The organism is Martelella mangrovi (assembly GCF_040545495.1).
Taxonomy (GTDB): Bacteria; Pseudomonadota; Alphaproteobacteria; order Rhizobiales; family Rhizobiaceae; genus Martelella; species Martelella mangrovi.
This window is the reverse complement of sequence record NZ_JBEPLY010000003.1, coordinates 280,399-337,336: the sequence shown is the minus strand read 5'-3', so window position 1 is coordinate 337,336 and position 56,938 is coordinate 280,399. Positions and strand designations below refer to the sequence as shown.

54 protein-coding genes (1 of these 54 cut by a window edge) are annotated in these 56,938 nt (G+C 60.1%); 33 read left to right on the top strand and 21 right to left on the bottom strand.

What is annotated here, in order from left to right:
- Positions 1-123 precede the first annotated feature (123 nt).
- From ABID12_RS06285 to ABID12_RS06260, 6 genes are all read left to right on the top strand, one after another.
- Positions 124-1,215, top strand: coding sequence for a branched-chain amino acid ABC transporter substrate-binding protein (locus ABID12_RS06285; protein WP_354433522.1), 1,092 nt, complete (start codon positions 124-126; stop codon positions 1,213-1,215).
- Positions 1,216-1,261: 46 nt separating this feature from the next.
- Complete coding sequence (rpe, locus tag ABID12_RS06280; RefSeq protein ID WP_181190710.1) at positions 1,262-1,942, top strand: ribulose-phosphate 3-epimerase; 681 nt, start codon at positions 1,262-1,264, stop codon at positions 1,940-1,942.
- 14 nt (positions 1,943-1,956) lie between these two features.
- Positions 1,957-2,676 carry a DUF2259 domain-containing protein gene (locus ABID12_RS06275; protein ID WP_354433521.1) on the top strand — a complete coding sequence of 240 codons (720 nt, stop codon included), beginning with the start codon at positions 1,957-1,959 and terminating at the stop codon, positions 2,674-2,676.
- 109 nt (positions 2,677-2,785) lie between these two features.
- The gene (purB, locus tag ABID12_RS06270) at positions 2,786-4,093 is read left to right on the top strand and encodes an adenylosuccinate lyase (RefSeq protein ID WP_354433520.1); all 1,308 of its coding nucleotides are present in this window, start codon (positions 2,786-2,788) and stop codon (positions 4,091-4,093) included.
- An 80-nt stretch (positions 4,094-4,173) separates the two neighbouring features.
- On the top strand, positions 4,174-4,725 hold the full coding sequence (locus ABID12_RS06265) for an RBBP9/YdeN family alpha/beta hydrolase (protein ID WP_319520405.1): 552 nt from the start codon (positions 4,174-4,176) through the stop codon (positions 4,723-4,725).
- Positions 4,726-5,025: 300 nt separating this feature from the next.
- Entirely contained in the window at positions 5,026-7,554 is a 2,529-nt protein-coding gene (locus ABID12_RS06260; RefSeq protein ID WP_354433519.1) for a sensor domain-containing protein, read from the top strand.
- A 14-nt stretch (positions 7,555-7,568) separates the two neighbouring features.
- On the opposite strand, the gene pyrG is transcribed toward ABID12_RS06260, so the two are convergent.
- From pyrG to tpiA, 3 genes are all read right to left on the bottom strand, one after another.
- On the bottom strand, positions 7,569-9,200 hold the full coding sequence (gene pyrG, locus ABID12_RS06255; RefSeq protein ID WP_354433518.1) for a CTP synthase: 1,632 nt from the start codon (positions 9,198-9,200) through the stop codon (positions 7,569-7,571).
- Between the two features lie 190 nt (positions 9,201-9,390).
- On the bottom strand, positions 9,391-9,846 hold the full coding sequence (gene secG, locus ABID12_RS06250; RefSeq protein WP_354433517.1) for a preprotein translocase subunit SecG: 456 nt from the start codon (positions 9,844-9,846) through the stop codon (positions 9,391-9,393).
- Positions 9,847-10,188: 342 nt separating this feature from the next.
- Positions 10,189-10,959, bottom strand: coding sequence for a triose-phosphate isomerase (gene tpiA, locus ABID12_RS06245; protein ID WP_354433516.1), 771 nt, complete (start codon positions 10,957-10,959; stop codon positions 10,189-10,191).
- Between the two features lie 402 nt (positions 10,960-11,361).
- On the opposite strand from tpiA, the gene parE reads away from it, so the two are divergent.
- The 6 genes from parE (at position 11,362) to ABID12_RS06215 (ending at position 18,859) form a co-directional block, all read left to right on the top strand.
- Positions 11,362-13,422, top strand: a complete 2,061-nt coding sequence (parE, locus tag ABID12_RS06240) for a DNA topoisomerase IV subunit B (RefSeq protein WP_319520408.1) — start codon at positions 11,362-11,364, stop codon at positions 13,420-13,422.
- Between the two features lie 364 nt (positions 13,423-13,786).
- Positions 13,787-14,635, top strand: a complete 849-nt coding sequence (locus ABID12_RS06235; protein WP_354433515.1) for a patatin-like phospholipase family protein — start codon at positions 13,787-13,789, stop codon at positions 14,633-14,635.
- Positions 14,636-14,670: 35 nt separating this feature from the next.
- Entirely contained in the window at positions 14,671-16,344 is a 1,674-nt protein-coding gene (locus ABID12_RS06230; protein ID WP_354433514.1) for an alpha/beta hydrolase, read from the top strand.
- 163 nt (positions 16,345-16,507) lie between these two features.
- Positions 16,508-17,209 (top strand): L,D-transpeptidase, encoded by a 702-nt coding sequence (locus ABID12_RS06225; protein ID WP_319520411.1) that lies wholly within the window; start codon positions 16,508-16,510, stop codon positions 17,207-17,209.
- A 241-nt stretch (positions 17,210-17,450) separates the two neighbouring features.
- Positions 17,451-18,023 carry an NADPH-dependent FMN reductase gene (locus tag ABID12_RS06220; protein ID WP_354433606.1) on the top strand — a complete coding sequence of 191 codons (573 nt, stop codon included), beginning with the start codon at positions 17,451-17,453 and terminating at the stop codon, positions 18,021-18,023.
- Positions 18,024-18,184: 161 nt separating this feature from the next.
- Complete coding sequence (locus tag ABID12_RS06215) at positions 18,185-18,859, top strand: hypothetical protein (RefSeq protein ID WP_354433513.1); 675 nt, start codon at positions 18,185-18,187, stop codon at positions 18,857-18,859.
- 10 nt (positions 18,860-18,869) lie between these two features.
- On the opposite strand, the gene ABID12_RS06210 is transcribed toward ABID12_RS06215, so the two are convergent.
- Both ABID12_RS06210 and ABID12_RS06205 read right to left on the bottom strand, forming a co-directional pair.
- The gene (locus tag ABID12_RS06210) at positions 18,870-19,472 is read right to left on the bottom strand and encodes a flavin reductase family protein (protein WP_354433512.1); all 603 of its coding nucleotides are present in this window, start codon (positions 19,470-19,472) and stop codon (positions 18,870-18,872) included.
- A 1-nt stretch (position 19,473) separates the two neighbouring features.
- The gene (locus ABID12_RS06205) at positions 19,474-20,052 is read right to left on the bottom strand and encodes a nitroreductase family protein (RefSeq protein ID WP_354433605.1); all 579 of its coding nucleotides are present in this window, start codon (positions 20,050-20,052) and stop codon (positions 19,474-19,476) included.
- A 128-nt stretch (positions 20,053-20,180) separates the two neighbouring features.
- On the opposite strand from ABID12_RS06205, the gene ABID12_RS06200 reads away from it, so the two are divergent.
- From ABID12_RS06200 to ABID12_RS06190, 3 genes are all read left to right on the top strand, one after another.
- On the top strand, positions 20,181-21,125 hold the full coding sequence (locus tag ABID12_RS06200) for an RgsD C-terminal domain-containing protein (protein ID WP_354433511.1): 945 nt from the start codon (positions 20,181-20,183) through the stop codon (positions 21,123-21,125).
- Between the two features lie 114 nt (positions 21,126-21,239).
- Positions 21,240-22,043 carry a glycosyltransferase family 25 protein gene (locus ABID12_RS06195; RefSeq protein WP_354433510.1) on the top strand — a complete coding sequence of 268 codons (804 nt, stop codon included), beginning with the start codon at positions 21,240-21,242 and terminating at the stop codon, positions 22,041-22,043.
- 118 nt (positions 22,044-22,161) lie between these two features.
- The gene (locus ABID12_RS06190; RefSeq protein ID WP_354433509.1) at positions 22,162-22,962 is read left to right on the top strand and encodes a glycosyltransferase family 25 protein; all 801 of its coding nucleotides are present in this window, start codon (positions 22,162-22,164) and stop codon (positions 22,960-22,962) included.
- 83 nt (positions 22,963-23,045) lie between these two features.
- Here the strand turns inward: ABID12_RS06190 and thrS are convergent, their stop codons facing one another.
- From thrS to ABID12_RS06170, 4 genes are all read right to left on the bottom strand, one after another.
- A complete protein-coding gene (gene thrS, locus ABID12_RS06185) occupies positions 23,046-25,019 on the bottom strand; it encodes a threonine--tRNA ligase (RefSeq protein ID WP_354433508.1) in 1,974 nt (657 codons plus the stop codon).
- Between the two features lie 145 nt (positions 25,020-25,164).
- On the bottom strand, positions 25,165-25,851 hold the full coding sequence (locus ABID12_RS06180) for an outer membrane protein (protein ID WP_354433507.1): 687 nt from the start codon (positions 25,849-25,851) through the stop codon (positions 25,165-25,167).
- 110 nt (positions 25,852-25,961) lie between these two features.
- Positions 25,962-26,447, bottom strand: coding sequence for an Lrp/AsnC family transcriptional regulator (locus ABID12_RS06175; RefSeq protein ID WP_354433506.1), 486 nt, complete (start codon positions 26,445-26,447; stop codon positions 25,962-25,964).
- Positions 26,448-26,546: 99 nt separating this feature from the next.
- Positions 26,547-27,179: a uracil-DNA glycosylase family protein gene (locus tag ABID12_RS06170; RefSeq protein WP_435528171.1), complete on the bottom strand. Its 633-nt coding sequence runs from the start codon at positions 27,177-27,179 to the stop codon at positions 26,547-26,549.
- A 146-nt stretch (positions 27,180-27,325) separates the two neighbouring features.
- Here ABID12_RS06170 and ABID12_RS06165 point away from each other — a divergent pair, with 146 nt between their 5' ends.
- The gene (locus ABID12_RS06165; RefSeq protein WP_354433504.1) at positions 27,326-29,092 is read left to right on the top strand and encodes a sensor histidine kinase; all 1,767 of its coding nucleotides are present in this window, start codon (positions 27,326-27,328) and stop codon (positions 29,090-29,092) included.
- 23 nt (positions 29,093-29,115) lie between these two features.
- Complete coding sequence (locus ABID12_RS06160; RefSeq protein ID WP_354433604.1) at positions 29,116-29,619, top strand: GNAT family N-acetyltransferase; 504 nt, start codon at positions 29,116-29,118, stop codon at positions 29,617-29,619.
- A 9-nt stretch (positions 29,620-29,628) separates the two neighbouring features.
- On the opposite strand, the gene ABID12_RS06155 is transcribed toward ABID12_RS06160, so the two are convergent.
- Positions 29,629-29,997 (bottom strand): diacylglycerol kinase, encoded by a 369-nt coding sequence (locus tag ABID12_RS06155; protein WP_354433503.1) that lies wholly within the window; start codon positions 29,995-29,997, stop codon positions 29,629-29,631.
- A gap of 185 nt (positions 29,998-30,182) precedes the next feature.
- A complete protein-coding gene (cobT, locus tag ABID12_RS06150) occupies positions 30,183-31,196 on the bottom strand; it encodes a nicotinate-nucleotide--dimethylbenzimidazole phosphoribosyltransferase (protein WP_354433502.1) in 1,014 nt (337 codons plus the stop codon).
- A 107-nt stretch (positions 31,197-31,303) separates the two neighbouring features.
- Between cobT and cobS the strand changes: the two genes are divergently transcribed.
- Together cobS and ABID12_RS06140 are read left to right on the top strand one after the other, a co-directional pair.
- Positions 31,304-32,083, top strand: coding sequence for an adenosylcobinamide-GDP ribazoletransferase (gene cobS / locus ABID12_RS06145; RefSeq protein WP_354433501.1), 780 nt, complete (start codon positions 31,304-31,306; stop codon positions 32,081-32,083).
- Between the two features lie 84 nt (positions 32,084-32,167).
- On the top strand, positions 32,168-32,869 hold the full coding sequence (locus tag ABID12_RS06140; RefSeq protein WP_354433500.1) for a TIGR02281 family clan AA aspartic protease: 702 nt from the start codon (positions 32,168-32,170) through the stop codon (positions 32,867-32,869).
- A 4-nt stretch (positions 32,870-32,873) separates the two neighbouring features.
- Here ABID12_RS06140 and ABID12_RS06135 read toward each other — a convergent pair whose 3' ends face one another.
- The 4 genes from ABID12_RS06135 to ABID12_RS06120 all read right to left on the bottom strand — a co-directional run bounded on the left by ABID12_RS06135 (position 32,874) and on the right by ABID12_RS06120 (position 36,108).
- The gene (locus tag ABID12_RS06135) at positions 32,874-33,695 is read right to left on the bottom strand and encodes a sulfite exporter TauE/SafE family protein (RefSeq protein ID WP_106304889.1); all 822 of its coding nucleotides are present in this window, start codon (positions 33,693-33,695) and stop codon (positions 32,874-32,876) included.
- 374 nt (positions 33,696-34,069) lie between these two features.
- Entirely contained in the window at positions 34,070-34,279 is a 210-nt protein-coding gene (locus tag ABID12_RS06130) for a DUF3126 family protein (protein ID WP_106304892.1), read from the bottom strand.
- A 97-nt stretch (positions 34,280-34,376) separates the two neighbouring features.
- A complete protein-coding gene (cysE, locus tag ABID12_RS06125; RefSeq protein WP_319520424.1) occupies positions 34,377-35,204 on the bottom strand; it encodes a serine O-acetyltransferase in 828 nt (275 codons plus the stop codon).
- A 124-nt stretch (positions 35,205-35,328) separates the two neighbouring features.
- The gene (locus tag ABID12_RS06120; protein WP_354433499.1) at positions 35,329-36,108 is read right to left on the bottom strand and encodes an alpha/beta fold hydrolase; all 780 of its coding nucleotides are present in this window, start codon (positions 36,106-36,108) and stop codon (positions 35,329-35,331) included.
- A 147-nt stretch (positions 36,109-36,255) separates the two neighbouring features.
- Here ABID12_RS06120 and ABID12_RS06115 point away from each other — a divergent pair, with 147 nt between their 5' ends.
- The 3 genes from ABID12_RS06115 (at position 36,256) to ABID12_RS06105 (ending at position 38,617) form a co-directional block, all read left to right on the top strand.
- Complete coding sequence (locus ABID12_RS06115; protein ID WP_106304901.1) at positions 36,256-36,501, top strand: zinc-finger domain-containing protein; 246 nt, start codon at positions 36,256-36,258, stop codon at positions 36,499-36,501.
- Positions 36,502-36,558: 57 nt separating this feature from the next.
- Positions 36,559-37,731, top strand: a complete 1,173-nt coding sequence (locus ABID12_RS06110) for an FAD-dependent monooxygenase (RefSeq protein ID WP_354433498.1) — start codon at positions 36,559-36,561, stop codon at positions 37,729-37,731.
- Positions 37,732-37,867: 136 nt separating this feature from the next.
- Positions 37,868-38,617, top strand: coding sequence for an SH3 domain-containing protein (locus ABID12_RS06105; protein WP_354433497.1), 750 nt, complete (start codon positions 37,868-37,870; stop codon positions 38,615-38,617).
- Positions 38,618-38,683: 66 nt separating this feature from the next.
- Here ABID12_RS06105 and ABID12_RS06100 read toward each other — a convergent pair whose 3' ends face one another.
- The gene (locus ABID12_RS06100; RefSeq protein WP_319517144.1) at positions 38,684-39,871 is read right to left on the bottom strand and encodes a cystathionine beta-lyase; all 1,188 of its coding nucleotides are present in this window, start codon (positions 39,869-39,871) and stop codon (positions 38,684-38,686) included.
- Positions 39,872-40,241: 370 nt separating this feature from the next.
- Between ABID12_RS06100 and ABID12_RS06095 the strand changes: the two genes are divergently transcribed.
- From ABID12_RS06095 to ABID12_RS06080, 4 genes are all read left to right on the top strand, one after another.
- Entirely contained in the window at positions 40,242-41,270 is a 1,029-nt protein-coding gene (locus ABID12_RS06095) for an amino acid ABC transporter substrate-binding protein (protein ID WP_106304913.1), read from the top strand.
- A gap of 97 nt (positions 41,271-41,367) precedes the next feature.
- Positions 41,368-42,561 (top strand): amino acid ABC transporter permease, encoded by a 1,194-nt coding sequence (locus tag ABID12_RS06090; RefSeq protein WP_354433496.1) that lies wholly within the window; start codon positions 41,368-41,370, stop codon positions 42,559-42,561.
- 34 nt (positions 42,562-42,595) lie between these two features.
- Positions 42,596-43,717, top strand: a complete 1,122-nt coding sequence (locus ABID12_RS06085; protein WP_435528183.1) for an amino acid ABC transporter permease — start codon at positions 42,596-42,598, stop codon at positions 43,715-43,717.
- A gap of 24 nt (positions 43,718-43,741) precedes the next feature.
- A complete protein-coding gene (locus ABID12_RS06080; protein WP_106304921.1) occupies positions 43,742-44,518 on the top strand; it encodes an amino acid ABC transporter ATP-binding protein in 777 nt (258 codons plus the stop codon).
- Positions 44,519-44,804: 286 nt separating this feature from the next.
- Here the strand turns inward: ABID12_RS06080 and ABID12_RS06075 are convergent, their stop codons facing one another.
- Both ABID12_RS06075 and ABID12_RS06070 read right to left on the bottom strand, forming a co-directional pair.
- The gene (locus tag ABID12_RS06075) at positions 44,805-45,239 is read right to left on the bottom strand and encodes a DUF1489 family protein (protein ID WP_354433494.1); all 435 of its coding nucleotides are present in this window, start codon (positions 45,237-45,239) and stop codon (positions 44,805-44,807) included.
- 53 nt (positions 45,240-45,292) lie between these two features.
- Positions 45,293-46,705, bottom strand: coding sequence for an L-serine ammonia-lyase (locus tag ABID12_RS06070; protein ID WP_354433493.1), 1,413 nt, complete (start codon positions 46,703-46,705; stop codon positions 45,293-45,295).
- Between the two features lie 559 nt (positions 46,706-47,264).
- Here ABID12_RS06070 and ABID12_RS06065 point away from each other — a divergent pair.
- Together ABID12_RS06065 and ABID12_RS06060 are read left to right on the top strand one after the other, a co-directional pair.
- Entirely contained in the window at positions 47,265-47,978 is a 714-nt protein-coding gene (locus tag ABID12_RS06065) for a DUF599 domain-containing protein (RefSeq protein WP_354433492.1), read from the top strand.
- A complete protein-coding gene (locus ABID12_RS06060) occupies positions 47,975-48,919 on the top strand; it encodes an acetyltransferase domain-containing protein (RefSeq protein WP_354433491.1) in 945 nt (314 codons plus the stop codon). Before ABID12_RS06065 ends, ABID12_RS06060 begins: the two co-directional genes overlap by 4 nt.
- A 25-nt stretch (positions 48,920-48,944) precedes the next feature.
- Here the strand turns inward: ABID12_RS06060 and ABID12_RS06055 are convergent, their stop codons facing one another.
- Together ABID12_RS06055 and mgtE are read right to left on the bottom strand one after the other, a co-directional pair.
- Positions 48,945-49,334, bottom strand: coding sequence for a MerR family transcriptional regulator (locus tag ABID12_RS06055; protein ID WP_106304938.1), 390 nt, complete (start codon positions 49,332-49,334; stop codon positions 48,945-48,947).
- A gap of 53 nt (positions 49,335-49,387) precedes the next feature.
- On the bottom strand, positions 49,388-50,803 hold the full coding sequence (gene mgtE / locus ABID12_RS06050) for a magnesium transporter (RefSeq protein ID WP_106304941.1): 1,416 nt from the start codon (positions 50,801-50,803) through the stop codon (positions 49,388-49,390).
- A 550-nt stretch (positions 50,804-51,353) separates the two neighbouring features.
- Between mgtE and ABID12_RS06045 the strand changes: the two genes are divergently transcribed.
- The 5 genes from ABID12_RS06045 to ABID12_RS06025 all read left to right on the top strand — a co-directional run bounded on the left by ABID12_RS06045 (position 51,354) and on the right by ABID12_RS06025 (position 56,657).
- Positions 51,354-53,936 carry a putative bifunctional diguanylate cyclase/phosphodiesterase gene (locus ABID12_RS06045; protein WP_354433490.1) on the top strand — a complete coding sequence of 861 codons (2,583 nt, stop codon included), beginning with the start codon at positions 51,354-51,356 and terminating at the stop codon, positions 53,934-53,936.
- A gap of 537 nt (positions 53,937-54,473) precedes the next feature.
- Positions 54,474-54,617, top strand: a complete 144-nt coding sequence (locus tag ABID12_RS06040; protein WP_081725736.1) for a DUF1127 domain-containing protein — start codon at positions 54,474-54,476, stop codon at positions 54,615-54,617.
- A 225-nt stretch (positions 54,618-54,842) separates the two neighbouring features.
- Positions 54,843-54,986: a DUF1127 domain-containing protein gene (locus ABID12_RS06035; protein WP_106304947.1), complete on the top strand. Its 144-nt coding sequence runs from the start codon at positions 54,843-54,845 to the stop codon at positions 54,984-54,986.
- Between the two features lie 84 nt (positions 54,987-55,070).
- Positions 55,071-55,409, top strand: a complete 339-nt coding sequence (locus tag ABID12_RS06030) for a DUF1127 domain-containing protein (protein ID WP_354433489.1) — start codon at positions 55,071-55,073, stop codon at positions 55,407-55,409.
- A gap of 135 nt (positions 55,410-55,544) precedes the next feature.
- The gene (locus tag ABID12_RS06025) at positions 55,545-56,657 is read left to right on the top strand and encodes a pyridoxal phosphate-dependent aminotransferase (protein WP_354433488.1); all 1,113 of its coding nucleotides are present in this window, start codon (positions 55,545-55,547) and stop codon (positions 56,655-56,657) included.
- Positions 56,658-56,930: 273 nt separating this feature from the next.
- Here the strand turns inward: ABID12_RS06025 and ABID12_RS06020 are convergent, their stop codons facing one another.
- A protein-coding gene (locus ABID12_RS06020; protein WP_354433487.1) for a glutathione S-transferase N-terminal domain-containing protein crosses the window boundary here: on the bottom strand, positions 56,931-56,938 show its 3' portion. 691 nt of this gene lie beyond the right edge of the window; only the last 8 of its 699 coding nucleotides appear in the window; the start codon falls outside the window, past its right edge — the gene reads right to left on this strand; the stop codon is at positions 56,931-56,933.

Below are 56,938 nucleotides of genomic sequence, written 5' to 3'. Positions count from 1 at the left end.
GATGGTGAAACAGACAAAAAGGAACCCCTCTTTTCCTTCTCCGGGTACTTACGGCGTTGCCCCGGCTTCTGGCAAGGGGTATGACTTGGTTAACGCGCAAGAGTGAGAACAAGACCCGTTATCATGCCATCATCCAAGGCCTTCCTTGCCCTTACCGCGATGTCGTTCAGTGCCGCCATGCCCGTTCTGGCGCAGCAGGAGACCGCCATCGGCGTCGTCGCGCCGCTGAGTGGTGACTATGCCGTGCTTGGGCAGCAGATGCTCGATGGTGCTCAGCTTGCAGCGCAAGACACCGGTGAAGTGCTGATTCCGGTCGACGAGAGCTGCGAGGACGGCAGTGGTGCGGCCGTTGCCGACGCACTGGCCGATGCCGGAGTGGCAATGGCGATCGGCTTTTTCTGCAGCGAGACCTTGCGCGGCGCCCTGCCCGGCCTTGCCGCCGCAGGCATTCCCGCCATGACTGTTTCCGTCCGGTCGTTGCCGCTGATGACCGATGCGCTCGACAATGACTGGCCGTTTTACCGCATGGCCCCGAACAGGCAGGACCAGATCGACGCTATCGTGGACCTGATCATGGACGAGTGGGTGGACGAACCGGTGGCGCTGATCGATGACGGCACGATCTATTATCGCGAACTGATCGGCGCCGTGCGAAACGCCATAGAAGCGCGCGGGCTGAAACCGGTCATCGTCGACACCTTCCGCCCCGCCCAGCAACAGCAGCTTTCGCTGGTGCGCCGCCTTGCCCAGGCCGGCGCCACCCATGTTCTGGTCGGCGGCACCCGCGGCGATATCGCCATCATCGACCGGGACGCGCGCGAACAGGGCGAACCGCTGACGCTTCTCGGCGATGATGGATTGCGCGCCGCCGAAACCGCCGTGCCGCTCGAAAACGGCGTGCTGGCAATCGCCCTTCCCGAATATGGCGCGCTTCCCCCTGCAGCCGATATCGCCGAACAGGCCATTGCCGACGGCATTGTGCCGGAAGGATATGTCGTTCCCGGCGCTGCGGCCGTTCAGGTGGCCAGCCAGGCGCTTGCAGCGGCAAACAGCGACGACGGCGGGCTTGAAGACGCGCTTTTGAACAACACGTTCAGCACGGCGACCGGTCCCGTCACCTTCACCGGGCAACACGAGCTTGCCGAAAACCCGTTCCTTCTCCTGCGCTGGCAGGACGATCAGTTTGTCCCTGTCTTCGACTCCGGTCGACAGTGAAGCGCCGGAGAAGCAAACACATCAAAAATGGGCCTGAATGGCCAGCATGAGGAATAGAGAAGTGAAACGTCCCCTGCGTATTGCGCCGTCGATCCTGTCCGCCGATTTCTCCAATCTCGGCGAAGACGTCAGAAAAGTTGTCGATGACGGCGCCGACTGGGTCCATCTCGACATCATGGATGGGCATTTCGTGCCGAATATCACCTTCGGGCCGCCGGTCGTCAAAGCCCTGCGCCGCCATACCGACGCGGTGTTCGACTGCCATTTGATGATCGCCCCCGCAGATCCCTATCTGGAAGCCTTTGCCAAGGCCGGCTGCGACATCATCACCGTCCATGAGGAAGCTGGCCCGCACCTGCATCGCTCGCTGCAGACGATCCGCAACCTCGGCAAGAAGGCGGGCGTTGCCCTGAACCCGGCAACGCCGGTCTCGATGATCGAACATGTGATCGACGATCTCGACCTGATCCTGATCATGACGGTCAATCCGGGCTTTGGCGGACAGAAATTCATCCCCGCCACGCTGCGCAAGATCGAACAGGCCCACGCGCTGATCGGCGACCGGCCAATCGATCTGGAAGTCGATGGCGGTATCGCGCCGGACACGGTCGGCGCCGTGACCAAGGCGGGCGCCAATGCGCTCGTCGCCGGCTCGGCGATTTTCGGCAAGGCCGAACAGGGCAGCTACCGTGCGCCGATGGAGGCCCTGCGCGCCGCCGAGGAATAAAACAGGAGGAAAGCATGTCGCAGTTCTTGTCATTCACCGGATTGGCGGCGGCGTTGTCGCTTTCGGCCTCGATTGCCGCCGCCGGCGATTTCTCCACCTTCACGCCGCTCGGTTTTTCCGATGACGGCCGGGTTTTCGCCTTTGAGGAATTCGGCGTGGAGGACGGCTCCGGCTTTCCCTATTCCAACATCTTCTTCATCGACACCGAACGCGACGCGTTTCTGGACGAAACGCCTTTCAGGGTGCGCGAAGAGGATGAGATGGCAACCATCAGCGCCGTGCGCGGCATCGCCGTCGGCGAGGCACTGCCGCTGATCCAGGACTATAACCTGCTGGACCACCCCGGCTGGCTTGCCGCCTTCAATCCGGTCACGGAGGAGGTCGAGGGCGACAACCGGACCATCCGCTATCGCGCCCACCCGAACCTGTCGCCTGTCAGCACGCTTACGCTCGAGACATTCGCGCTCGATCCGATTTCCGCCTGTGCCGCAATCACGCCGGATGCCCAGGGATTCCGGCTTTCCTATACCGATCCCGACGGCGAAACGCGCACGATCCATGAAGACAGCCGCATTCCGGCAAGTCGCAACTGCCCGACCGGCTACCGGCTGGGCGGCGTGATGACCTATCGCAACGGCGATGGTGACGCGGTCGATATCGCCCTGCTCACGGTCCTCAATTACGGCTTCGAGGGGCCGAACGGCCGCTGGATTGCGGTTCCCTTCGCCCCCTGAGCCGGTTTTGCGCCTTCCCGCCGTTTCCTTTGCGGAAAAAATGCTCTAGAGCGTGTCAGGCCTTGGAAAAGGCCCCGCCAGCAAGACTTGAACAAGGATCACTGCCCCGATGATACCGCGCTATTCCCGCCCGCAAATGACAGACATCTGGTCACCGGAAACCAAGTTCCGCATCTGGTTCGAGATCGAGGCGCACGCCTGCAATGCGCTGGCGGAAATCGGCGTGATCCCGGAAAGCGCGGCGAAGACCATCTGGGAAAAGGGCAACGCGGCAACGTTCGACGTGGCCCGCATCGATGAGATCGAGGCTGTCACCAAGCATGACGTCATCGCCTTTCTGACCCATCTGGCGGAAATCGTCGGGCCGGATGCCCGTTTCGTGCATCAGGGCATGACCTCGTCGGACGTGCTCGACACCTGTTTCAATGTTCAGCTGACCCGGGCAAGCGACCTGCTGCTTGCCGATCTCGACGGCCTGCTTGCCGCCCTGAAGCGCCGTGCCTTCGAGCACAAGGACACGATCACCATCGGACGCTCGCACGGCATTCATGCCGAGCCGACGACCTTCGGCATCAAGCTGGCGCAGGCCTATGCGGAATTTTCCCGCTGCCGGGACCGCCTCGTGGCCGCGCGCGAGGAGATCGCCACCTGCGCCATTTCGGGTGCAGTCGGCACCTTTGCCAATATCGATCCACGCGTGGAAGAGCATGTGGCAGACGCCATGGGGCTGAAGGCGGAGCCGGTCTCCACCCAGGTCATTCCGCGCGACCGTCATGCCATGTTCTTTGCGACCCTCGGCGTGATTGCCTCGTCGGTCGAACGGCTCGCGATTGAAATCCGCCACCTGCAGCGCACCGAAGTGCTGGAAGCGGAGGAATATTTCTCGCCCGGTCAGAAGGGCTCCTCGGCCATGCCGCACAAGCGCAATCCGGTGCTGACCGAAAACCTCACCGGTCTGGCCCGCATGGTGCGCGGCTACGCCCTGCCGGCAATGGAAAACGTCGCCCTCTGGCATGAGCGCGATATCTCTCATTCCTCCGTCGAACGCATGATCGGCCCCGACGCCACCGTAACGCTCGATTTCGCGCTGGCGCGGCTGACGGGCGTTGTCGACAAGCTGCTGGTCTATCCCGACCACATGATGGACAACCTCAACAAGTTCCGCGGTCTCGTGCATTCCCAGCGCGTGCTGCTGGCACTGACACAGGCCGGCGTTTCGCGCGAGGATGCCTATCGTCTCGTCCAGCGCAACGCCATGAAGGTGTGGGAAGAAGGCAAGGACTTTCTCGAGGAACTGCTGGCCGACGATGAAGTGACGGCGGCCCTTTCCGAAGACCAGATCCGTGAAAAATTCGACCTCGGCTACCACACCAAACATGCCGACACGATCTTCAAGCGGGTCTTCGGCGAAAGCTGATCCGCCACAAAGATCAGCCAACCAATCAGCCGCGTCCGGATTTTCCGGGCGCAGCCACCACAAGCGTCATGTGAATTGCCATGAAAATCTCCGAAACCGATATCCTGATTGTTCCCGGCTACAAGAATGCCGGGCCAGACCACTGGCAAAGCCGCTGGGAGCGCAAGCTCTCCACCGCACGGCGCGTGGAACAGGAAGCCTGGTCGAAGCCGGAGTGCGAGGACTGGATTGCGCGGCTTGCCGAGGAGGTGAACCGCGCCGAACGCCCCGTCGTTCTGGTCGCGCACTCGCTCGGTATTCCGACATCGGTTCTGGCGATCCCGCATTTCGAAAAACGCGTTGCCGGCGCGTTTTTCGTCGCCCCGCCGGAGGTCGACAATCCGAAGGTCAGGCCGAAACACATGATGACTTTCGGGCCCTACCCGCGTGACCCGCTGCCCTTCCCTTCAATCGTGATTGCCAGCCGCAACGACCCGTTCGGCCGTTTCGAGCCTGCCCGCGATATTGCCGGCGCCTGGGGTTCGGCGTTTTACGATATCGGCGAATCCGGCCATATCAACGACAAGGCAGGTTTCGGGCCCTGGCCGGAAGGCACGCTGATGTTCGGGCGCTTCGTGGCCGGTTTGCGCTGAACGCGCTTGTCCGGCTCCGGCCGCCATATCCCTCAAAAAACATGCGCCGACGCGTCTCCCCTGGCCGAGGCAATATTATCCATGGCTAATGGATGTAATTGACATTCTCCTTTCAACGATCACACTGGCGATGCGCGGGTGTTTGTGTGCGGGCACTCCGCGGGAGTGTTTGTGTGACGGAGAGCGAACCGGGCTGTAACGACCTGAAACATTCAAAACGGCGGAAACAAGCCGTGCTGTCTGTTCGTTCTCCAGTAAAGGGATGAGCGTTTGGCGAGGGATGAGACAAGTTCCTTTTTGTTGAGCGATGCCGAACTGGCTTTCGCAGTGGTGGAAAACTCGCCTCTGGCCATCGCGGTGCTGGACCTTGCCGGCCTGAAGGTTCTGGCCGCCAACCAGAATTTCAAGGCTCTGGCGCTGCAGGTCGTCCTTGAAGGCCAGAGCATTCTGAACTGTCTTCATGAAGATGATCACCAGCGGATGAAAGACCTCGTTGGACCGGCTTCCGGCCTTTCCGACAAACAGGCGAGACTTGAGCTGCGCCTCGCCCCCCATCCGGACGGACCATGGCGGTGGATGCTCGCATCGGCCACCATTTTACCGGAAAGCAGCGAAGGAGAGCCCGGCCGCGCTCTTGTCTACTTCACCGACATCGACGCCCAGAAGCGCCGCGAACTGCTCGAAAGCGAGCGGGCCCAGCGCTGGGACTACGCGCTCGTCAGTTCCGGTCTCGGGGTCTGGGATCACAATTATCGCACTCAGGAATTCTTCTACTCCCAGACATGGCGTACGCTGCGCGGCTACGATCCCGCCAGCCCCGTTCCCTTTTCCCGTACGCAGGAATGGCTTCAGCTCGTCCACCCCGAAGACAGGGATCATGTTGCCCACGCAATCGAGCGCCAGAAGGTTGGCGACCCCGATTACATGAATTTCGAATACCGGGAACGCCACGCCGACGGACACTGGATATGGATCGAATGCCGTGGCGACGCTGTCGAATATTTCCCGGATAGAAGACCGGCGCGCATTATCGGAACCGATCAGGACATCACGGAGCGCAAGAACGCCGAAGCCCTGCTCGCCCATACGCGCCAACGCCTGGAAATGGCTCTGGCGACCTCGAAGATCGGCATTTTCGAGCATGTCCGCAACAGCAGCATTGTCTACGCCGATCCTCGCATTTCGGAAATCTACGGTTTCGACGACCGGCCCGAAAGCTTTGAGATAAGACGTGCGCTCGATCTCATTCACCCGGATGACCTCAAGCGCATAATGACGATTTCGGAAAATCTGATCGTCAATCGCGAGCCGATGACGGCCGAATTCAGGGTCTACCGTGAAAACGACGGCGCATTGCGACATGTTCGCCACCTGATACGCCTTTACAACAGCGGAACGGACGATGAGAAGGTCATCGGAATAAACTGGGACGTCACAGAGGAAGTGCGGCTGCGTCAGGACCTTGTGACGGCAAAGCAACTGGCGGAAGCCCGCAATTTCGAGCTTGATCGTGCCAAGTCCGATATCGAACACGCGGCCCTGCACGATTATCTCACCTCACTGCCCAACCGGCGTTTTCTGGAGGATGAGCTGGAGCGCAGGGTCGGTGTGGCGGCCAAAACGGGCACAAAGGTTGCCCTGATGCAGTTCGACGTGGACGACTTCAAGGCCGTCAACAGCACCTATGGCCATGCCGCCGGCGACCGGGTTTTGCGCCATACGGCCAGAGTTCTTGTGGATATGTCCAAACATAATGATTTCGTCAGCCGCGTGGGCGGCGACGAATTCGCCATGATCGTCAGCTATGAAGACGAGACCGGCAAGCTCGAGCAAATGGCCAGACGGCTTCAGCTCGAGCTGGCAAAACCGCTTTCCTTCGACGATGTCCGTTTTCGCATCAGTGCCAGCATCGGCCTTGCCACCCAGGAAAATGAGGGGGAAAGCGACGCCGCATCGCTTCTAAGAGAAAGCGATCTCGCCCTGAAATCCGCCAAAGCGAAAGGCCAGGGGCAGATTGTGGTGTATTCGCCGGATATAAGGGCAACGCACACCACCGACCGAATGCCCTCCGACCGGTTGATGCAGGCAATCGATCAGGATGATTTCGTCCCGTTCTATCAGCCGCAATACGAGGCAGGCACACTTGAGCTGCACGGCATAGAGACCCTGGCGCGCTGGCGCCATGCCGACGGCAGTTTCGGCGAGCCAGCGAGTTTCATTCCGCTGGCTCAATCGCTCAACCTGATGAACATGATCGACGCCAGCATTCTGTCCCAGGCGCTCGAGGATCACAGTCACTGGCGTGAAACCGGACTAAACCCGCCGCGCCTGTCGCTCAACCTGTCGCCTCACCGGCTGAGCGATCCAGCCCTTATAACCTCGCTGCAGAAGATGGACCTGTCCGCAGGAACGCTCACCTTCGAACTGCTCGAGTCGATTTTCCTTGATGAGCAAGATGACGTCAGCGCCTACAATCTGCGGCAGATCCGCAGGCTGGGCATCAATATCGATGTCGATGATTTCGGCACCGGCTACACGTCGATCATCGGGCTTTTGAAGGTGGCCCCAAACGGGCTGAAAATCGCGCGGGAACTGGTGGCGCCGCTACCCCACTCACATGAGCAACGCGCGATCGTAAAATCCATTATCGAAATCGGAAAAACCCTGAATATCAAGATCATCGCCGAAGGCGTGGAGACCAGACAGCACGCGCGTATCCTCACGGATCTGGGATGTGACGTGCTGCAAGGATATTGGCTGGCCCGGCCATTGCCGGCGCAGGCGATGGAATCGCTTCTGCGCCGGAAAACCGTGGAGGCCTCTGCCTGACGGACAGCGTCGGCTCAGACGAGCCGGCTCTGTTCCAGGGCAGCGGCAATAAAGCTTGAAAACAGCGGATGCGGGGCAAGCGGCCGGCTCTTCAGTTCCGGATGATACTGCACGCCGATGAACCACGGATGATCGGCATATTCGATCGTCTCCGGCAGAATACCGTCAGGTGACGTTCCCGAAAACACCAGGCCGCAGGATTCCAGCTTTTCGCGATAGCCGGCATTGACCTCGTAGCGATGGCGGTGACGCTCGGAAATCTCGGTGGTGCCATAGATCTCGGCAATCTTGGTTTCTGCGCCCAGATGCGCCTTGTAGGCGCCAAGCCGCATCGTGCCGCCGAGATTGTCCCGGTCGCTGCGCTTTTCGAGCGTGTTGCCCTTTACCCACTCGGTCATCAGGCCGACAACCGGCTCGCTGGCATTGCGGTCAAACTCGGTCGAGGACGCATCCTTGATGCCGGCGAGATCGCGGGCTGCCTCGATCACGGCCATCTGCATGCCGAAGCAGATGCCGAAATACGGCACCTTGTGGGTGCGGGCAAAGCGGGCCGCACGAATCTTGCCTTCCGAGCCGCGCTCGCCAAAACCACCGGGCACCAGAATGCCATGGACCTTTTCAAGATAGGGCGACGGATCTTCCTTCTCGAAAATCTCGGATTCGATCCATTCGAGATTAACCTTCACCCGGTTGGCGATACCGCCATGGTGAAGCGCTTCGATCAGCGATTTATAGGCGTCCTTCAGGCCGGTATATTTACCGACAACGGCAATGGTCACCTCGCCTTCCGGCGTGCGGATGCGCTCGCAGACATTCTTCCACGCATCCATGCGCGGCACCGGCGCCGGATCGATACCGAAGGCATGCAGCACCTCGTCATCAAGCCCTTCGCGATGATAGGCCAGCGGCACGTCGTAGATGTTGGAGACATCCAGCGCCTGGATAACGGCGGACGAACGCACATTGCAGAACAGGGAAAGCTTGCGGCGCTCGGCCTCGGGAATTTCGCGGTCGGAGCGCACCAGCAGGATATCCGGGTGGATCCCGAGCGCCTGCAGTTCCTTCACCGAATGCTGGGTCGGCTTGGTCTTCAACTCGCCGGCGGCCGGAATATAGGGCATCAGCGTCAGGTGGACATAAACGGCATTGCCGCGCGGCAGGTCGTTGCCGAGCTGGCGGATCGCCTCCATGAACGGCATCGCCTCGATGTCGCCCACCGTGCCGCCGATTTCGCAGAGCACGAAATCGAAATCGTCATTGCCCTCGAGAACGAATTCCTTGATCTCGTTGGTGACGTGCGGAATGACCTGAACGGTGGCGCCGAGATAATCGCCGCGCCGTTCCTTGTCGAGAATGTTTTTGTAGATGCGGCCCGTGGTGATGTTGTCGGTCTTGGTCGCCGAGCGGCCGGTAAAGCGCTCGTAATGGCCAAGATCGAGGTCGGTCTCCGCGCCGTCATCGGTCACGAACACCTCACCATGCTGGGTCGGGCTCATCGTACCGGGGTCGACATTGAGATAGGGATCAAGCTTGCGCAGACGGACCCGGTAACCCCGTGACTGCAACAAAGCACCCAGTGCTGCTGCGGCGATACCTTTTCCAAGTGAGGAAACCACGCCGCCGGTGATGAAAATATAACGCGCCATGGGCTTATTCCGATACCGTTTCTCAGCCGATTCTGCCAGAGCCTTTTCAACAAAAACTTCCGACGACCGGTCTATTGTCACAACAATGCCCTGCCGCCGGTACGGTTCCTGCCGTGCCCGACGGTGGGCTCAAAGAAAATCCGGCGGGCTATTGCGTCCCGCCGGATATGTTCAGGTCAAATTTCGGCGATCACTCGCCGGTGGGAACGCCTGTTGCGTTCGAATCCTCTGCCGGCGAGCTGACGGCGGGCGCCGAGGACTGGTCGTCTCCGGCCGGAGCCGCGCTGTCGGCGCCCGTGGGAACACCGGCGTCATTGGTCGCGGGCGCCGTCTCCGTGGAGATCGAACCGCCAAGCTGGTTCAGGATGCCCTGCCCGTCGCTTTCCGCGTTCTGCTCGATCCGGTCGAGAATGTCCGACGGATTGCCCTGGTAGCGCGCCAGAATGCCGAGGCCAAGCGAGGTGACGAAAAACAGCGTCGCAAGGATGGCGGTCGTGCGCGTCAGTGCATTGGCCGTGCCGCGCGCCGTCATAAAGCCGGAGCCGCCGCCGATGCCAAGTCCGCCGCCTTCCGACCTCTGAATGAGGATCACACCGGCAAGCGCAATGACGATTATCAGGTGAATTACGATCAGTACCGTCTGCATGAATGTCCAATCCGTCCCCGCTCGCAGGCCGCAAACGGGGCAATCCAAGAATATCTGGCGCTTCTCTACATGAGGCGCGCAGTCAATCCAACCCCTTTTTGTAGCCGCCGGCCAATCCCGCGGCCTCTATGGTTCACCGTCACCGGCATTCGCCGAAGCGCCGGTCGGCCCAAAACCTGTGATTGCGCCCGTCAGACCCGGCATTTCACAACGGTGCCAGCCGGACACAGCCAGAACGGCGCAGCCGAAACCGCGATTGTGAAACGGTCTCAAGAGGCAGACAAAAACGTTTAAATTGAATGCCTTATACCGTCTTCACAAAGCAGAACACGAATCCATGCCTCAAAGGATATCCTCAAAGGCATGGTAGATGGAAAGGAAATCAGCCGCCTTCAGGCTGGCGCCGCCGATCAGCGCGCCGTTCACATGCGGCACACTCATCAATTCCTTGGCATTGCCCGGCTTCACCGATCCGCCATAAAGCAGGCGGAAGCGTTCACCGGCCTCGCCGAAGCGTTCGATCAGGTCCCGCCGCATCGCCGCATGCACGTCTGCAACCTGATCGGCGCCCGGCGTCTGCCCGGTGCCAATTGCCCATATGGGCTCATAGGCAATGATGGTGTTGTCGCCTGTGGCATCATCCGGCATGCTTTCGAAAAGCTGGCGATGCAGCACCTCCATGGTGCGCCCGCTCGCATGCTCGGAACGGGTTTCGCCGATGCAGACAATCGCCGTCAGCCCCTGGTCATAGGCCGCGCGCGCCTTGGTGGAGACAACCTTGTTGTTTTCCTTGTGCTCCTTGCGCCGCTCGGAATGGCCGACAATGACGTGGGTGGCAAAGCAGTCCCGGATCATCTGGGCGGAAATGTCGCCCGTATGCGCGCCGGTGCGCGCCTTCTGGTGGCAGTCCTGCGCGCCGATCATCAGCTTGGTATCAACCGTCAGCGTGGTGGCCACGTAGAGCAGTGTCGAAGGCGGGCAGATCAGGGCATCCAGCTTCTTCGACAACGGGCCGCTGACACCATGGGCAATGGCCCGGATCTGATCGAGCGAGGCCCGGGTCCCATTCATCTTCCAGTTCCCGGCGACCAGCGGTCGGATGTCGGATGTCATCTGTTCTTTTCTCCCTTAATCTCAATATCAGGCACGGCCGAGCGAACATCTGCACCCTTTCTTTCCCATTCGGGGCCGTGGCGCAAATGCCGTCATGCCGGCTCTCCTCATGCGCCGGCCCGGAAGTTTCCCACTTGTTCCAGAACAAACGGCCGGAACACGGGTGGTGGAAATTCCGTGAATAATCACCAACTCATCGGTTTGAAACCGTATTAGATCGAATCCTGCCTGCCCCGCCAGTCCCTTTTTGACGGCCGGTTCTTCACGCAAATGAAACTCATCCACAGGCAGAATGCGACAATTTGGCACAGCATCGCCTAATGGCCCATTCTTTGCGAAAATAGAGCACTGATTCGCCTATAAGGCGCGTAACCATTCAACCCGAACACTCTGCCGGACCTTATGGATAACAGCAAAGACCTCTTCGCCGATCTTTCAGGCAACAGCAAAAAGGCAGCCGATGACACCGCGCCGCGCCGCGCCGCTCGCAAGGCGGCCGCGCCCAGTGCGGCAGCAGCCGCGCCATCGGCGGACGGTGACTACGGTGCATCGTCGATCCGTGTGCTGGAAGGTCTCGAGCCGGTGCGCATGCGCCCCGGCATGTATATCGGCGGCACCGACGAGAAGGCACTGCATCACCTGTTTGCCGAAGTCATCGACAACTCGATGGACGAGGCCGTGGCCGGCCACGCGGATTTCATCGAGGTGCATCTCGATGCTGAAGGCAGGCTGACGGTGACCGACAACGGCCGCGGCATTCCGGTGGAAAACCATCCGCAGGTGCCGGGCAAGTCGACCCTTGAAGTGATCATGACCAAGCTGCATGCCGGCGGCAAGTTCGACGGCAAGGCCTATGAGACCTCCGGCGGCCTGCATGGCGTCGGCGTCTCCGTGGTCAACGCGCTGTCCGACCTGATGGAGGTCGAGGTTGCCCGCGAGCGCCGTCTCTACCGGCTGACTTTTTCGCGTGGCGTGCCGCAGGGCGAACTGCAGGACCTCGGGCCGATCCAGAACCGGCGCGGCACCCGTGTGCGCTTCCATCCCGACGCGGACATCTTCGGCCCCCGCGCAAAGTTCGACCCGGCCCGCGTCATGCGCATGGCCCGCTCCAAGGCCTATCTGTTCGGCGGCGTTGAAATCCGCTGGTCCTGCGATCCCGCGCTGGTCGAGGGCAATGAGGATGTGCCGGACAAGGCGGTATTCCACTTCCCCGGCGGGCTGAAGGATTATCTGGCGGCAACCATCGGCAAGGATTTCACCGTCACCCGCGAAATCTTTGCCGGCAAGACGGAAAAGACCGGCGGTCATGGCGCTGTGGAATGGGCGGTGTCCTGGTATGGCGGCGACCCGAACGTCCACTCCTACTGCAACACCGTGCCGACTCCGGAAGGCGGCACGCATGAAGCCGGACTGCGCCAGGCGCTGATGCGCGGCCTGAAGAATTATGCCGAGATGATCGGCAACAAGCGCGGCGCCCAGATCACCACCGACGACGTGATGATCTCGGCCATCGGCATGCTGTCGGTGTTCATCCGCGAGCCGGAATTCGTCGGCCAGACCAAGGACCGGCTGGCGACCGTCGAGGCCCAGCGCATCGTTGAAAACGCGCTGCGCGATCCCTTCGATCTCTACCTTTCCGCCAATCCGATGGAAGCGGAAAAACTGCTCGACTGGGTGGTCGAACGCTCCGAGGAGCGGCTGCGCCGGCGCAAGGAGCGCGAGGTCAACCGCAAATCCGCCGTCAAGAAACTGCGCCTGCCCGGCAAGCTTGCCGACTGCTCGCAGAACACGGCCGGCGGAGCGGAACTGTTTCTGGTGGAGGGCGACTCGGCCGGCGGTTCGGCCAAGCAGGCGCGCAACCGTACCAATCAGGCGATCCTTCCGCTGCGCGGCAAGATCCTCAACGTGGCAAGCGCGGGCCGTGACAAGTTCACCTCCAACCAGTTGCTTGCCGACATGATCCAGGCGCTCGGCTGCGGCACGCGGACGAAATACCGCGAGGAAGACCTGCGCTACGAACGCATCATCATCATGACCGATGCCGACGTCGACGGCGCCCATATCGCCTCGCTGTTGATCACCTTCTTCTACAAGGAGATGCCGGAACTGATCCGCCAGGGCCATCTCTTCCTGGCGGTTCCGCCGCTCTACAAGATCACCCAGGGCGGCAAGACCGCCTATGCCCGCGACGACGCCCACCGGGCCGAGCTGATGGAGACGATCTTCACCGGTCGGGGCAAGGTCGAGATCAGCCGCTTCAAGGGTCTTGGCGAAATGCTGCCGGCGCAGTTGAAGGAAACCACGATGGACCCGAAAAAGCGCATGCTGCTGAGGGTCGATATCGACGCGGTCGATTTCGAGGGCACGAAAGTGGCCGTCGACGACCTGATGGGCACCAAGGCCGACGCCCGTTTCCGCTTCATTCAGGAAAACGCAGCTTTCGCGGAAAATCTGGATATCTAGGTCACCGCACCGCTCGCGGTATTCGCTGGCCTTGAAAACAATGCCCCACCGGAAGTTTCCGGCGGGGCATTTTCGTAAACCGCGTCTTCATCGGCGACGCTCAGGAATAATTTTTCACATAAATTTCATAAAGTTAAGCAAAGACATTCATACGCTCGGCGCTAAGCTTCATGCACAGGATTAACGCTAATTGCTGCGCGTCGGCGCCTTTGCTTGCCTGCCCGCACCCGGCCAATTATAGTCCCTTCACTCCTTCAAGCGGAACGGTGTCATGGTTCAACGTCGAAACTTCCTGCTTGCAGCAGGCGCTGGCCTGCTCGCCGGTAGTGCGCACGCGCAAACACGCTCGTCCGAGGAGCCCTCCATGGCCGATACACCTGCTGAAACCCTGCAAAACAGGGACGGCCTTGCGCTGGCGCTGGGCGGCGGCGCAGCCAAGGCCTTTGCCCATATCCCCTATCTGGAAAGTCTAGATGAGCTCGGCGTGCGACCCAGGGAAGTCGCCGGCACCTCTATGGGGTCGATCCTCGGCGCGCTCTACTGCGACGGTATGAGCGGGCGGGAAATCCGTGAATTCATCGTCGATCTCTTCACGCGAAAACAGTCGCTGCTGAAACGGCTGCTGATCGATACCGGTGACACCTGGAGTTCGCTGATCAACATTTTCCGGCCCGCCGTCGTGGAACCGGAAGTGCTGTTTGCAGCACTTTTTCCCGAAGGCATGGCGCAGGATTTTTCCGGTCTCGAGATCCCGCTAACCATCGTCGCAACCGATTTCTATCGTCAGAACGAATATGTGATGCGCGAGGGGCCGCTTCTGTCGGCGATCTCGGCATCGTCCTGCCTGCCCGTGCTGCTCACGCCGGTGCGCCGCGATGGCCGCGTGCTGATCGATGGTGGTTTCGTCAATCCGACCCCGTTCGATCTTCTGGACAAGGCGCGCTATTTCACGGTCGCGATCGATGTGACCGGCACAGATGCCGAAGACACCGGCGAAATTCCCGGATCATTCGAGACCTGGGCCGGTTCGTTCAGCATCACCCAGAGTTCCATTGTCGCCGAAAAGGTCAAATGCGCGCGGCCCGATCTCTTCATTGCGCCGGATGTCGGTCGTTTCAACACGATGGATTTCTTCGCAGTCGAGGATATCCTCGCCGCTGCCTCGGCCGATCAGGATTCGTTCAAACGCCGAATTGAAAATATAATTCAATAAATTAGATGGTTAATTTGAAAGACGACACGAACAGTATGGAACATCAAGGGCATGCCGGCAGCCGGTGGTACAGCATTAGCGTTTTTGCGCTCTCGCTCGGCCTCGTTTTATTCGCAGCCTCGCTGACGCCCTCGCTGATCCCGCGCGGTCCCGTGCTGCAGGGCGCGCTGGCCGGTCTGGTCATGGCGCTCGGATACATGATCGGGCGGTTTCTGCTGTCGCTCTGGCGCGGCCTGCAGATCCCCGAACCTTCGGGAAAGTGGAGTACCATCGCGCGGGCAATCTGTCTGGTTGCTGCCCTTGTTCTGCTCGTCTTCTGCCTGTCGAAATCCATGGAATGGCAGAATTCCGTGCGTGTCCGCGTCGATATGGATCTGCTCGAAGGCGGCGGCGTCATTGCCGTTCTGGCAACCGGCCTTGCGCTGTTTTGCGTGCTGTTCCTGATCGGCGCGCTGTTCCAGTCCGCTTTCGACGCGCTCCGGCGGCGCCTCTATCGCGTCATCCCCCCGCGTGTCGCCAATCTGCTTGGCCTGGTCATCGTGCTTCTGGTCGTCTTCGTCGCCTCGCGCGACTGGATGCTGCCCTCGGCCATCGAGTTCCTCGACGAAACCTACGAGACGGCACAGGACCTGTTTGAAACCGCCCCGCCTGCGCCGACAGATAGCTTTATCGCTGGCGGCCCGGGATCGCTGGTCGACTGGGAGGCGATGGGCCAGCCGGGACGCAATTTCGTCACCAGCGCGCCGTCGGCCGCTGCGATCGAAACCTTCAGCGGCGCCCCCGCCGAACGCCCGATCCGCGTCTATGTCGGCCGTTCACAGGACGACGACCCGAAGGAACGGGCAAGAGTCGCCTTGGAAGAACTGAAGCGCCTGAACGCCTTCGACCGCAAGATCCTGCTGATCGCAAGCCCCACGGGCACAGGCTGGCTCGATCCCGGCGCCCACGATACGCTGGAATTCATGCAGAACGGCGATGTCGCGACCGTGGCCGTGCAGTATTCCTTCCTGCAATCGCCGCTGGCGCTGATTTTCGAAACGGATACCGGGCTGGAACAGGCGAGCGCGACCATGGAAGAGGTCTATCGCTACTGGCGCACCCTGCCCGAAGACAGCCGGCCGGAACTCTATATGCACGGCATCAGCCTGGGCGCATGGTCGTCGATGCATGCGTTCAACGTGTTCCAGATGCTGGACAAGCCGATTGCCGGCGCCGTGTGGGCCGGACCGCCCTTCCCGTCATATCTGTGGCGGCAGACGGTGGCCGCGCGCAATGCGGGAACGCCCTATGTTCTGCCGGTCATCCAGGATGGCGAGGTCGTACGTTTTTCCTCGCAGTTCCGCAAACCGGCGCAAAGCGGCGGCGAATGGGGTCGAATCAGAATCAACTTTCTTCAATATGCCTCTGATCCGATTGTGTTTTTCGAACCTGATTCCGGCTTCCGCAAACCGGAATGGATGAAGGAACCGCCCGCCCCCGACGTCTCGCCGGACCTGCGCTTCGTGCCGGTCGTGACCCAGTTCCAGCTCGCCCTCGATATGGCGCTTTCCAAGGCGCTGCCGGGCGGTTTCGGGCACAATTACCTTGCACGCGACTATATCGATGCCTGGGTTGCCGTTTCCAATCCCGAAGACTGGAGCCCTTCAAGGACTCGGGCCCTCAAGGCTATCTGCAATCTCGGCAAGGATACCGGCTGCGCTGTGGAATAGCGCGTGATTGCCGAAAAGCGTCATGAAACTGCGTGTTTTCGGTCACACTTGTCAGGCCAAACGATGTGGTATCGCGATTGTGACCGGGCGACGCTATCAAGCTGGAACTCGCTCGGCTAAAAGCCGTTGATGATTGGATTATTCTACAAAACAAGAGGCTTGAATGCTCGTTGACAAAACGATGTCGCGCCGAACCTTCCTTCTCGGCGCCGTTTCGACCACCACTCTTCTGGCCGGCTGCGTCAGTCAGTATCCCGATCAACCTTCCGTACCGCGGTCTCCCCGTGTTGAGGGATCGCCCTACACCGTGGCCGAACTCACCGACATGTATGGTCCGCTGGAAGACAACGGCTACATGATTCCGGCCGTGCCGTGGCAGCAGATCGACCCGATGTATTACCGCCAGCGCGTTCCCGATCCGACCGGCGAAGCGCCCGGAACAGTGGTTGTCGATACGCCGAACAGGTTCCTCTACCTTGTCGGGGAAGACGGCACCGCCATGCGTTACGGTGTCGGCATTGGCCGCGCCGGTTTCTCCTGGGGCGGCAATGGCGTGATCAAGTGGAAGCAGGAATGGCCGAAATGGTTCCCGCCGAAGGAAATGATCGAACGCGATCCGAAGCTTGAGGAATATTCCAACGAGAATGGCGGCATGGAGCCGGGGCTGATGAACCCGCTCGGCGCCCGCGCCCTCTATATCTTCGAAAACGGCAAGGACACGCTTTACCGCGTTCACGGCAACCCCGACTGGACCTCGATCGGCAAGGCCGTCTCCTCGGGCTGCATCCGCATGCTCAACCAGGATGTGATCGATCTTTATAACCGGGTCAACAATCTCCCGGCACCGATCGTCGTCTACCAGTAACAAGACCGGCAGCAGCCCCGCCTTCTTTGAGCGGGGCTCCTTCCCGGACTGCAATTTCCCGGACGGCAATGGTTTTCGGCCTGTGACCCGGTGTCGTGATCGCGTCATTGCGCCCGTCTGCTTTGCCGCCTATTTTCAACCGTGATCCTTGAAGCCGGAACACGTCAACAATCCCTTCCGGACGGATCATTTCCAAAACAGATGAGCGTCGGCGGCGTGACCGCTGCGCTGCGGCAAGGAGATTTTCATGAAGCTCAACATTATCATCGGCAGCACCCGGCCCGGCCGTGTTGGCCCCACCATTGCCAAATGGGTTGGCGATTTTGCCCGCGAACACGGTCAGTTCGAGATCGACGTCGTCGACCTCGACGATTTCAACCTGCCGCTGCTCGACGAGCCCAAGCATCCGCGCATGCAGGACTATCAGCATGAGCATACGCGCAAGTGGAGCGAAAGCGTCGATTCGGCCGATGCATTCATTTTCGTGACCCCGGAATACAGCTACTTCGCCCCCGCCTCGCTGGTAAACGCACTTCAGGTGCTCTCCAAGGAGTGGGGCTACAAGCCGGCCGGCGTTGTCAGCTATGGCGGCGTTTCGGGCGGCCTGCGCTCGGCCCAGGAACTGCGCACGCTGATCGCCAATCTGAACGCTCATCCGCTGCCCAACGTCGTTCCGATTCCCTTCTTCCCGAAATGCATCGGCGATGATGGCGTCTTCCAGCCGAACGACGAAATGAAAGCCGGCATGACCGGACTTCTCGACGAGCTTTTCAAATGGTCCGGCCCGCTCGCCGACATGCGCAAGTCGTCCTGAACCGTTTCGCCGGGCGGGCATCCCCTGCCCGGCGCCTTTTCGGCAAGCCATATGCCGTAAAACTGTCATATTAGAAGTGGAAAGGCGTTAAACGCCGTTTCCAGGCGGCCAATAGTCAGTCATCCTGCTTAACTGTGGGAGACCCGGTTGGAGGAATGACGATGGACATTCGCCGCATGAAAGTCTGGCTGCTCGGCACAAAGGCAGACAACCCGCTGCCGTTCGATCCGCAACACGCTCGCCCCGACTGTCTGTGTCTTCATGCCAAGGGCGAGGAACGGCTTTCAGAGCGCATCGCATCGCTGCGCAGCCTCCTTCCCTCGCTCCCGATCTTCCTGATCTGCGAGCCGATCTCGCAAGCCTACAATATCGATGATTTTTCGAGAGCCGCACGCGCGGCACCCGACGGCATCATCTTACGTGGCGTCGAAAGCGCGGCGCGTATCCAGATGGCCGAAACCCTTCTGCGGGTCGTGGAAGCGCGCGAAAACCTGGACGAAGGCGCCATCGCGCTGATTGCCATGATCGGCGACAATGGCGGCGGGCTTCTCAACGCCCGCCATTTTCTACACCGGCATGGCCGCCTGATCGCGCTTGGCTATGACGGCGATGCGCTCGATCACGGTGACGGCGCAATCGCCCGTCACGGCGCGGTGGCAACCATGCTCGCGGCGCGCAATCTCGGCATTCCCGCCATCGATTTCAGCGCTACCCGATCTCCGGCAGAAGCCTTCGAAACCTCCTGCCACCAGGCAGCGCGGACGGGCTTTGCCGGCAAGCTGACCGAAAATCCCGAGCATATCGGCATTATCAAGAGTGCGTTCGGCACAGCCTGAAAGCTCACATCTAACCCGGCCGTTTCATCTCGAAGACATCGCCGCCGTCGCAGTAGTCACGGTAACCCATGCGCGCGACCGGCCGTACTCCGGCCATATCGAGGCGGCCATCGGCCGTGATCGCCTCATCCTTTATGTGGATGGCCACCACCTGCCCGAAGACCAGACGGCTTTCCGTTTCCGCGCCGTCAAGCGTCGGCGGCTCCATGATCGCGGTCATCCGGCATTCCAGCACCGCATAGGCCTCCCCGACAAGGGGAGCCTCGACAAGCCGGCCGGTCACCGGCGTAAGGCCGGCCGCCTCGAATTCGCTGACGCCATGGGCAAGCGAGGCCGATGTGAGGTTCATCTTTTCAGCAAGGTCCCGGCTGACCATGTTTGCGGTGAACACCCCTGTTTCGGCGATATTCTCCAGGCTGTCTTTCGGGCTGTCGGACGAAAACATGATGATTTTCGGTTTCGTCGAAACGGCGTTGAAAAACGAATAGGGCGCGAGATTATCGCGCCCCTGACGACTGCGTGAACCGATCCAGCCGATCGGCCGCGGCGAAACGATCGCCTTGAACGGATCATGCGCCAGCCCGTGTTCGTTGCGGTCGGCCGTATAGAACATCTCAAAGCTCTCCGCGCCAGGTCACCACGTCCGAAAGCTCCGGGCGAACGCGCTCGAACGGCTCTTCGGTGCGGGTGCCGATATGAACCAACCCGACAACCCGTTCGCCGGGTTCGACGCCGAGCGCCGGCAGGCTGCGCTCGTCAAAGGCATACCATTCGGTCAGCCAGGTCGCCCCGTAGCCAAATGCGTTGGCGGCTGCGACCAGATTGTAGCAGGCCGCTGCCGACGACATGATCTGCTCCCATTCGGGGATCTTGGGGTGGACGGCAGCGCGGCTGATGACGCCGACCACGATCGGGGCGCGGGTCAGCCGTTCGCGTTCGAGCTTGAGCCGGGCGTCCGAAGCGTCAGGATTGTCCGACCGGGTGATCGCCTCAAGCGCTTCCCCGACCTCGGCACGCGCGTCACCGGCATAGACGATGAACCGCCAGGGCGCGAGTTTACCGTGATCGGGCACCCGGGCGGCAATGGTCAGGATTTCCTCCAGTTCCGCACGACCGGGGCCGGGTTCGCTCAACTTCAGAACCGGGGTCGAACGGCGGGTCTTCAAAAAATCGACAACAGCTTCGTTTTTCACGTTCAAGGCAAACCTCTTATTCTCGAAAACACGACCCCTGCCCTTGAAAAGGCCACGAAATTCAGGTCACAACACAAATCAGCATCTGGAGTGAACGCTTGCGATCTGCAAGTCAACCGGCGAGAAACATGTATCTCATTCGTGCGCACCGACATCCCCTGATCCCGCTGATGGCCGCCCTGATCGGCACATTGATGCTGTCCGCCTTTCCGGCAGCTGCGCAGAGCGCCAGCGATGATCCGTTTTCAGTCATGCGCGGCACACAGGAGCCGGGCGCAAAACGCACGGTATCGTTCGAAGCCCGGTTGACCGAAGACGGCGAACCGATGCGCGACGGGTTGACTTGGCGGGTTTTCAAATCGACGCCCGACAGCAACGGGCGGCTGGAGCTGGTTGCCTCAGCCGAAGGGGGCAGCAAGACAATCGACCTGCCGCCCGGCGACTACTTCGTCAACTGCGCCTTTGGACGCGCCTCCACGACCCGCAAGATTCAGATCCTGCAGACAGACAATGGTCCGGTCGATGTCGCCCTCGTCCTGCAAGCCGGCGGCTTGGTCCTCGACGCCACACTCAGCGACGATACGCCGGCAAACCCCGATCTGCTGAAATTTTCAGTTTTCGAGGATCGCGGCGAACAACGCGAACTTGTCATCGATAATGTCAAGCCGGGAACGGTCCTGCGCCTGCGCGAAGGCATTTATGAGGTCGTTTCCTCCTACGGAAAGCTCAATGCCGAAGCGCGCGCGCGTCTGCGTGTGCGGGCCGGCCAGATCACCGAAGCCACACTGAAACAACATGCCTCCGTCGTGACCCTGACACTGGCCGCCGAAAAAGGTGGCGAGGCGCTTGCCGACACGTCATGGACCGTTCTCGGCGCCTCGGGCGACATCCTGACCGAAAGCCGCAGCGCCTACCCATCCATGATCCTTGCCGAGGGCGAATACACCGCCATCGCCCGCAACAAGGATACCGTCTACGAAAAGAATTTTACCGTAGCCCCCGGTCGCCCCGCGCAGGTGGAACTGCTGCTGAACGAGAATAAGGCCGATCTCTCCGGTGAAATCGTAGATTGACCGATCTACGGACTACAACTAAAAATGCGCCGTTTGATTTCCTTGAGAAGATGCGCCGAAGGTAAAGGCTTCGGCTGCTTGTGGCGCATAGATATCGAAGCGGGAACAGGGTGCATGAAAATCTACATCCTCAATCTTGAAAGCGACAGAGACCGTTTCGAACATGCCGCGCGCGCATTCGAGGCAAAAGGCCTCGCATTCGAACGGCTGGCGGCGGTTGACGGGCGCACGATGACCGCTGAAGAACTCTCGGCATGTCTCGCCTATCCGGCTGCCGGAAGCTACGATCTGAGCCCCTCGCAGGTCGGCTGCTATCTCAGCCATGTTCATGCCTGGCAGAGGTTTCTGGAAACGGATGCCGCCACAGTCGCGATTTTTGAAGACGATGTGCATCTCGGTGAGGGCATCGAGCAGGTGCTCGCAGCACCGGAGACGTGGCTTCCCGAAGACACGGATATCCTGAAACTGGAAACCTGCCTGCAAAAGGTTCCGCTACCGGCAGACGCCGAAGGCGGGACGGTCGCCGGGCGCAGCATCATCAGGCTGACCGGGCGTCATCACGGTTCCGCAGGCTATCTGCTCACGCGCAAGGGCGCGGAGAAGCTGCTGCGCAACAGCCGGAAGCTGGCTGTCGGCGTCGATGCCATGCTGTTCAATCCGCGCTCGGAAATTGCTGAAAGACCCGTTGTCTACCAGATCGACCCCGCCATCTGCATTCAGGATGATATTGCGGATCAATGCGGCCTTGTCAGCCGGACGGGATTTCAGTCGCACAATGTTCCGGGCCGCAAGAAATCACATGGCGTGACGCCGTTTGAGAGGCTCCGCTACCGCATTCGCGACCGGCTGCGCGTAGCCTGTCTGAAGGCACGCGATGCCCTGCGCGGCTATCGCAAACGCGTCGTCACCTTCCGATAGGCTGTGCATAACGCCTTCCCGCCATCGGTTTCTATTGCTTTTTCCCCGCTTTTATGCGCAATAGCCCGACCTGTTTAACCGCAGGTTGTGACTGATTGTTTTTTTTGAAAGCGGAACCGTGCTCACTTTTGTCATCAATCTCGACCGGGAGGTCGACCGACTTTCCTACATCGAACGCATGATGGCGGCACGGGAAATCCGGTTTACCCGCATTGCCGCAACCGACGCCCGTCTTATCTGCAATGAAGAGATGCGGGCGCTCTCGGCCTTCCCTTCAGCGTTCAGCCGGGAGATGACATGCGGTGAAATCGGCTGCTATCTCAGCCATGTCTGCGCCTGGAAAAAACTGCTGGAAAGCAATGCGCCCGCTGCCGCTGTTTTTGAAGACGACGTCGAACTGAGCGCCGCTGCGCGAGATGTTCTCGCCGATCTGGAAAACTGGCTGCCGCCCGAAGTCGACATTGTGAAGCTCGAGACCAGCAGGAAGCCGACGGAAATGGCCCGGCAGGCCGAAGTCAGGCTCGGAGCCTATGAAGTCAGGCGGCTTGTCGGGTGTCATATCGGCTCTGCCGGTTATGTCATTACACGGCAGGGCGCCGAAAAAATGCTGGAACGCAGTGCGCGGCTTTCCGTACCGATCGACGCGGCGCTGTTCGACCCGCGCGCAGGTATCCGCCAGGGCCTTTCGGTCATGCAGTTGGTTCCCGCTCTTTGCATTCAGACGCCCTATGACCAGAGCGGACCCATCGGTATTCATATGGGGTCCGCCATCACCGAGCGCGGCAAAAGGAAGTCCTACGGGCGCACGCTGCCCGAGATCGCTTTCAACAGAACGAAAGACCGGATCGCGGTGATCCGCAGCAGGGTCGCAGCAGTGATTGCGCGCCGCCGCTGTTCAATCGTCGAGTACCGTCCGTAAACGTGGTCCGGTAACGACAGGAGATCGAGCTTCAATGACAGACAGGCGGCATGGCCGGTAGGCCAGCCGCCTGCTTCTTTTTCCTACACCAGAGCGCGCTTGCGCTTCAGGTCCGGCGGCGTTGCCTCTTCGGTCAACATGCTGATCGCGTCGGCAAGCGACATCGACTGCTGGTCGCGCGATCCGAGACGGCGGATGTTGACCGCTTCCTCTTCCGCTTCGCGCATGCCGCAGACGAGGATCACCGGAACCTTGGCCAGCGAATGTTCGCGAACCTTGTAGTTGATCTTCTCGTTGCGGAAATCGGTTCCGACAGAAAGACCGGCGGCACGCAGTTTTTCCGCAACCTTGCGGCCGTAATCATCGGCCTCCGAGGTAATGGTCGCGACCACCACCTGCTGCGGCGCAAACCACAGCGGCATATGGCCGGAGTGGTTTTCGATCAGGATGCCGAGGAAGCGTTCCAGCGAACCGCAGATCGCGCGGTGGATCATCACCGGCTGCTTCTTCTCCGATGTCGAGTCGATGTAAAATGCACCGAAGCGTTCCGGCAGGTTGAAGTCCACCTGGGTGGTGCCGCACTGCCATTCGCGCCCGATCGCGTCCTTCAGCGTATATTCGAACTTCGGACCGTAGAACGCGCCCTCGCCCGGCAGAATACCGGTCTTGATGCGCCCGCCCGACTGTTCCTCGATGGTCTTCAGCACCTCGGTCATGATCGCTTCGGCGTGATCCCAGTTCTCATCCGAGCCAACCCGTTTTTCAGGCCGCGTGGAGAGCTTCACCACGATTTCCTCGAAGCCGAAATCCTCATAGACCGACAGGATCAGATCGTTGATCTTCAGGCATTCCTCGGCCAGTTGCTCCTCGGTGCAGAACACATGGGCATCATCCTGGGTGAACCCGCGCACGCGCATCAGCCCGTGCATGGCGCCCGACGGCTCGTAACGATGCACGACACCGAATTCGGCATAGCGGATCGGCAGTTCGCGGTAGGACTTCAAACCATGCTTGAACAGCTGGACGTGCCCCGGGCAGTTCATGGGTTTGAGCGCAAAGACGCGCTTGTCCTCGGCTTCCTCATCCGCGCAGGCGACCGCGAACATGTTTTCGCGATACCACTCCCAGTGGCCGGAGGTCTGCCACAGTGCGGTGTCGAGCACCTGCGGCGCGTTCACTTCCTCATACTCGCCCTCAAGCCGGCGACGCATATAGGAGGTCAGTGACTGGAACATGCGCCAGCCCTTGGAGTGCCAGAACACGACGCCCGGGCCTTCTTCCTGGAAATGGAACAGGTCCATTTCGCGGCCGAGCCGGCGATGGTCGCGCTTTTCGGCTTCCTCGAGGAAGTTGAGATAGGCATCGAGCTGCTTCTTGTCAGCCCAGGCCGTGCCGTAGATACGGGTCAGCATCGGGTTGTTGCTGTCGCCGCGCCAATAGGCCCCGGCCACCTTCATCAGCTTGAAGGCATCGCCGATCTGCCCGGTCGAGGTCATGTGCGGACCGCGGCAAAGGTCGAACCAGTCGCCCTGCGCATAGATCTTGACGTCCTGGTCTTCCGGGATCGCATCGACAAGCTCGACCTTGTAGGCCTCGCCCTTTTCGGCAAACACCTGCTTGGCCTTGTCGCGCGGCCAGACTTCCTTGGTGAAGGCGGCATTGCGCTTGATGATTTCCCGCATCTTCTTTTCAATCTTCGGCAGATCGTCGGGCGTGAAGGGGGTCTCGCGCGCAAAGTCGTAGTAAAAGCCGTTTTCGATCACCGGACCGATGGTCACCTGGGTTCCGGGCCACAATTCCTGCACGGCCTCGGCCATCACATGGGCGGCGTCGTGGCGGATCAATTCCAGCGCGCGGTCATCGGTGCGGGTGACGATCTCGATGCGGCCATCTTCAACCGGGTCGGCCAGGTCGCGCAGTTCGCCGTCAAGCGCAATCGCGACGGCTTTCTTGGCCAGAGATTTGGAAATCGACTCGGCAACATCGCGGCCGGTCGTGCCGGCGGCATAGTCGCGCTTGGAGCCATCGGGAAAAACAAGGGAAATCTGATCAGACATATCTTCTCCTTAAACCAGTCCCGCCAACGAATGCGGGTGGACGACAGGCCGTGTGACACGACCGTTTCAACGAGGCAGGTCAATAAAGAAAAATCGGCCCCGCGTAAAGCCGCAGGACCGATTCGAAAGATATAGCAGGCGCGGATCAGAACTTCACGCCGATGCCCGCCTTCACGGCATGGTTATGCATCTTGATCTTGGCATCGACGCCGGCCAGGGAGGCAAGGTCGTCCACCGCGTCCTGATCCGGATAGCCGGTATAGCGATATTCGAGCCGCCCGAAGACATTGTCGGTAAAGGCGTAATCGAGGCCCGCCCCGACCGTGTAGCCAAACAGCGTATCACTGATGGAGACATTGTGCGTTCGCGCATAGACATTGGCGACTGCCGCACCGCCGGTCACATAGAAAAGCGCATTGCCGGCGCTGTAACCGAGACGCCCGCGCAGGCTGCCGCTCCAGTCGGAGCCGAGGTCATAATCGAACCCGAGGCCGGTCGGGAAGCTGCGTTTGCCCCAGCTGTAGCTCGCATCGCCCTCAAGGCCGACAACGATATTGCCCATCTGCCTGTTGTAACCGGCAAAAAGCGTGGCGTTCGCGCCATCGAAGTCGGTGTCATCCGAACCGAGGCCGCTCAGTGTGCCGCGCGCATCCGACCAGCTGAAGCCGCCCTCCACACCGGCATAAGGCCCATTCCATTGCTGGACCTCCTCAACATAGACTTCCTGGTAGGCTGCGGGCTGGATCTGCGGACGCAGCGCCAGATCAGCTGCAAGGGCCGGGAGGCAGGACGCTCCGTAAAAGACGAGAAGTGACGCTGAAAGTTTCTTCATGACCGGCTCCGTACGTGGTGACTTATTGAAGCAGTAGCGCATAAAGGGTTAACAAAACGTCAGCTCATGGATTGCACCGCCTCAATTCATACAACCTTCCGGAGATCGCATCATTCGCCGTTTCTGGAGGGTTCGAGCCTCATGTAGTCGAGCGGCAACTCTGTCGAAAACTTGATCTGCTCCATGGCAAAGGACGAAGAAACATCGCGAATTTCGATCCTGGCAATCAGCCGCTTGTAGAAGGCGTCATAGGCGGCAATATCCGGCACGACGACCCTCAACAGGTAGTCGATATCACCGCTCATGCGGTAAAATTCGAGCACTTCCGGAAAATCGGAAATCACCTCGGAAAACCGCTTCAGCCACTCCGTCGAATGGGAATTGGTGCGGATGGCGACGAAAACGGCGACATTGGCGTTTACCTTTTCCGGATCGAGCAGCGCCACGCGCCGCTTGATCACGCCCTCCTCCTCCATCTTCTGGATACGACGCCAGCATGGCGTGGTCGAAAGCCCGACCTTCTTGCCGATATCGGCCACGGCCAGAGTCGAATCTTCCTGAAGCAGGCGCAAAATCTTTCTATCCAGACGATCCATATTCGCTCTCCGTAAAAAATTTTTGCCGTTATAGCAAAATTCCAGACAGATAAAAGCTGATTTTGCACATGCAGAAAGCCGCTATGAGTAAACGCCGGATCAATCGCTGGTATAAAGCCGCACCACCGCCTTCAGTTCCGGCAGCACCTCGTCTTCAAACCACGGGTTCTTCTTCAGCCAGCCTGTGTTGCGCCAGCTTGGATGCGGCAGCGGCAGGATGCGCGGCGCGCGGTTGGCAAAGTAGCTTTCGCGCCAGTTGCGCACGGTTTCCGTCAGCGTCTTCCGGCTGGCCGGCCCCATATGCCATTTCTGCGCATACATGCCGATCGCCAGGACCAGTTCGATCTGCGGCATCGCCGCCATGGCCTGCTGGCGCCATTGCGGCGCGCATTCCTTTCGCGGCGGCAGGTCGCTGCCGCGAGCATCATAGCCCGGAAAACAGAACCCCATGGGCAGGATCGCAAACCGGGTCGGGTCGTAAAATGCCGTACGGTCGATCCCCATCCAGGCGCGCAACCGGTCACCGGAGCGATCATTGAACGGGATACCGGTCTCGTGCACGCGCAGCCCCGGCGCCTGCCCGGCAATCAGGACACGCGCGGTGGACGACAGGATTGCCACCGGACGCGGCTGATGCGGCAGGCGGCGTTCCGCGCCGCCGGCGGGACAGTCACGACAGATCCGGCAGGCTGCGATTTCATCCGCCAGCGTTTGCTGTTCACCCACGCTCACAGGTCGCACGCCCGGCCGAAAACCCCGGCCGCCGGAGACATAAAGATTACAGCCCGATTAAAAAACAAGGCTAACAAATCCTTTACGGGAAGCATTTCTTAACAATTCGTTCGTAATCTCCTTATCAGCGAGAACCGAGATTTGCGATGGCGAACCGTAGCGAGGTCCACATGAAACGCGATATGTTCCAGCGTCATGCCCCTCAGGACAGCGACGCAGGACCTGATCCGAAAGCCCCCGGCTTTGCTGGGGAAACGCTGTCGGCCGAAACCTTCCGGCACGCGCTCTCCGTCATCGAAAAAGGCATCCCCGCTGTCGCTATCGCTCTGGTCATCACCGCAGTCGGCTTTCTCTATATCGGCAAGGACCTGATCTTTGCCGTCTGGGCGTTTGCAGCACTTGTCCTGCACGGCGTCGCCTTCACCATCATCCGCAATGCCGCCCGCGAAGGCCGGGATGCCGCATCGCTTGCCAAATGGAACAACCGCGTCATCGCCGCCTACTGGCTGGCCGGCGGGGCCTGGGCGCTGACCGCGCTTTTGAACTGCAATGCCTGCACCGGTGCGGCCTTCCCCTTCTTCAAGGGCACCATGGTGATTGTCGCGCTGTCAATGCTGGCGCTGGGCGCCATGGCCCTGCCCAAGGCCACCTGGCATGTCTTCATGCCGGCGATCATCGCCTTCGGCGCAATCGCCTATCAAAGCCGCGCGCCTTTCGACATCGGCCTTGCCGCAGCGCTTGCCGTTGTCATGGTGTTCATCGCCCATTTCAGCGACCAGCTTGCCGCAGGCAGCAAGGCATTACAGACCCAGGAAGGCGAGAAGGATGCGCTGAACCGGCGCCTCACCGAAAGCCTTGAAAAGGCCGAGGCGGCAGCGGAAACCGCCGAAAAGGCAAACCAGGCCAAAGCCGCCTTTCTGGCCGCAATGTCGCATGATCTGCGCACCCCTCTCAACGCCATCATCGGGTTTTCGGAAATCATGAAGGAAGAGATGATGGGGCCGCTGAAGAACCCTTATTACAGGGAATACGCCTCGGATATTCACAGTTCCGGCACGCATCTTCTCGACATGATCGACGGTGTTCTCGACCTCTCGCGGCTGGAAGCCGGCGGCTACAGGCTTGTCGAGCAGCCGGTCTATCTGGTCGATGTCATCGACGCTTCCGTGGCCATGGTCGGCACCGAGGTCGCCGCCCGGGCGATCTCGATCCATTGCGATGCCGGAGAACGGCTTTCCCCGGTCATGGCGGACGGGCGTGCGGTCAAGCAGATGCTGATCAACCTGCTGTCGAATGCCATAAAATTTTCCGCCGAAGGCGCTGACATCCTGGTTACTGCCGGCAATACGGCGGACGGCGGACAATATCTGAGCGTGCGCGACTATGGATGCGGCATGGACGAGTCAGCCCTTTCTGCGGCAACGGAAGCGTTTTCGCGCGGGGCGGAAACAGCCGATGTCGAAGGCTTCGGCCTCGGCCTTTCGATCGTGCGTCAGTTGATCGAAGCGCATCAGGGTGAACTGCTGCTGCAATCGACGCCGGGCCATGGCACGCTGGCAAGCATTGCCCTGCCGCACGCCCGTGTGACCAATCTGCCGGAAGCGAAGCTTTCGATTGCCGAAACCGATGTGGCCCTTCCGCTTTCGCCGGAAAGCGCCATGCCATTCGTCCCCGAAAGTCTCGAGATCGAGACCGGGCAAAACCATCCCCGGACCGCACCCCACAGCGGCCGCGACCGACTGGCCGCCGCCCTGAAACGGCGCGCCCGCAAAATCGCCAATGATGACCAGCACGACAGTGTGGAAGCCTCGGAGGCCGATCTTCAGATCGAAGCGCAGCTCGAGGCGGAAATCATCGAGGCGCTGGATCGGGAGCGCGAGAGCGAGCATCGCGAAGCCGCAAACGCGGCCTGACCGCCGAAAGCTTAGCAGACATGATGATCGATATCCCGCAACTTGAGACCAGTCGCCTTCGGCTGCGTGCGCTCCGTTTTGATGACTGGCCGGATTACCTCGCCTTTCTCGCCTCGCCGCGCGCGGCATTCATGGATGGTCCGCATACGCCTGCAACGGCGTGGTCCTATTTCTGCAACGACGTCGCGCAATGGCAGCTTTTCGGACACGGGGGCCTGATGTTCGAGGACAAGGAAAGCGGTGCGGTTCTGGGTCAGGTCGCGCTTTGCAAGGGCCCGCTGTTTCCCGAACTGGAACTGGGATGGTTCGTCTATGAGGCGGCCGAAGGACATGGCTATGCAAGGGAAGCGGCGACCGCCATGCTCGAATGGGGCTTTCGCATGCGCTCCGAAAAAAGCTTCGTCAGCTATATCGCGCCTGCCAACCGCCGCTCCGTCGCGCTTGCCGTCCGGCTTGGCGCAACGCTTGACGAGAGGGCCAAACGCCCCACGCCGACGACACTTGTCTACCGTCACCAGCAACCGTGAAAGCCGCGCTTAGAAGAAGACGACATAGACGGCATAGATGACATTGCTGCAAATCAGGCAGAATGTGGCGAACGATCCGAGGTCCTTGGCGTGCTTGCCCTCGACGGACCGCTCCGGAGACACACGGTCGATGATCTCCTCAACGGCCGTGTTCAGCGATTCGGCGGCGAACAGGCTGAACATCAGGATAACGAAAATCATGAACTCAACGCCGCTCGCACCAACAAGCGCGAATGCGGCCAGGCCGATGACAAAGCCGATCAGTTCATGGCGGAAGGCTTCCTCCTTCAGCAACCGCAGAAAACCCTGCCAGGAATAGCCACCCGCCGCCAGCAAATGGCGAAAGCCCGTTTCTTTCTCGATCGGCGGTTCAGCCATGACATCGTCTCCCGGCAGGTCTTCAGGTCGGCGCAATCTGTCATCGAAGTGTAACAGGTTCGCGACAAGTGTTTGATGCCGCACCGGAAACGCATGTTAATGCCTGAAAACACCGGTCATGAAGCATGGGACGTGGCCCGCATGCTGCCGCGGTCAAGACGCGCGCGGCAGCACACCGGAAGAGATCATACCCGTCCCGAAACGCCGGCTTCCTCGAACGTTGCCATGCCCGTATGGCAGGCGGCTGCCGACTTCACCAGGCTTGCCGCAAGCGCGGCCCCCGTTCCCTCGCCAAGGCGCATGCCCAGCGCCAGCAGCGGTGTCTTGCCAAGCTTCTGGATCAGCTTGAGATGCCCCGGCTCGGCAGAGACGTGGGCGATCATGCAATGGTCGATTGCTGAAGGGTTGGCGGCCTTCAGAACGGCTGCCGCAGCCGTAACGGCAAAACCGTCGAGCAGCACCGGCACTTTCTGCATCCGCGCGGCAATGATGGCGCCGGCGATTGCCGCAAATTCACGCCCGCCAAGACGGCGCAGCAATTCCAGCGGGTCGGAAAGATGGTCCTTGTGAAAGGCAACGGCCTTTTCCACGGCAGCAATCTTGCGCTCCAGCATCTCGCCTTCTGCCCCCGTACCGGGCCCCACCCAGTCGGCAGCCGAGCCGCCATAGAGCCCATAGCAGAGCGCAGCCGCAATCGTGGTGTTGCCGATCCCCATTTCGCCGAGGCAGAGAAGATCGACGCCGCCGGCCACGGATTCCATGCCGTAGGCCATGGTCGCCGCGCAATCGCGCTCGGAAAGGGCCGGTTCGACGGTAATATTCCCGGTCGGATAATCGAGCGCCAGATCGAAAACCTTGAGGCTGAGATCGACCGTGGCGCAGATCTGGTTGATCGCCGCCCCGTTTTTCTCGAAATTGCCGACCATCTGCTGTGTCACGGTCGTCGGAAAGGGCGAAATGTTCTCCTCGGCAATGCCGTGATTGCCCGCAAAAACGGCAACCATCGGCCTGTGGACCGCAGGCGCGCGCCCGCTCCAGGCGGCCAGCCACATGGCGATCTCTTCCAGCCGCCCGAGTGCCCCTTCCGGTTTCGTGAGCAAGGAGTTACGCTTGCGGGCCGCTGCCAGAGCAGGAGTGTCGGCCGCAGGCAACGCCTCTAGCAGAGAACGGAAGTCATCGAAGGGGTGTTGGGCGTCCATGGAATGTAAGTCCTTTTTTACGAATAGTCTAAATAAGGTCTATTCAGCGTTGTCATAGTCTGCAATAATCACATACTCAAGGTGACAGTATTGATGGAAGCGCTAACATGACGAGATGGAATCGCGTTGTGACAGATCTTGCCACGGCGACAGGTTTCCTGACCAGGTATCCTCTGCCCGCAGGCATGCAGACAGAAAAGCCGGAAGGCGCACGGGCCGCCTGGGCATTTCCGTTGGTTGCATCCCTCGCCATGGTTCTGCCGGCGCTCGTTCTCGTGCTGTTCAGCGCGCTTGGCGCAGGCCCGCTTCTGTCCACGCTTTCGGCAATCGCCACAAGTCTGCTGGTCACCGGCGGGCTACACGAGGATGGCCTTGCCGATTCCGCAGACGGGCTTTTCGGCGGCAGGACGCGCGATGACGTGCTGGCCATCATGAAGGACAGCCGGACCGGCGCCTATGGCACGCTTGCCCTTGTGCTGTCGATCACGCTTAGAGCAACGGCACTGGCCATGCTGGTTGCCAAGGGGCCTGAAAATGCGGCGCTGCTTTTCATTGCCGCGGCTGCAGCAGGACGGGCCGTCATGGTCCGTCAGTGGTATGCCCTTCCGCTGGCGCGTGCCGACGGCGTGGCGGCCACGCTTGGACGGCCGGACAAGAACAACACCTTGTGTGCGGCCATCATCAGCCTCGTCATCGTTGCCCTGGCCAGTGCGCTTGCCGGAGCACTGGTGCCCGCCCTCTTCGCCTTAGTCGCGCTTGCCGTTTCGGCTTACGCCTTCACCTTCTTTGTCAGGCGCCGGATCGGCGGCCACACCGGCGATACGCTTGGCGCCATCGCGCAGATCGGCGAAACCGTTTTCCTCATCGCCCTTGTCATTCTTGTCTGAAACCCGATATCCGGTCAGAACAGACAATCGCGGGACCTGAGTACCACCCTGCCCGCCTGTCGCGTTGGACAAGGGGAGAATGCCGTGCGCCTGTTCTGGATTCTGATTGCGATCGTTGCTGTCGGCATGATCATGCTGATGGTCACCGGCGGAGATGGCAATACGCTCGGGCTCGCCAATGACGAATTCGCCTCCGCGCTCTGGCTGTCGCCGCTGCTCGTGCTGGTCGCCGCCGGCGTTCTGCAGGGACAGTGCAATTTCGGCTATGTCTTCCAGTCGCTGCTGATCTGGGCGGCAATCCTGCTGGTGATTGCCGCTGCCTACATCTTCCGCAATGATTTCCGCGACATCGGCGCACGCCTCTTCGGTGGCCTCGTGCCGGGTATGACGATGACCACCACGACCGTCAACGGCGCGGAACAGGTCATCATCGGCAAAGGGCGAAACGGCCATTTTTCCGCCAATGTGGTGGTCGACGGGGTCAGCCTGCCGATGCTTGTCGATACCGGCGCAAGCCGGATAACCCTGACGGCAAACGACGCCGAACGGGTCGGCATCGATGTGCAGTCGCTCAGCTACATGACCACGGTCCAAACGGCAAACGGCACAGCGCTTGCAGCACCGGTCACGCTTGATAGCGTCGCCGTCGGCCCGCTCGTGCGGCGCAATGTCCGGGCGATGGTGGCAGGAGAAGGCAGGCTTTCCGAAAGCCTGCTCGGCATGAGCTTTCTCAGCACGCTGACCTCCGTCGACATGCGCTCCGACGAACTGCGCCTGACGGACTGACACCTCAGAAGAAAGAGTAGAAGAACCGCGCCGAGATCGTCAGCAGGAAAATGCCGAAACCGGCAGTCAGCACACGGTCGGAGACCGCATGCGCGGCGCGCGCGCCAAGCGGTGCGATCAGCATCGTGATCGGAATGATCAGCGCCACGGCAACCCAGTTCACATAGCCGGTGGAAAACAACGGCAACCCGGGATGCCCCCAACCGCCAATGATATTGCCGACGAAACTCGGCAGCGAGATCAGCACGCCGACACCGGCAGACGTGGCCACCGCCTGATGGATCGGCCGGTTATAAAGCGTCATGAAGGTATTGTTGAGCGTGCCGCCGCCAATGCCGATCAGGCCGGACAGAAGACCGATCAGCCAGCCGACACCGAAAAGCCCGGGATTTTTGGGCAAATCTTCTCCCAGACGCCAGCGGGCCGCCCCCGGATAAAGCATTTTCAAGCCGATCAGCAATGTGATCACCGCAAAGGCGGCGCGCAGCACATCGCTCGGCGAATAGGCAATGACCAGAACCGAAACGATCGCACCGAAGGGCACGGCCAGTATCCACTGGCGCAACAGTTTCATGTCGACCGACCCGCGGCGATAGTGCGACTGAAATGACCTGAGCGATGTCGGGATGATGATGGCGAGCGATGTGCCCACGCACAGCTTCATGCGAATGCTTTCGTCTACGCCGGCCATGGCAAAGGCCTGATAGAAGACCGGCACCAGCACGGCGCCGCCGCCAATGCCGAACAGGCCGGCCAGGAAGCCGGCAACACAGCCGGCAACGGCCAGCAGTCCGACAAGTTGCAGGATTTCGGAAACCGGAGGCATGCGTATTCCTCTTGTAGACCTTTCAGGCGCAATCGGAGCGTTCGGAAATATAGCTTCGGAACCGGCCGATATGTCATTAAAGCGTGATCTTCTTACACTATCCCGTTGTCAGGGCAAACGGAGATGCAGGCTGCCTGTTTATATTTGCAACAGCGCCTTCCGACACGGTTTTTATCGACATTTTATATTCCGCCCGCGCCTGTTGAGTATTTCTGTTCGAAACGACTTCGGATCACCAAGTCTTTTTTCTTTTCCTGATGCCGGCTCTTCCAGGAGCCGGCATTTTTGATGGCTTTACCCGACCGAACATCCCCGCAAACGCAAAAACGGCCGCCGAAAGCGACCGTTTTTGTTTCACAAAAGCTGCGATGTGATCAGGGGTCGAGATCGACGTCGAGGATCGCCATCGAAAAGTTGAAGGATCGGTCACCGTCTTCATCATCGAGATAGATCACGCCGATGAACTCATCCTCGCGATAGACCTCGCAGGAATCGTCCTTGCGCGGACGTGCGCGAACAGCAAAGAGGGGGCCGAACATGCGCTTGAAATAGGAGTCGAGCTTTTTGATTTCGTCTGGTTTCAAGGGATGAACTCCGTCTGGTCTTCAGGTGTTGGCGCGCTTGTGACACGCCAATGCCGAGAATGCAAATGCGCAAGTGGCAAGCAGAGAACCGGCTGTATCAGTCATCCGAACCGATAAGCTGATCCATCGAGCGGGCGGGGTCCGAACAACCGGCCGTTCCGATGACCCGGGCCGGAACGCCTGCAACCGTGGAACTGGCCGGCACCGGTTTCAGCACCACAGAGCCGGCGGCAATGCGTGAACAATCGCCAACGGTAATATTGCCAAGCACCTTGGCGCCGGCGCCGATCAGAACGCTGTGGCCGATCTTGGGATGACGATCGCCGGTCTCCTTGCCGGTACCGCCGAGCGTAACTCCCTGAAGGATCGAGACATCGTCGCCGACGGTCGCCGTCATGCCGACGACAAGCCCCGTTGCATGGTCGAGGAAAATCCCCTTGCCCATCTTCGCAGCCGGGTTGATATCGGTCTGGAACACGCTGGAGGACCGGCTTTGCAGATAAAGCGCAAAGTCCTGACGGCCCTTGTGCCACAGCCAGTGCGCCAGCCTGTGGGTCTGGATCGCGTGAAATCCCTTGAAATAGAGCACCGGCTCCATAAAACGCGAACAGGCCGGGTCGCGGTCATAAACCGCCTGAATGTCGACACGCAGGATATCGCCCCATTCCGGCCAATCCCGGCGCATCTCGTCGAAAGTCTGGCGCAGCAGGATGGCCTGGATATCGGGATGGTCGAGCCGCTCGCAGATGCGATAGACGACACAGTCTTCCAGCGAGCTGTGGTTCAGGATCGTGGAATACAGAAACGCGGCAAGGATCGGATCCTTTTCCAGGGCGCTTTGAGCCTCCGCCCTCAGGCTCGCCCAGATCGGGTCGACCGCCATAAGGTTTGTCTCGTGACTGCTCTTGTCGGGGTGTGCGGCCATCGTGGCCTCCTGTGGTTTCGGCGCCGGTCTTTGCGGCAACTGTCCTTCCAACGAAAGTCGCTTCGAGCGCGAATATAGATCACTGCGGCACGAATACAAATGCGCCGGCCATCATATTCTCGTGTCAGTCCTCGTTTTGCCCGGCCAGGAATTCCAGAACCGCCTTCTTGAACACCCTGTCGCCGACCGCCAGCATGTGGTCGCGGTTGGGAATGTCGAGCGCGATGGCATTCTGCATCTGGCCGGCCAGGGTTTGCGGCGAGCCCGCCAGATCGTCCTTGGTACCGACGCCGATCAGGGTCGGCGCCGCGATCTTGCCGATCTCTTCGCGCGCAATGTTCTGGCGCGATGTTTCGATACAGGCGGCAAGCGCCATGCGGTCGCTCTTCGTCTGGTCGGCAAAGGTGCGGAACATGCGGCCCTTCTCGTCGGTGACGTCATCAAGGGACGGCGCCCGCAGGGCAGCCGCGATCGCATCCCAATCGCCCACCCCGTCGCACAGGCCGATACCAAGACCGCCGAACACCAGCGCGCGCACCTTTTCCGGCCTGGCAAGCGCCAGATAGGCCGAAATCCGCGCGCCCATCGAATAGCCCATCACATGGGCGCTTTCGATGCCGAGATGATCGAGAAGCGCGACGGCGTCTTCGGCCATCATCGCCGGATAGTAGACAGCCGGGTCATGCGGCTTGTCGCTTTGTCCGTGGCCGCGATTGTCGAGCGCGATCACCCGGTAGCCGGCATCGCCAAGCGTCTTCAGCCAACCCGGATGCACCCAGTTGACCGCTGCCGTCGACGCAAAACCGTGAATCAGAAGCACCGGCACGCCCTCGCCCTCGTCGAAATAGGCCAGTTTGAGCCCGTCATGGGTGAACGAACTGAATTGCGGAAGATTGAGGTTCATTGCCGTCTGCTCCGTTATCGACATCGGACCGAAAGGCCTGGCAGAAACGGTCATTCAAAACCGCGCTGCAACGCAATTCGGGTACTACACATTTGCCGCGAAGAGTTATAGTGTCCGGGCCGAAAGCTCAAGGAACCGGAGATAATCATGGCTGGCCACGGGATCGCCCATTTCAAGAACGACGACGGACACAGAACCATCGAGGTGGGCGTCAAGGAATTCATGTGCGTGGGGGCATCCGCGCCCTTCGATCATCCGCATATCTTCATCGACATGGGCGACGATGACGAGGCCGTCTGTTCCTATTGCTCCACGCTCTACAAGTTCTCGCCTGCGCTTCACGGCGAGGAAACCAATCCGCCCGGCTGCGCCTACCACGTCGACGCTGCCTGACCTTTCCCTTCCGCGCGCTGGGTTCGTCGTTGCGTGGCGAAGGGTCGGGAGGAGAAAATGACGATTGCACATGCAGCCATCATCGGCGCCGGCATTGCGGGCCTGACCGCAGCGCTGGCGCTTGCACGCCATGGCATTTCCAGCGAAATATTCGAACAGGCCGACGAGCTGACCGAAGTCGGCGCCGGTCTGCAGGTCTCGCCAAACGCCGCGCGCTGCCTTGCCAAGATCGGCGTGCTTGAACGGCTCGAGAGCCAGTGGCGCGAACCGGAGGCGGTCACGCTGGCCTCCGGGAAGACCCTGCGCCAGGTCGCCAGCGTGCCTGTCGGCGAGGCCCGCACGCGCTGGGGCGCCCCCTATGGCACGCTCCACCGCTCGACCCTGCAATCGGCGCTCATCCATGCCGTTGCCGCAGAGCCGCTGTGCTCCCTGAAACTCGGCACGCGAATCGACAAGGCCAATGAGTCCCTTCTGGCCGCCAGAACGGAAAAACCCGCCGACATCATCATCTGCGCCGATGGCGTCTGGTCGCACAGCCGCCGCCAGATCAAGGGCGCGCCGGAAGCCAGATTTTCCGGCAATATCGCCTGGCGTTTCGTGCTGTCGTCGGAAGACGCGCCGGGATTTCTGAAACGCGAAAGCGTCACAGCCTATATGGGGCCGATGGCCCATCTTGTCGCCTACCCGCTGCGCGATGTCGGCGGCTTCAATCTCGTGGCCATCGCTTCCGGTGCGAGCGCGGGCGAGGCCTGGCACACCGAGGTGGACAGCAGCTGGAAAACAGCGCTGGAACGCCATTTCAAGGGCTGGCACCCGGACCTGACCAACCTGTTTTCCGCCGACAAACCCACCTTCTGGCCGCTTTATGAGGTCGGCGAAGGCCATTGGCACAACGGACGCGATACAATCGCAATCGGCGATGCGGTCCATGCAATGATGCCGTTTTCGGCGCAAGGGGCGGCGATGGCGATCGAGGACGGCTTCGAGCTTGCCGCCTACCTGTCGTCATCGATGGCAGTGCCGGAAGCGTTCGATGCCTTTGTCGCCCGCCGTAAACCGCGCCTTGCAACCCTGCGCAAACGCACCAACCTCAACAAGTTCGCCTATCACGCAGCAGGGCCGTTCAGGCTCGGACGCGATGTCGTGCTGAAACTGCGCACGCCCGATTCGCTCGCCGGGGAACTCGACTGGCTCTACGGTTACGAGGCCTATGGTCTCGACCGAATCTGAACCCGCGAATTTCATCAATCTGCCCGCCGTGGCGGGCATTTCGTTCATCTTCGTTTCAGCTTGCCGGTCCTAGACTGGCGATGTTGCCGCAATGCCACTGGCTTTGCCGGCATTATGCAACGGGGATCACCGAAACATGAAACTCCGCACTTTCATCACATCAACCGGCATCGCGATCGCCGCGACACTTTTCGCCTTTCAGGCGGAGGCGGCGGTTCGGGCCTATGCGACCTCCAACGTCAATCTTCGCGCCGGTCCCTCGACCTCCTATCCGGCCATCACGGTCGTGCCGGCAGGTGCCTCCATCCTCAACAATGGCTGCCTTGCGGACTACAGCTGGTGCGACGTGTCCTATGCCAATTACCGCGGCTGGATGTCGGCGCACTACATCAACGTGGTCTATCAGGGACAGCGCCAGGTGCTGAACCCGGGGGTTGCCTTTGCAACGGGGATCGCGATTACGGCCTACTCGCGCTCCTACTGGGACCAGTATTATCGCGGCTATCCGTGGTATCCGACCTGGGGCCGATACCCGCCGCCGCCACAGCCACGCCCCTACCGGCCTCCGCCGGGCTGGCGTGCGCCGCCGGGATGGGGCGGCCCACCGCCCGGATGGCGACCGCCGCCCGGTTACCGTCCCGGCTGGGGCGCACCGCCGCCGCATACAGGCCCGCCGCCGCACCGTCCGCCGCCCGGCGCACGTCCGCCGCAGCACCGCCCGCCACCGCAGCACCGCCCGCCGTATTACGGACCGCCGCGCCGCGATCACGCCGGCCCGCCGCCCGGCCGACCGCCGGCGATGCGCGGCCCCGGTCCCGTGCGTCGCGGTCCTTCGATGCACCCGGGAGGACGTCCCCACGGTGGAGGGCGCTTCGAGCGCCGTTGATCAAAAAAAGACCGGCGCGCCCTCCCCGGGCCGCCGGCCTTTTTACGTTCGCTGTTGCGACTGAACTTAAGCAGCAGACGCCGCAGCAAGCCCCTTTTCCAGATCCGCCATCAGGTCGTCGACATCCTCAAGTCCGATTTGCAGGCGGATGACCGGGCCATCCTCGGGCGCGGTGCAGACGGTGCGGTTGGAAAGGTTGACCGGCACGGCCAGCGATTCATATCCGCCCCACGAATAACCGATCCCGAAAATGTCGAGCGCATCGAGGAAAGCGTGCTGACGACGGCGGAACGCGCCCTCCTCCGCTTTCAGCACGAAGGAGAACAGCCCGCTGGCGCCCTTGAAGTCGCGCTTCCAGATATCGTGACCGGGAAATGACGGCAGCCCCGGATGCAGCACGCGCGAGACTTCCGGGCGTTCTTCAAGCCAGCGCGCGACGGTAAACGCGCTTTTCTGGTGATGGGCGAGCCGCACGCCCATGGTGCGAAGCCCGCGCAGGATCTGGTAGCTGTCATCGGGCGCGGCGCACATGCCGGTCCAGGTGTAATGTTCCTCAAGCTGCGCAAAGCAGCGTTCGTTTGCCGACGCCGTCCCCATCAGAATATCCGAGTGGCCGGAGGGATATTTGGTAGCCGCATTCAGCGAGAGATCGACGCCGAAGTCGAGCGGCTTGAAGAAAAGCGGCGTTGCCCAGGTATTGTCCATCGAGACGATGGCGCCCTTCGCGTGGGCCAGATCCGACAGGGCACGGATATCCTGCATCTCGAACGTGTTCGACCCCGGCGCCTCGGTATGAAAGATGCGGGTGTTGGGCCGGAACATCTTCTCGACCTCAAGGCCGAGAGCGGGATGATAGTATTCGACCTCGACCCCCATGCGCTTCAGCACGTTATCGGCAAAGCGACGGGCCGGATCATAGACCGAATCGACGATCAGGATGTGATCGCCGGGCGACAGGAAAGCAAGCCAGGGCATGGTGATGGAAGCCAGCCCCGAGGGATAGAGCAGCGTGCCGGCGGCATTCTCGATCGTGTTCAGCGCCGCGCACAGCGCATCCGTCGTCGGGGTGCCATGGGTGCCGTAGGTATATTTCTGGGTTCCGCCGACGGCCGTTTTCGCATCGGGGAACAGCACCGTCGAGGCATGCACGACCGGCGGGTTGACGAAGCCGTAGAATGTTTCCGGATCATGGCCGGCATGCGCGAGATTGGTATTATCGCCGGTACCTTTGCCGGCAGTCTTTTGTGAAGCCATGAGGATGTTCCGCTGAGTTGTGGGAAAGTGCAGTCGCCCCGTGTTTTGAATCGTCGACGCCGGGTGGTCAAGCGGCAAATATAAAAACAAAAACTACGACTAAAGGATTAGACTAATATCAGGAATACCTGCCCGAATTACCAGCACAGCTTTGCCCAGTTTTTATCTACCTGCACATTTTTTGACCGAAAGTGGACGTTTTTCGCAAATTCAGTCCATTTTTCAATGGCGAGTATTGACCATCTGGAAAATTACGACTGTGATACACGGGCTCGCACCGAGGGGTTTGCGGGCAGTTGTCGCTGCTTGACTGGAGGCTACCAGTGAAAGGCGCAACTTAAGATTTCAACGATAAACAAAGGTTGGGAAAATGAAAAAGACGCTTCTGTCTGTCGCTCTCGGCGCAGCAGTCTTCGGCCTCGGGGTCCAGGGTGCTTCGGCCGCGACGCTCGACGACGTCAAGGAAAAGGGAAATGTCACCTGCGGAGTCAGCACGGGCCTCCAGGGCTTTTCCGCGCCTGACAGCGAGGGGAACTGGTCCGGTCTCGACGTTGACTATTGCCGCGCCATCGCAGCGGCCATTTTCGGCGATCCGTCGAAGGCCAAGTTCGTTGCTCTGACCGCCACCGACCGCTTTCCGGCACTTCAGTCCGGCGAAGTCGACGTGCTGACGCGCAACACCACCTGGACGCTTTCCCGCGACACTTCGCTGGGCCTCGATTTCCGCACCGTCAACTACTATGACGGCCAGGGCTTCATGGTTCCGAAGGATCTCGGCGTTTCGTCCGCCAAGGAGCTTTCCGGCGCGGCCGTGTGCGTCCAGTCCGGCACCACGACCGAGCTGAACCTCGCCGACTACTTCGCGTCGAATGATATGGAATACAATCCGGTCGTTTTCGAAGCGCTCGAAGACGTCAACAACGCCTTCAACCAGGGCCGTTGCGATGTCTACACGACCGACCAGTCCGGCCTTTATGGCATCCGTCTGACGCTGACGGACCCGGACAACTATATCATTCTGCCGGAAATCATCTCCAAGGAGCCGCTCGGCCCGGCATGGCGCCAGGGTGACGACCAGTGGGGCGACGTCGTCTCCTGGGTTCACTTCGCCATGGTCAATGCCGAAGAATTCGGCATCACCTCGGAAAATGTCGACGAAATCGCTGAATCCTCGGACAATCCGGGTATCAAGCGCCTGCTCGGCACCGAAACCGACAGCAAGATGGGCGCCGATCTCGGCCTCGACGAAAAATGGGCCTACAACATCATCAAGACCGTCGGCAATTACGGCGAAGTCTTCGAAGCTGATGTCGGCCAGGGCAGCGAGCTGAAGATCGAACGCGGCCTCAACGCTCTGTGGACCAATGGCGGCCTGCAGTATGGCCCCCCGATCCGCTAAGCGCGATCTGTTCTGATATTGTCTCGGATCCGGCACAGGGCGGTCACCTGCCCTGTGCTCCCATAAAAATAGCCCAACACGGGCAACCGGGGAAAATATGGCTGAAACGTCAAGCAACGCTCCTTTTCAGGAGTCGCGGGTTGCCGCACTTGTTTACAATCCCGCCGTCCGCGGCTTCGTATACCAGTTCGTAACGGTTCTGGCAGTCGTTGCCTTCGTCTGGTGGGTCACCGACAACACAATTCGAAACCTCCAGGCCGCCGGTATCGCGTCAGGCTTCGGCTTCCTCGACAATCGCGCCGGTTTCGACATCGCGCAAATTCCGATCCCCTACAATAATGACATGTCCTACGGCCGTGCGCTCATGGTCGGCATCGTCAACACGATCATCGTGTCGGTGGCGGGGATCATCACGGCGACAATCGTCGGCTTCATCGTCGGCATCGGGCGGCTGTCCTCGAACTGGCTGATCGCCAAGCTCAGCCAGGTCTATGTCGAGGTGTTCCGCAACATTCCGCCGCTGCTGGTCATCTTCTTCTTCTATACCGGCGTTCTGGCGCTGCTGCCGGCCGCCCGCGACTCGCTGTCGCTGCCGCTCGATATCTATCTCAACAATCGCGGCCTCGCCTTCCCGAGCCCGGTGTTCGGCCCCGGCTCATGGCTGATCGGCGTCGCCACCATCGCTGCCGTCGTTCTGATCATCGCGATGAACATCTGGGCAAGACGGCGCCAGATGGCCACCGGTCAGCAATTTCCGACTTTTCTCTCCAGCCTTGCGATTTTGATCGTGCTGCCGGTCCTCGGCTATTTCATCGCCGGCATGCCGGTCACGTTCGACATTCCGGTCAAGGGCCGCTTCAACCTGCAGGGCGGCGCGGTGCTCGGCCCGGAATTCATGTCGCTTTATCTGGCGCTGTCGCTCTATACCGCCGCCTTCATGGCGGAGATCATCCGCGGCGGCATCCTTGGCGTCGCCAAGGGCCAGACGGAAGCGGCCAACGCGCTCGGCCTGCATCCGCGCAAGGTTACCCGCCTCGTCGTCGTGCCGCAGGCCATGCGCATCATCATTCCGCCGATGACCAGTGAATATCTGAGCCTGACCAAGAACTCCTCGCTCGCGGTCGCCATTGGCTATGCCGATATCGTCGCCGTCGGCAAGACGGTCCTGAACCAGACCGGACAGGCCGTGGAGGTGGTGACCATCTGGATGATCATCTACCTCACGCTTTCCATTCTGACATCGATCTTCATGAACTGGTTCAACGCCAAGATGGCCCTGGTGGAGAGATAAGATGGCGCACGAAATCGCATATGTCCGCAAGGAAATGCAGGAACAGCAACCTGCGCCGCAAAAAGAAGGCAGCGCAGCGCTCTGGCTGCGCACCAATCTGTTCGCCAGTCCGAAAGATTCATTTCTGTCGATCATCGCGATCGTGTTTCTGATCTGGGCTGTGCCGCCCGTGGTGGAATGGCTGTTCATCAACGCGGCCTGGACCGGCACCGACCGCACAGCCTGCGCAACGATTGCCCAGGGCGGGGCTCAGCCGGATGGCTGGAGCGGCGCCTGCTGGGCCTTCATCGGGGCCAAGTTCGATCAGATCATGTTCGGGCGCTATCCGGACCCCGAGATGTGGCGACCGATTCTCATCGGCATCGTGTTCACCGCATTGCTGATCCCGATGCTGATGCCGAAGGCGCCGCACAAGGGCTGGAACGCGCTGGCGCTGTTCATCATCCTGCCCATCTTCGCCTTCTTCATCCTTTATGGTGGCGTCTTCGGCCTTCCGGTCGTTGACACGTCGGACTGGGGCGGGCTGATGGTCACCCTGATCCTGTCTTATTTCGCCATCGCCGTATCGCTGCCGCTCGGCATCATTCTGGCGCTCGGCCGGCGTTCGAAAATGCCGGTGATGCGGACGCTGTCGATCATGTTCATCGAGGTGGTGCGCGGCGTGCCGCTGATCACCATCCTGTTCATGGCGAGCGTGATGCTGCCGCTGTTCCTGCCGGAAGGCATGACCATCAACAAGTTCCTGCGCGCCATCGTCGGCGTGTCGCTGTTCATCTCCGCCTATATGGCCGAGACCATTCGCGGCGGCCTGCAGGCCATGCCCAAGGGACAGTTCGAAGGGGCCGCCTCGCTCGGGCTCGGCTACTGGCAGACCATGCGTCTCGTCATCCTGCCGCAGGCGATCAAGCTGGTCATTCCGGCGATCGTCAACCAGTTCATCTCGATCTTCAAGGACACCTCGCTGGTCTCGATCATCGGCATGTTCGATCTGCTCGGCATCATCAAGTTCAACTTCACCGACTCAAGCTGGGCCTCGCCGGTCACGCCGATCACCGGCCTGATCTTCGCCGGCTTCGTGTTCTTCATCTTCTGCTTCGCCATGTCGCGCTATTCCAGCTTCATGGAACGCCATCTCGACACCGGTCACCGAAGCTAGCTTCGCGTATTTGAGGATAAATTCATGGTAGAAACCGTCGACACTTCTCACATGACCGTCTCGGATACCGAGGTTGCGGTCGAGATGATCCACGTCAACAAATGGTATGGCGATTTTCACGTCCTGCGCGACATCAACCTGAAGGTGATGAAGGGCGAACGCATCGTCATCGCCGGGCCCTCGGGTTCGGGCAAATCGACGATGATCCGCTGTATCAACCGACTGGAAGAACACCAGAAGGGCAATATCATCGTCGATAATATCGAGCTGACGGACGATCTGAAGAAGATCGATGAAATCCGTCGCGAGGTCGGCATGGTGTTCCAGCACTTCAACCTGTTTCCGCATCTGACGATCCTGGAAAACTGTACGCTCGCGCCGATCTGGGTGCGCAAGATGCCGAAGAAGGAAGCGGAAGAAATCGCGATGCACTACCTGACCCGGGTAAAAATCCCCGAGCAGGCGGACAAATATCCCGGCCAGCTTTCCGGCGGCCAGCAGCAGCGCGTGGCGATTGCCCGCTCGCTGTGCATGAACCCGAAGATCATGCTGTTCGACGAGCCGACCTCCGCGCTCGACCCTGAAATGATCAAGGAAGTGCTCGACACCATGGTCGGCCTTGCCGAGGAAGGCATGACCATGCTGTGCGTGACCCACGAAATGGGCTTTGCCCGCCAGGTCGCCAACCGCGTGATCTTCATGGACCAGGGCCAGATCGTCGAACAGAATTCACCGCACGAATTCTTCGACAACCCGCAGCATGAACGCACCAAGCTGTTCCTGAGCCAGATTTTGCACTGAAGCGGGACGACAGCAGAGCGAGATGGAAAAGGCGGGCTCAGCGGCCCGCTGAATTGCTGACACAGTCGAAGCCGTAGAGGTTCACATCGAAGCCGGCCGCCTCACAGGCGTCATGCTCGGGCTTGACCCGAGCATCCATTCGGCGCAGTGCCTTGAGCACAAATCCGCTTTTGCAAACGTTCGTCGTATTGCCCTGGATCCTCCGGTCAAGCCGGAGGATGACGCAGTGAAGGAAGAAAGGTTTGTCCAAAAAAGGCGCGCTTTCCGGCCTGCTTTTATGGCCGGATCAAAGCAACCCCAGCTCTGCCAGTTCGGCCCGTAATTCATCCGGCATTTCGTCGCCGCCGTCGCCGAAATCGAGGTCGCGGGGGGCGTCTTCGGCTTTCAGGTAGCGCCAGCCCTGAAACGGCTTGCGCGGCACCGGAACGGTATCGACCACCTGCGGGGCAAGCACCAGATCGCAGCGCTGGATCCCCTCCCCGTCTGTGTGGTTGGTGATGTCGAGCAGCGCCTGACGCGCGCGGATCTGGCCGCTGATCACCCAATAGAGCGAACCGCCGTCGAGCAGTTCGTCGCGCCGCTTCGGGGTCATCCGCGTGGTGTGCACGGTATGCGGCTCCAGACCGGCGGCAATCGCCGCCATGGAACGCTGCGATACCCAGCCGCGCAAATCGTCAATCCCGGTCGCGCCGACGCATAATTTCAGAAGATGAAGGCTCATGCCTCTATCAAGCGCGGCGTGGCGCATGCGTCAAGGCATTCATGCGCCGGAGATCAGCAATCCACCACATTGACGGCAAGACCGCCGGTGGAGGTTTCCTTGTATTTTTCGTGCATGTCATTGCCGGTCTGGCGCATGGTCTCGATACAATTGTCGAGCGGCACGAAATGGGTGCCGTCGCCCTTCAGCGCCAGCGAGGCGGCCGTGACCGCCTTGACCGCGCCCAGCGCATTGCGCTCGATGCAGGGCACCTGCACCAGGCCGGCGATCGGGTCGCAGGTCATGCCAAGGTGATGTTCGAGGGCGATTTCGGCGGCATTTTCCACCTGTTCCGGCGTGCCGCCCATGACGGCCGCAAGCCCCGCTGCCGCCATGGCCGAGGCAGACCCGACCTCGCCCTGACAGCCGACTTCCGCGCCCGAGATCGAGGCATTGGTCTTGATGATGCCGCCGACGGCTGCCGCCGTCAGCAGAAAATCGCGAATGCCCGCCTTTCCGGCGGAATTCTGGAATTCGCTGAAATAACGCAAGGTCGCGGGCACGACGCCGGCCGCGCCATTGGTCGGCGCGGTAACCACGCGTCCGCCGGCGGCATTTTCCTCGTTCACCGCCATCGCGAACATGGAAAGCCAGTCATTGGCCATCAGCGGATCGAACTGGTTGGAAAGCGTGGCCTGCGACAGCTTGTCGTAAAGCTGGCCGGCGCGACGGCGCACCTTCAGCCCGCCGGGCAACACGCCCTCGCCCTGCAGCCCGCGATCGATGCAGCCGTCCATCGCATCCCACAGCGCATCAAGACCCCGGTCGAGCTCTGCCCGGCCCATGCGCGCTTCCTCGTTGGCGCGCTTCATGGCGGCAATGGTCATGCCGGAGCGCTTTGCCATATCCAGCATTTCGACCGCCGAGCGAAACGGAAAGGGGACCTTTTCCGCATCGCTTTCGCCAGCGGGAAAGTCCTTCTGCTCTTTCCAGGCCGCCAGTTCGGTATCGGTCAGCACGAAACCGCCGCCGACGGAATAATAAATCTGCCGCAGCAGAACCGCACCGTCGGCATTGAGCGCATAGAAGGTCATGCCGTTGGCATGGCCCGGCAATGGTTCCTTCTTGTCGAATATCACATCCGCATCGCAGTCGAAACCATAGGCGGGATGCCCCGGCGGCTCCACCGCTCCGGCTTCACGGATTGCGGCGATAACCGCGTCCATCCGGTCCGGATCGACCGTATCCGGCCGCTCGCCGGCAAGCCCGAGAATGACGGCACGATCGGTGGCATGGCCGACGCCGGTATAGGCCAGCGAACCGTGCAGACTGACCTGCAAATGCGTGACCACCGCACCGACCGGCCGCGGCCAGTCGCTCGATACCAGAAGGTCGAGAAAACGATTGGCGGCCGACATCGGCCCCATCGTATGGGAACTCGATGGACCGATACCGATCTTGAAAACCTCGAAAACGGACAGAAACACGCCGATCTCTCCATCGTCTTACATAGATATATCCTGTTGCCGATTAGGCGGCAGACACAGCCGACGGACGCGCCCTGAACCGACATACGCGCATCGGTTCACGACACGAAACCGGTGAGAGAGCCACCGTTTCGGCAAGCGCAGGTCAACAACGAGGATATCAGAAACAAAAACAACGGCGACCTTATGGAAGACCGCCGTTGCTTCAGGAAAAATTCACAAGCTGATCAAACAGCGACAATGAGATAGGCAAGTCCGAGGACAGCACCAAAACCGATAACAGCCCGCAGGGTTACACCCCAGCAGGACTTGTGCGCGGTGTCTTCCATAATAGCTCCGATTGTCTTGACCCTAGTGCACTTTTTGGGAGGATGTGCACTGATGGTTATCGCTTTATTAAACTGTCACACAATCTGCAACGGGGTATTTCAATAAATTTCGAAAATCCGTGCTTGCATTCCCCCCGGTCTGCCGACACAACAAGCATGTCGCGTCACAACATCGGCTGCCAACCCATTGTTGGCGCCGTAAAAAAGCCGTTTTCTCGAGAGCCGGATTCATGACAGGCACAGACTTTGTCGCGCTTTGCTTTTTTCTTGGCTGCTGGTTCGTTTTCGACGGGCTGGTCAGCGGACGCTTTGCACTGATCAAACGCCAAAGCCTCACCGGCGCCATGCTGATCCACAGGAAGCGCTGGATGCAGACGGCACTGGCGCGCGATCTACGCATGATCGACACCCAGATTCTCTCGGGGCTTCAGAACGGAACAGCCTTTTTCGCATCGACTTCGATTTTCGCAATCGGCGGCTGTTTCGCGCTGATGGGCGAAGCCGACACCGCGCAGATGCTGTTTGACGATTTGCCCGGCCTGATACCGAGCACACGCGCGGCCTTCGAAATGAAAGCCTGCGGGCTGGCCGCGATCTTCGGCTATTCCTTCTTCAAGTTCGGATGGTCCTACCGGCTGTTCAACTACAACACCATTTTGTTCGGCGGCCTGCCCATGGGCGCGACGGCAGTTGAAGACCGGCAGACCTTGGCGCGCATGGCCGAACGGGTCGCAGAGGTCAACATCATCGCCGCGCGCCATTTCAACACCGGCCTGCGCGCAATCTTTCTGTCGATCGGCTATCTCGGCTGGTTCCTCGGCCCCTATTTCTTCATGGCGTCCACGGCATTCGTGTTCACGATCCTGCTGCGCCGCCAATATTTCTCGGATGCGCGCAAGACCATCCTCCAGGCCACGCTTTCCGAAAACGGGGATGCAGAATGAGCGATATTCCAACGCCCGATACCGGGGCGAAACGCCGTCGCCGGATCCATGCCATTGATGCCGCCCGCGGTATCGCGCTGGTGGCCATGGCTGTCTACCACTTCACCTGGGACCTCGATTTCTTCGGCTATGTGCCGTCGGGCCTTTCAACGCGCGGCGGCTGGGCAATTTTCGCCCATCTGATTGCCGGCAGTTTTCTGTTTCTGGCGGGCTACAGCCTCTGGATGGCACATGGAAAATCGCTCAGGCTTGAAGCGTTCGCAAAACGCCTCGGCATTCTGGTGCTGGCAAGCATCGCCATCACCATCGTGTCGTATTTCTCCACACCCAACGCGCTCATCTATTTCGGCATTCTCCATGCCATCGCCGCGGCGTCGATCATCGGGTTGCTGTTTCGGCATGTGCCGGCCGTCATAACGCTGGTCGTTGCCGTGGCCGCGACATTGCTGCCGCACGTCATTAGCTTCGACACCCTTGATCCATGGTACTTCGCCTGGATCGGCATGGCCGCACATCCGCCGTCCTCGAACGACTATGTACCGCTCCTGCCGTGGATCGGGCCGTTTCTGGCAGGCCTTGCTGTCTCGAAGCTCACGCTTTCCTGGCTGAAGCAGCAAAGGCAGCTTCCGAAGACAGAAAACCTGCTGACCTTTTTCGGCCGTCACAGCCTGATCTTCTATCTTGTGCACCAGCCACTGCTGTTCGGCCTTGTCTATGCGGCAACACTCGTGCTGCCGCCGGATCTTGCACCGGCATATCTTTCCAGCTGTCAGGCGAGTTGCGAAGCGACCGACGACGCGGCCTTTTGCCAATCCTATTGCAGCTGCACGCTTGAGTCCTTGAAGCAGGAAGGTCTGTTGGGCCCGCTGATGCGCAACCAGACCGACGACGGGGATGCGGTTGCACTCGGGCGAATAGCGATGTCATGCAGCATTCGTTAGGAAAAGGCCAGCGAGCAGAGCGGGCTCAGGTACCGACGCCGATTTCGGCGAGACGCGCAAGGCAGGTTTCCTCGGCGTTATCAAGTTCGGTCATCATCTCATCGATATCACGGCGTTTCTGGCGCAAATCCTCGCGCCGGGACTTGATCTCGTCCATGGTCTGCTTGAGTTGATCCATCTCCGTCGGCGGACGATGGAACAGCGTGAGGATATTCCGGATTTCCGCCAGCGTCAGTCCGATACGGCGGCTGCGGAGTATCTCCTTGATCAGCAGCCGTTCATTTTCGCTGTACAGGCGTGTCCGTCCACGGCGTTCGGGCTGCAGCAGGCCTTCATCCTCGTAGAACCGCAGCGTGCGCGTCGATACTCCGAATTCGCGTGTCAGTTCGGTTATCGAGTAAAATCGTCTTTGCAAAACGAACCCCCACCGTCGATGATCAAGTGACTAATTTAGTAAACGTTCCGAAATTAAATGTTAAACCACCAGGTCGCAATTCCCAAGAACGAGAAAAAGCCAATAACATCTGTGGTTGTAGTCACAAACACGGACGAGGAGATGGCGGGATCGGCGCCCGCCCGGTCGAGAAGAAGAGGGATCAGAATTCCGGCCATTGCAGCAGCAAACATGTTAATAATCATGGCAGCGGCAACAACGCCGCCAAGTTGTGGGTTATCAAACCAGTAACCAGCGACTAACGCAATTAGTAGTGCAAAAGCAAGCCCGTTAAACAACCCGACGCCGGCTTCCCTGCGAATAATGCGTGCAGCGTTGTAGATATCGAGGTCGCGGGTGGCGAGCGCGCGCACCGTCACCGTCATCGTCTGGGTCCCGGCATTGCCGCCCATGGAGGCCACCACCGGCATCAGCACCGCCAGCGCGATCATTTTGCCGATTGATTCGTCGAACAGGCCAATGACGCTGGCCGAAAGAAACGCCGTGCCCATATTGATCAGCAGCCAGCCGAAGCGCGATCGCACCGCACGCACGATATTATCGGACAGTTCTTCGTCACCAACACCACCAAGACGTTTGATATCTTCGTCCGCTTCCTCGTGAATGACGTCGACCACGTCATCAATGGTCAAGACACCAACGAGCCGGTTGTTATTGTCGACGACGGCCGCGGAAAGCAGGTCGTACTGTTCAAACACCTGCGCGGCCTCCTCCTGATCGAGCTCGGCGTCGATCGGATGGTTGGTCTCGCGCATGATCGTTTCGATCTTGACCTGCCGCTTGGTGCGCAAAATGCTGTCGAGATCGACCGCGCCGAGCAGGCGGAACGTCGGATCCACCACAAATATCTGCGAGAAGGAATCAGGCAGGTCGTCGTCCTCGCGCATGTAGTCGATGGTCTGTCCCACCGTCCAGAACGGCGGAACCGCCACGAATTCCGTCTGCATGCGCCGGCCGGCGGAGCTTTCGGGATAATCCAGAGACCGGATCAGCCGTATACGCTCGGTAAACGGCAGTCTGGCGAGGATATCCTCGCGTTCCTGATCGGCAAGGTCTTCCAGAATATAGACCGCATCATCCGAATCGAGCGCACTCAGCGCACTGACGAGCTGTTCGCTGGGCAGCGATTCAATGATGTTGAGGCGGATCGCCTCGTCCACCTCGGTAAGCGCCGTCAGGTCGAATTCGGCGCCGAGAAGGCGCACCAGCTCCGGGCGGCTTTCGTAATCGAGCGCCTCGATGACGTCGCCAAGTTCGGATTCATGAAGGCTTGCGACCTGCTCGTGCAGAAACTCGGTATCCGCTTCGGCAATCGCCTGCTGGACACCGGCCAGAAATTCGGCGCTGACCGCACCTTCCTCGTTATAGATATCACGCACCTGTTCGCGCGCTTCCGACTGACCCGGCAATTCTTCATCCAGATGGCTCATTTTGGAAACCTTTCTGTCAGCAACGCTGCCCTCACCGCGCGGTTCCAGCCGCGCTCACCTCTTAATGGGTTTCACCCGGAAATGAAATCGCTCCGGCATAACCTTTTCTTACTACGCAGATGTAACAGGTCTGGCGGAATGAACAGACAGCACTATCGGGCGAAACGGCCGAAAAGGCACGGGCCCCGCCCCGGCTTGATGCGGAAGCGCGCGCGGAACAGCTCTCCCATTGCTGCTGGCCGAGACTATTCTGCAGGATCTGGACCGATCGGCGGTCGAAGGTTCCTGCCCGTCGCCGGAATGCCGTTTGACTATCGACGGAACGGCTCCTATCAGAGTGCATCGACATGGCGGGAGCCCTTCCTTGCTGTCGTGCATCGTCTGCCGTGCGAAAAACAGATAAACTGGCAGACAAAGCGGGTAAGGTGCGAAACCCGTGATCATTCAGAGCCCGGCGCCGTCGGCAAATCAAAAGGCAAGCGGGCAGAACGCAGGCAACAGGGGAGCATGCGATGCAATCGCGAATCGGCACATTTCTGCGGATTCCGCCATGGCGACGTTGAAAAAAGGCGGAATACCGCGCGATCGGCGCTCAACGATCCGGCTTTTTGCCGTTCTGACCGTCCTGTTCTTCGGGTCTCTGGCGGCGGCAACGGTATTCGGCAGCCTGTTTATTCACGATGCAATCCGCCAGGAACGTCAGCAACAGGCCGAAGCACGGGCGGAAGGCTTTGCCAAGGCCCTGAAGACGATTTTGCAGATGACGGACAATGTCGGCCGCGCGCTGATCTCGACCTTCGACGACGGCAATCCCGATATCTACCGCACATCCGTGAGCACGTATCTGGCAAGTGCACCGTGGACAAAGGCTGTTATTCTGCGCGATGACGGCGCTAGCATCGTTGTGCCTCAGGCAATGTCCGATGCCATGCTGGCCCTGCCGGTTCCCTCCGAAGACGCCGACGGGCGCAAGATTTTCGGCCCCTACACGCTGCAAAACGGCGAGCGGGTTCTGGTCTATCGCTACGCTTCCGCCAACGGCAATCTCGAACTTGTCGTCGGTTTCGAGGCGATCCTCGAAGCCATTGGCCTGCTTGAACTGGAAGCAACGACACAGTTGAGCGTGCAGACCGCCATTGCCCCCGACCCGACCGAAATTGCCTCTGTCGGCGATGATATGCCACTGGAAAACGCCGCCCGCCAGAACATAAACATCGCCAATGCCCGATGGACCGTCAGCGTCTCGCCGCGTGCACTTTCCGAAGGTCCGTTTGACTGGATTCTGGCATTCCGCCTCGCCGTCGGCCTTTTGCTGCTGGTTTTCGTAGCACCCCTGGCGGCCTTGCTGATGCTGCTCAGGGCGCGCCTGCGCGACAATATCAATATTCGCCGCAGCATGATGGAGGTGGAAAACCTCTCTCTCCATCTCGATGTTGCGCTCAACGCCTCCAATATCGGCCTGTGGGAACATGATATGGAGACCGGCGAGCAGATCTGGGACGACCAGATCCTGAGAATCTACGGTATCGAGGGGCAAAGCAACATACAGAGCTTCGAAAGCTGGCGCGCGTGGCTGCATCCCGAAGATCGCACACGTTTCAGACGCTTCAGCTGGGAAGCCATCAAAAAGAACAATGGTTTCCGCAGCGAATACCGGATCATCGACGCCGACGGCCAGGAAAAGACCATTCGCTCGGCCGGAAACGCCTATCGCAGCGCCGACGGCCGCCGCAAAATCGTTGGCGTCAACTGGGACGTTTCGGCCGACAAGGTTCTTCAGGAAGCATTGAGCGAGGCCAAGGTGCGGGCCGAAGCCCAGAATGTTGCGCTTGAGGACGCTCGCGCGCGGATGGAGCAGATCGCGCTTCAGGACACGCTGACGGGCATTCCCAACCGGCGCCATTTCGAAAAACGCCTGGAGGCCGCGCAAACCGGCGATGCACTGCCGGAAGGCATGCGGATTGTGCTTATCGACCTCGATGGCTTCAAGACCATCAACGATACGATGGGCCATTTCTTCGGCGACGATGTTCTGCGCTATGCCGCCGATATCTTCACGAAAAATCTCGGCCCGAACGACTTTCTGGCCAGAACGGGCGGCGATGAATTCGTTGCCCTGATGCCCGCCGACAGCGATGCGGAGAGCTTTGCCGCAGCGGTTGAAGCTGCGTTTTCGAAGCCGGTGCATATCGCCGGACGCATGTGCAGGCTCGGCGTCAGCCTCGGCATCGCGACAGCGCAGGATTCAAGGGATTCCGCTTCCGATCTGCTGATCAAGGCCGATCTTGCCCTCTACGAGGCGAAGAACCGCGGACGCGGGCGCACGGTCAACTATACCAGCAATCTGATGGACAAGACATTTTCACACAAACGTCTTGTCGATGAAATTCAGGAAGCCGTCGAGGCAGGAGAAATCACCGCCCACTACCAGCCGATCTTCGATGTCGAAACATCGACGATTGCGGGGGTCGAGGCGCTGGCCCGCTGGCAACATCCGCGCCGCGGCCTGCAGGAACCGAAAATCTTCCTCGGCGTGGCCGAGCAGCTCGGCCTGCTGCATGAAATTGACGATACCGTCTTCCGAAGGGCGCTTTCGACAATGGAGCGCTGCGCGGCGGACGGCATGCCGCTATCCGGCATATCCGTCAATATTTCCGCCCAGCGCCTGCGCGATCCGCAACTCCTCGATCAGCTCTCCGCCCTCGGCCTGCCGGCAGGCGTCGTAAATTTCGAACTGCTGGAATCCATCCCTTTCGACAGCCCCGATTCCGAATTGATCAAGACGGTCAACGCCATCAGAAAGCTTGGCATCGGCATCGATCTTGACGATTTCGGTTCTGGATACGCCTCTCTCGTCGGACTGACCCGGGTCCGACCGGACCGGCTCAAGATTGCCGGACAGCTCGTGGCGCCGATCATCGATTCAGAGGAAAGCCTGCTGATTGTCGAAACGATTGCCCGCATCGCCAGGTCCTTCGGCATCGAAGTCATCTGCGAAGGCGTGACATCGCAGGCCCATGCCGAGAAGCTGAAAGCGCTGGGCTGCGTTCTGCAACAGGGCTATTATTTCTCGCGGCCGATGGATGAAGATCAACTCATCGCGTTTCTGCGCGCCCGCAGCAGCCCGGCATAAATGGCACTGGAATTTCCAGCCTGCCGTGTCTGCATCCGGCGACATGCACGATGCGCATACCTTCTATGCCGAGATGGCACTGCACATATCACAAGAAAAAACGTATAAAGAGATCAACACAGTGATTGAGCCGAAATCAAAACGATTTGATGAACGTTAGATCACTTGGCCCGGTCTCCGGGTGGAAATTCGAAGCCGCGCACTCCTCCTCCTCCCAGCGCGCTTCGATGGGTTGACGGCGCTCCTCCTCCCAGTCGTCGACCAACGCAAATGACGCTCACCGGATCCTCCTCCCCCGGTGAGCGTTATTTTTTTGCGCTCTTCAAAAGCTGCCTTTCACTTTCTTCACCTCTACGCACGGACAAAACCAATCCCTTTGCGGTCGCATCCGGCCAGGCTCTGAAACGTCATGCGCTGCATGCATGGCGGCTTTACCGTAACCCCACTGACTGCCTCGAACCGAATGAACTATATCCAAGTCATCAGAGATTGAGGCGCAGGAAAACTAAAGCGCCAAAGAAAAGAGGAGAGAAGATCATGAGCATGGCTCGTTCGTTCAACAACTGGATCAAGTATCGTCAGACCGTTTCCGAACTCGGTCGCATGAATGCACGCGAACTGTCCGACCTCGGCATCAACCGCGATGACATTCGCCGCGTTGCTCGCAAGGCCGCATTCTAAGCGCCTTTAAAACGCGATCTGCAAAAGCCCCACGCCGAACCCCGGCGCGGGGCTTTTTTTTGTGCCAGAAGGCCAGCAATCCGGCGCTTTCAGCGCCATGCACGCGCTGCATAGCGGCTTTACCGCAAACCCACTGACTGCCTCGCACCGAATGAACTATATCCAAGTCATCAGAGATTGAGGCGCAGGAAAACTAAAGCGCCACAGAAAAGAGGAGAGAAAATCATGAGCATGGCTCGTTCGTTCAATAACTGGATCAAGTATCGTCAGACCGTTTCCGAACTCGGTCGCATGAATGCACGCGAACTGTCCGACCTCGGCATCAACCGCGAAGACATCCGCCGCGTTGCCCGCAAGGCCGCATTCTAAGCGATATTAAAACGCGATTTGCCAAAGCCCCACGCCGCATCCCGGCGCGGGGCTTTTTTTGGTTTGCGACACGACCGGCCTTGTATGAACTTGAATTCATCAAGTATGGATGCCTCAAAACTGTCCATCACGGTCAATGAGGCCGAAAAATATGCAACCTATTGCACAAATGCATGGCAGTTGCATAAAAACCGCACAAGACCTTCAGCGGGTTCCATTGTATTTTCCGCTCAAAATCAATGCAGCACAAACGCTGCCGGAAAATTCGAGGAAACACCCATGCATCCCTTCCACTTCACCATGAAATGGTTCAGCTACCGTCGCACCCGCGCACAGCTGCGCAACCTGACTGCAGCCGAACTCAAGGATATCGGCCTGCTGCCGAGCGACATCGATCGTGTCGCATCGCGCGCATTTCGCTGAAATCAGCTGGAATGACAGTTTCGAAACGGCGCCTCAGGGCGCCGTTTTGCGTTTGGCGCCGCCAGTCCGCATCTTGCCTTCCGGAGTGCAGCGACTATGTTGAGGCGCCTTTTCAAATGAACCGGAACGCATAGCATGGCCGAATTCCCGCGCTTCACCGCCCTGATCAAAGAGCTGCCCTCCACCGTCCCCTTTGTCGGACCGGAAGCACTTGAGCGCACCCGCAATTATCCCGTCATCGCCCGTATCGGCGCGAATGAGAGCGGCTTCGGCCCCGCGCCTTCCGTGCTTGCCGCCATCCAGGAGGCCGCCGGCGACATCTGGAAATATTCCGATTCCGAACACCTCTCGCTGCGTCAGGCACTGGCGAAGCATCATAGCTGCGAGCCGGAAAACCTGATGATCGGCGAAGGCGTGGACGGGCTTCTGGGCATGGCCGTCAGGCTGGTCGTCTCTCCGGGCACCAAGGTTGTGACCTCGCTCGGCGCCTATCCGACCTTCAACTATCATGTCGACGGCTTCGGCGGAGAGCGGGTCAGCGTTCCCTACAAAAACGACCGGGAAGACCTCGACGCGCTGCTGGCCGCCGTCAAAGAACATGACGCGACCATGGTCTACTTTGCCAATCCCGACAATCCGATGGGCAGTTTCTGGCATGAGGATGCTGTGGTCCGTTTCGTCGAGGAACTGCCGGAAACCTGCATGATGGTGCTGGACGAGGCCTATTGTGAATGCGGCCCGGCGGAAGCCTTTCCGGGCATTGATCGTTTTCTCGAGCGCCCGAACATTCTGCGCTTCCGCACCTTCTCAAAGGCTTACGGGCTGGCAGGCGCCCGCGCCGGTTATATCATCGGCGCGGCGGACACGATTGCCGCCTTCAACAAGATCCGCAATCACTTCGGAATGCCGCGTCTGACGCTGGTTGCCGCCGAAGCCGCCCTTGCCGATCAGGCCTATCTGCAGAGCGTTGTCGGGCGTATTCGCGAGTCGCGTGACGAAATCGCCCGGATCGCGCGTGAAAACGGGCTGGAACCGCTACCCTCGGCAACCAATTTCGTGGCCATCGACTGCGGTCGTGACGGCGCCTATTCGCGCGCCATCGTCGATGCGCTCGGCGCACGCGGCGTGTTCATCCGCATGCCCGGCGTGGCCCCGCTCGATCGCTGCATCCGCGTTTCGACAGGGCCGAACGAGGACATGGAGCTGTTTGCTCAGGAACTGCCGGCTGTGCTTCAGGCGCTCGGCTGAGGCAAGCGCCTGAAATATTGCCAGGGATGGCGGGGGCTCAGCGCGCCTCAGACTGCTGACAAGCCTATCCTTTTTATACAGACGTCATCCTCGGGCTTGACCCGAGGATCTAATCACAGTTCCGCGCGAGCGGCATTGGCGTTTCGTAGTATGTTGTATTTAAACAGATTTTCATTCGACACGCTTGTCGCATTGATGCGTGTTTAGATGCTCGGGACAAGCCCGAGCATGACGAAAGAGGATGAAGCAACCATCGTTGACAAACCGACGCCCTCAGCGCG

Bases quoted from the DNA above. Each gene is read 5' to 3' on its own strand.
- ABID12_RS06285 (WP_354433522.1), top strand. From the start codon at position 124: ATGCCATCATCCAAGGCCTTCCTTGCCCTTACCGCGATGTCGTTCAGT.
- rpe (WP_181190710.1), top strand. From the start codon at position 1,262: ATGAGGAATAGAGAAGTGAAACGTCCCCTGCGTATTGCGCCGTCGATC.
- ABID12_RS06275 (WP_354433521.1), top strand. From the start codon at position 1,957: ATGTCGCAGTTCTTGTCATTCACCGGATTGGCGGCGGCGTTGTCGCTT.
- purB (WP_354433520.1), top strand. From the start codon at position 2,786: ATGATACCGCGCTATTCCCGCCCGCAAATGACAGACATCTGGTCACCG.
- ABID12_RS06265 (WP_319520405.1), top strand. From the start codon at position 4,174: ATGAAAATCTCCGAAACCGATATCCTGATTGTTCCCGGCTACAAGAAT.
- pyrG (WP_354433518.1), bottom strand. From the start codon at position 9,200: ATGGCGCGTTATATTTTCATCACCGGCGGCGTGGTTTCCTCACTTGGA.
- secG (WP_354433517.1), bottom strand. From the start codon at position 9,846: ATGCAGACGGTACTGATCGTAATTCACCTGATAATCGTCATTGCGCTT.
- tpiA (WP_354433516.1), bottom strand. From the start codon at position 10,959: ATGACATCCGACATCCGACCGCTGGTCGCCGGGAACTGGAAGATGAAT.
- parE (WP_319520408.1), top strand. From the start codon at position 11,362: ATGGATAACAGCAAAGACCTCTTCGCCGATCTTTCAGGCAACAGCAAA.
- ABID12_RS06235 (WP_354433515.1), top strand. From the start codon at position 13,787: ATGGCCGATACACCTGCTGAAACCCTGCAAAACAGGGACGGCCTTGCG.
- ABID12_RS06230 (WP_354433514.1), top strand. From the start codon at position 14,671: ATGGAACATCAAGGGCATGCCGGCAGCCGGTGGTACAGCATTAGCGTT.
- ABID12_RS06225 (WP_319520411.1), top strand. From the start codon at position 16,508: ATGCTCGTTGACAAAACGATGTCGCGCCGAACCTTCCTTCTCGGCGCC.
- ABID12_RS06215 (WP_354433513.1), top strand. From the start codon at position 18,185: ATGGACATTCGCCGCATGAAAGTCTGGCTGCTCGGCACAAAGGCAGAC.
- ABID12_RS06210 (WP_354433512.1), bottom strand. From the start codon at position 19,472: ATGTTCTATACGGCCGACCGCAACGAACACGGGCTGGCGCATGATCCG.
- ABID12_RS06200 (WP_354433511.1), top strand. From the start codon at position 20,181: ATGTATCTCATTCGTGCGCACCGACATCCCCTGATCCCGCTGATGGCC.
- ABID12_RS06195 (WP_354433510.1), top strand. From the start codon at position 21,240: ATGAAAATCTACATCCTCAATCTTGAAAGCGACAGAGACCGTTTCGAA.
- thrS (WP_354433508.1), bottom strand. From the start codon at position 25,019: ATGTCTGATCAGATTTCCCTTGTTTTTCCCGATGGCTCCAAGCGCGAC.
- ABID12_RS06180 (WP_354433507.1), bottom strand. From the start codon at position 25,851: ATGAAGAAACTTTCAGCGTCACTTCTCGTCTTTTACGGAGCGTCCTGC.
- ABID12_RS06175 (WP_354433506.1), bottom strand. From the start codon at position 26,447: ATGGATCGTCTGGATAGAAAGATTTTGCGCCTGCTTCAGGAAGATTCG.
- ABID12_RS06165 (WP_354433504.1), top strand. From the start codon at position 27,326: ATGGCGAACCGTAGCGAGGTCCACATGAAACGCGATATGTTCCAGCGT.
- ABID12_RS06160 (WP_354433604.1), top strand. From the start codon at position 29,116: ATGATCGATATCCCGCAACTTGAGACCAGTCGCCTTCGGCTGCGTGCG.
- ABID12_RS06155 (WP_354433503.1), bottom strand. From the start codon at position 29,997: ATGGCTGAACCGCCGATCGAGAAAGAAACGGGCTTTCGCCATTTGCTG.
- cobT (WP_354433502.1), bottom strand. From the start codon at position 31,196: ATGGACGCCCAACACCCCTTCGATGACTTCCGTTCTCTGCTAGAGGCG.
- cobS (WP_354433501.1), top strand. From the start codon at position 31,304: ATGACGAGATGGAATCGCGTTGTGACAGATCTTGCCACGGCGACAGGT.
- ABID12_RS06135 (WP_106304889.1), bottom strand. From the start codon at position 33,695: ATGCCTCCGGTTTCCGAAATCCTGCAACTTGTCGGACTGCTGGCCGTT.
- cysE (WP_319520424.1), bottom strand. From the start codon at position 35,204: ATGGCCGCACACCCCGACAAGAGCAGTCACGAGACAAACCTTATGGCG.
- ABID12_RS06120 (WP_354433499.1), bottom strand. From the start codon at position 36,108: ATGAACCTCAATCTTCCGCAATTCAGTTCGTTCACCCATGACGGGCTC.
- ABID12_RS06115 (WP_106304901.1), top strand. From the start codon at position 36,256: ATGGCTGGCCACGGGATCGCCCATTTCAAGAACGACGACGGACACAGA.
- ABID12_RS06110 (WP_354433498.1), top strand. From the start codon at position 36,559: ATGACGATTGCACATGCAGCCATCATCGGCGCCGGCATTGCGGGCCTG.
- ABID12_RS06105 (WP_354433497.1), top strand. From the start codon at position 37,868: ATGAAACTCCGCACTTTCATCACATCAACCGGCATCGCGATCGCCGCG.
- ABID12_RS06100 (WP_319517144.1), bottom strand. From the start codon at position 39,871: ATGGCTTCACAAAAGACTGCCGGCAAAGGTACCGGCGATAATACCAAT.
- ABID12_RS06095 (WP_106304913.1), top strand. From the start codon at position 40,242: ATGAAAAAGACGCTTCTGTCTGTCGCTCTCGGCGCAGCAGTCTTCGGC.
- ABID12_RS06090 (WP_354433496.1), top strand. From the start codon at position 41,368: ATGGCTGAAACGTCAAGCAACGCTCCTTTTCAGGAGTCGCGGGTTGCC.
- ABID12_RS06085 (WP_435528183.1), top strand. From the start codon at position 42,596: ATGCAGGAACAGCAACCTGCGCCGCAAAAAGAAGGCAGCGCAGCGCTC.
- ABID12_RS06080 (WP_106304921.1), top strand. From the start codon at position 43,742: ATGGTAGAAACCGTCGACACTTCTCACATGACCGTCTCGGATACCGAG.
- ABID12_RS06075 (WP_354433494.1), bottom strand. From the start codon at position 45,239: ATGAGCCTTCATCTTCTGAAATTATGCGTCGGCGCGACCGGGATTGAC.
- ABID12_RS06065 (WP_354433492.1), top strand. From the start codon at position 47,265: ATGACAGGCACAGACTTTGTCGCGCTTTGCTTTTTTCTTGGCTGCTGG.
- ABID12_RS06060 (WP_354433491.1), top strand. From the start codon at position 47,975: ATGAGCGATATTCCAACGCCCGATACCGGGGCGAAACGCCGTCGCCGG.
- mgtE (WP_106304941.1), bottom strand. From the start codon at position 50,803: ATGAGCCATCTGGATGAAGAATTGCCGGGTCAGTCGGAAGCGCGCGAA.
- ABID12_RS06045 (WP_354433490.1), top strand. From the start codon at position 51,354: ATGGCGACGTTGAAAAAAGGCGGAATACCGCGCGATCGGCGCTCAACG.
- ABID12_RS06040 (WP_081725736.1), top strand. From the start codon at position 54,474: ATGAGCATGGCTCGTTCGTTCAACAACTGGATCAAGTATCGTCAGACC.
- ABID12_RS06035 (WP_106304947.1), top strand. From the start codon at position 54,843: ATGAGCATGGCTCGTTCGTTCAATAACTGGATCAAGTATCGTCAGACC.
- ABID12_RS06030 (WP_354433489.1), top strand. From the start codon at position 55,071: ATGAACTTGAATTCATCAAGTATGGATGCCTCAAAACTGTCCATCACG.
- ABID12_RS06025 (WP_354433488.1), top strand. From the start codon at position 55,545: ATGGCCGAATTCCCGCGCTTCACCGCCCTGATCAAAGAGCTGCCCTCC.